The organism is Paenibacillus tianmuensis (assembly GCF_900100345.1).
Lineage (GTDB): Bacteria > Bacillota > Bacilli > Paenibacillales > NBRC-103111 > Paenibacillus_G > Paenibacillus_G tianmuensis.
In genome coordinates this window covers 1-53,184 of the sequence record NZ_FMTT01000044.1, presented here as the reverse complement: position 1 = coordinate 53,184, position 53,184 = coordinate 1, and the positions used below count along the sequence as shown (strand labels likewise).

The window sequence follows — 53,184 nt, the reverse complement described above, 5'->3', positions numbered from 1 at the left end:
CCTCTGCTGCTTTGCTCGAAAAGCTAGAATAGTGAACCTGAATTAAGCCGCAGGAATGAGCGCAGTCAACCCCTGCCCGGTAACCCTCCCATTGTTGATGGGCAGCCGTGCACCAATATTGCAACAAGTCATATACCGTAAACTTACGGGCTTTGTCTTCATAACCTATCATTTGCACAATTGATTTGACTTCTTCAAGACTCAGAATGGATTGAAGAACGGATGGAATCGTGATACAATTTTTCATGAGATCGCCTCTTTCTCGAATCGCTTGGTGGTACAAACGATTCTACAGCAAAGGCGATCTTTTTTCTACCATTTAGTGGTTAATCAACAGGCCTGCGAAAATAAATTAATTGGCAAGGCACTGTGGCTCTACCTGTTCCCGGCCGCCTGCGGCTTCGAAATGTCTTCGTGCGGCAGTCCCTCTTCCCGCCAGCGGATATACCCGCCGCTCAAGTTAATCACTTCTTTGATCCCGCCGGCTTGCAGCAAGCTTGCGGCGATGGCCGAGCGCGCGCCCGAACGGCATTGCAGCAAGACCGGCTTATCTCGCGGAATTTCGCTCAAGCGGCCGGGCAAGGTACCCAGCATAAGATGCTGCGCCCCGGGAATGCGTCCTTCCTGCCATTCGCTCAAGCTTCGCACATCCACCAGATGCACGTCCCCCGCTCTCACCTTCCCGGCCATCTCGCACGGGATCGCTTCGGCATACGACTCCAGGCGCGCGGAACCGACCGCGCGAAGCTTGCCCGCATCCATATAGCCGGTCACGTTGTCGATGCCGATGGATCGGAGCGCGGTCAAGATGTCCGGCCATTGGTCCGGCTTCGCCAATACCGCCAGCGGACGCTCGTAATTGACCAGCCAGCCGGCCCAGTTCGGAAACGATTTGTTATAGGGTATATTGATCGTCCCTTCCAAATGTCCTTTGGCGAACTCCTTGGCAGGGCGGGTGTCGATCACCGCTGCGCCCGCCTCACGCAAGGCGGTTAACGCTTCCAGAGACCCCAATTCCGCCACCGCCGCAAGGCGGCCCAGCAGCTCCGGTCCCTTCCGGTTCACCTGCTTCATCACGGCAAAATAACGCGGCGGCTCGGGCTGTCCATCAAGCAGCGCCTGAACGAATGCCTCTTCGTCCGTATAAGACAGCGCCGGGTTAAACCGCTTCTCGTAGCCGACGGTGGAGGACGGCACCGCCCCGAGCGACTTGCCGCACGCGCTGCCTGCCCCGTGCGCCGGCCAGACCTGCAGGTAATCCGGCAGCCGCTTGAATTGCTGGAGAGAGCGGAACATCGCCCGGGCCCCGGCCTCGGACGTGCCGCGAAGTCCGGCCGCTTTTTCCAGCAGGTCCGGCCTGCCGACATCGCCCACAAAGACGAAGTCCCCCGTGAAAATGCCCATCGGTTCGTCGGCGCCCCCGCCGAGATCGGTCAGCAGCAGCGAGATGCTCTCCGGCGTATGGCCCGGCGTGTACAGAACCTCGAACGACAGGTTGCCGACCATAAACCGGTCCCCGTGCTTTACAAGCCGGCACTCCGCCTCTTCCGCGTACCGATAACGCCAATCGTCGCCGCCCTCGTCCGATAGATACAGCTTTGCTCCATGCGCGACGCCAAGCTCGCGGGACCCCGAGACGAAGTCCGCATGAATATGGGTTTCCGTAGCGGCAACAAGGCGCAGCCCTTCCGCTTCGGCGGTACGCAAGTAAGACGCCGGATGGCGGCCGGGATCGATCACGATCGCTTCGCCCGTCCGTTGACAGCCGACCAGATAAGAGGCGTGAGCCAGTTTTTCATCGTAAAAATACCGCAGCAGCATATTCCTTCCCCCTTTAAAATTTGCTTCTTGGGCAGTCCCCTTTCATTCGCCTCGCTACATCCGTCCTTTTAGCATACCGTTCCAGTACATGACGGGCAGCACGTTTTTCTTCAATAAGTACATGCTGAGCCGCTCCTTCGATTGATCGAACGGAAACGTCTCCTGCGGCGTCAGGTTATAATCGAACTCGGCCAGCACCAGCCGGTTGTACCCGGTGACCAGCGGGCAGGACGTGTAGCCGTCATAGCTCGCGGTCAGCGGCTCGCCTTGCAAGAACGCCAGCACGTTCCGTTCGACGACCGGAGCCTGCTTGCGGATGGCGGCGCCGGTTTTGGACGTCGGCAAATTCGAGCAATCCCCCAGGCCGAACACATTCGGGAACGCTTTATGCTGTAAAGTGGAAGGATCGACGTCGACCCAGCCTCCCTTATCGGCAAGCAGACTATCGCGGATAAACGCCGGGGCTTGCATCGGCGGGGTAACGTGAATCATGTCGTAAGAGAGGACTTCCTGCTCTTTCGTACCCAGATGCTCGAACACTGCTTGCTTGGCCCCCGGACGCAGCTCAATCAGATGGGTCCGGTACTTCGTCTCGATCTTCTTCCGCTGGATGACTTGCTCCAGTGTGCGCGCGTATTTGGGAACGTCGAAGATGACGTCCTTGGCCGAGACGAACACAATATTCGAGCGGTCGCGCACCCCCGATTTGCGGAAGTAGTCGTCCGCCAAATACATGATTTTTTGCGGCGCGCCGCCGCATTTGATCGGCGTATTCGGGTGCGTGAAGATCGCGGTCCCGCCTTGAAAATTCCGGATCGCGTCCCACGTGCTGTCTACCGTCTCATACGCATAGTTGCTGCATACGCCGTCAAGACCCAAGGCTTCCTTCAAGCCTTTGATTCGCCCCCAATCGATTTCCAGCCCTGCCGCCACCACCAGGCAATCATAGCTGATCGCTCTTCCCGGCTGCGTCAGCAGCTGGTTGTCCTCCGGGGCAAACGACTCGACCGCCTCTTGAAACCAGTCGACGCCGTCGGGGATGAGCGAGGCCATGTCCCGCTCCGTCTCTTCCTTCTTCGCCGCGCCTGCGCCGACCAAAGTCCACAGAGGCTGATAATAATGCTTCGCCGCCGGATCAATCAGCGCGATTCGCCCCCGGAGCGTCCGGGAAGCCCGGGCCAAGCGCGCCGCTACGGAAATACCGGCTGTTCCTGCGCCTACGATTACAACGGAATAATGCTCTGGAGCTGTCATAATCATCCTCCCGCTTACGTGTTAGGGTTGCCCCCGAATGCCGAATGCTGTTCTTGCGGTGCGATTTCCGTCAACGCCAGTGTACTGCCGGGCCGCTCCGCGCGCCATAGGGGAACTCCCCTACGGCCGCCGTTCAAAGCGCCAGCTCCAGGTAATTGTTTTTGATCGCATATTGGATTAATTCGTGCTTCGTATCCAGCTCCAGCTTTTGCATGATGTTCGTTTTGTGGTTTTCCACCGTTTTGACGCTGATGGACAATTGCTCCGCGATCTCTTTGTTGGCGTAGCCCAGCACAGTCAGGCGGACGATCTGCTTCTGTCGGGTCGTAAGAGGAGACGGCTGCCGCTCCTCTTCGGCATTGATCCACCGCCTGACGGTATCGTCCGAAACGGAGGTTTTGTAAAAGCGTTTGCCCTGAACGACTTCGACAATTGCCTGATGCAGCAGTTCGCCGTGACTGTTCTTCAAAATGTACCCGTCCGCCTCCACCTGAACGGACTGCCGGACGAAAATCTCTTCGTCGTGCATGGTCAGAATGACCGTCTTGACGGAAGGATGCCGCCTGCGGATTTCCCGGCAAGCGGCGAAGCCGTCCAGCCCGCTGGGCATCGACAAGTCCATCACGACGACATCCGGCAGCAGCCGTCCCGTCATATCGACGGCTTCGTAGCCGTCTTGGCCTTCGCCGACGATTTCAAGCTCAGGATAGCCTTCCAGCAGCATGCGAAGTCCCTTGCGGACCATCGTGTGGTCGTCGACCAACAGCACGCGTATCATACTCTTCCGCCTCCTTGTACGGTACTCTGACTTGGATGGCGGTCCCTTCCCCGGGGAGAGACCGGATATGCAGCCGTCCTTCCATTTGGCAGGCCCGCTCTTCCATATGCTTCAGCCCGAGTCCTTCCTCCACCCGACCGCGGATAAATCCGATGCCGTTATCCTGTACGGTCAACACGAGCTCGCCCCCTTCGCGGTACAAAATCACTTCCATGAGCGCGGCTTGCGAATACTTCAAAGCATTGTGCAGCGCTTCCTGAATGATCCGGTACAGATGGATTTCCAGAGCCGGCTTCAGCCGGTGGCCGACTTGGCTGTAGCTGAACGTCAGCTGCCGGTCAGGATGCGCTTTGTTCAAGGTGGAGACGAGATGGCTTACCGTCGGAATGAGACCAAGCCGGTCCAGACTGTGGGGACGAAGCTGAAGCGAATAGAGCTTGACGTCCCGGATAACCTTTTCCAGTTCGTCTACGATCTCCTGCATATAGCTCCCCCATGCCTCCTCCCCGTGCTTCGTCCGGGAGCGGATCGCCTGCAGGCCCACAGACACGGAATATAGCGATTGCCCGACGCCGTCGTGCAGCTCCTGCGCGAGCCGTTTACGTTCGTTTTCCTGGGCTTCCAACGTCTTTTGCAGCACCATTTTGGATAGTCTCGCTTCTTCCTCCTTCCGTTTGTTGGTCAAGTCCTTCAGGACCAGCAGCACTTCCTGCCGCTTCTGCGCCGCATTCTCGTAAATGACGGCCGTACTCATTTCCATTTCCACCAGACCGCCTTCATAGGTCGGCATCGAGGACAGAAAGTACGGAACCTCCCGTTTGGCCAACAGGTAGCAGCGCTCTTCCCCCGGCTCAAGCGCTCTGGATTGACAGTAGGAGCAATACGGCACGTACCCGCCTTCGCTCCAGCCGGTAATTCGCTCCGCCGACGGATTCATTATCACAATCCTGCGCTCCTGGTCCATCACAATGATCCCGTCCTGCAGATGCGTGTAAATTTGCTTGAAATAATCGTTTTGATCCATAAGAGGAACCTCTCACGCAAAATATGGAAAATATATTATTTATTTTCCTGTTTTATGTGTGATACGTCAAATTAGCGGCAAAAAAAACAGCAAGCCTTCCCCAGAGCGTTCTCTTGAGAAAGGCTTGCTGCATAAGCCAAGCGGTAAATTTTAAGTTCTCTTAAAGGATAACTTCTTCATATCCTGTCATTCCGGCAAAGCGAGCTTGCCCATGACGGCCGGACGCGAAGCGCCGGTCGCAGACGGCAGCTGGTTCGGAATACCGTGCAGGAAATTGTTCGCAAACAAGGCGAATGCGATCGCTTCCTTGGCATCGCCGGAGATGCCGAACGCATCCGACGTGACCACCCGCTGCTCCGGCAGCAGCCCGGCCAGCATGCGCAGTAGCGTTCGGTTGTGCGCCCCGCCGCCAGACACGATCACTTCATCCGCCCGGCAGACGGAGAAGACGAAGTCGCGGTAGCCCGCGGCAATGGAACGCGCGGTGAAGGCCGTGAACGTGGCGACGATGTCCGCGTCCGCGAGCCCCAGCCGCCGCGCTTCGCCGATCCACTCCGCCGCATACGGCTTGCCAAACATTTCGCGGCCCGTCGTCTTCACGGGCTTCAGCGCGAAGTACGGATGGCTCAGCATCCGGTCTAAGAGCGAGTCGTCCGCCCGCCCTTGCGCCGCCCAAGCCCCTCCGTCGTCATAGCTCTTCGCCCCACCGGATAGCTGATAGACAGCTTCGTCGATCAGCATGTTGCCCGGTCCTGTGTCGAAGGCGATGACCTCCTCCGGCAGACCGCCCGCCGGGATGGCGGTGCAGTTGCCGATGCCGCCGATATTTTGCGCGATGCGGCCCTTGCTTGCGTCCCGGAACAGGATGAAATCGGCGTACGGCACGAGCGGCGCGCCTTGCCCGCCGACCGCCATATCGGCGGTCCGATAGTCGCCGACGACCGGCTTGCCGGTATGCTTGGCGATCACCGACAGATCGCCGATTTGCAGCGTCGAGCGGACCTGGCACCATTCGCTCGGGTCGGCCTCGGGAATATGCCATATCGTCTGGCCATGCGAGCTGACAAGGTCGATCTCGTCCATCGATAGCCCCGCTTCCGCAGCAGCCAGCCGCACCGCCTCCGCAAAGACGATGCCGAGATAAAAGTTCATGCCGCACACCATCGCCACGTTCGACCGATCCAAGCTGCATAGGTCCTTCAGCTTCTCGCGGAGCGTGTCGTCGTAAGAAACCGCGGTGTAATGAACGAGCTCGACCTTCGTATCGAGTCCCTGCCCCTCGATGCGGACGATCGCGGCATCGACGCCGTCGAGCGACGTGCCGGACATCAGGCCGACGACCAGCCGCTGCGGTTTGCGGAAGTAGGACGCTAGCATGGCCCGTCCGCCCCCCAGCCCACGGGATAAGCTTCGCTGACCGTGACCGGCAGCTTGCCCCGCATCGGGATCGCGCCGGTCAGCCCTTTGGCCGCGCTCTCCAGCGCGAGCGGCCTCGATTCGTACACCGCTGCATAGGTCGATACGCCCGGGAATTCGCGCAGATCGTACGGATTGCGCAGCGCGACGACAACCGGCCGCTTGCCGAGCGATTGCAGCGCTTCGATCAACCGGACCTGCCCGGGATAAAAGGAAGCGTTGTACGTGCTCACGACGACCTGCCCGAACGGCTCGGCCTGCGTCAACAGCGCTTGCAGCGCCTCGCCGTCCGGCGACACGGGAATGATCCGTTCGACGACGTCCAGCCCCTGCGCAGCCAACGCTTTTCCGAACGTATGCGGAATATCGACGGCTTCGTCGGCAATCGAAGTCGCAACGGCCGACGTATGGATAACGAGTGTCGGAATGTGCCGGAGCGGCAGCAGCCCTTCCTCGTCTTTGACCAGCGTCACGCTAGCCTCGCTGATCCGCCTCGCGGTCTGCCGATGCGCCTCGCAGCCGACAAGGCGGAGCGCCGCTTCATGCGGCTCCGGCGCTCCGCCCGTCCCCGCGGCCAGCCGCTTCCGCTTCAACGCGAGCAGCCTGCGGACCGACGCGTCGATCCGCTCCTCGCTGATCCGCCCGGAGCGGACTGCCTCCAGCAGCGCGTCGAGGGCGCCTTCCTGCAGCTCGCGGCTGTGGCTGATCAAGACGATGTCCGCGCCCGCTTCCACGGCCAGGACTGCCGCTTGCACCGTACCGTAATGGTCGGCAATCGCCTGCATCTCCATGCAATCCGTCACGATGACGCCGTCGAAGCCGAGCTCCTCCCGCAGCAGTCCCGTCAGCACGCGGCGGGATAATGTCGCGGGCAGCCGTTCCGGCTCGAACGCGGGAAACACGATGTGCGACGACATGACCGCATCGACGCCTTCAGCAACGGCGCGCCGGAACGGAACCAGTTCGACCGCTTCGATCCGCCCGCGCGAATGTGGGATCGTCGGCAGGTCGAGGTGGGAGTCCGTATTGGTATCACCATGGCCCGGAAAATGCTTCGCCGTCGCCGACACGCCCGCGTCCTGAAAGCCGCGGATCGAAGCCGATCCGTACTCCGCAACGGCTTCCGGGGCTTCGCCGAAGGAGCGCACCCCGATCACCGGATTGGCCGGATTGTTATTGATATCCAGGTCCGGCGCAAAATTCATGTTGATGCCGAGCGCCCGCAGCTCGCGGCCGGCAACGAGGGCCGCTTCGTACGCCGCCTCCACCGAGCCCCCAGCGGCAATCGCCATCGCTCCCGGCATCAGCGCGACGCCTTCCGTTATACGCGCCACCATGCCGCCTTCCTGATCGATGGAAATCCACAGCGGAGCCGTTCCCGCCCGCTGCGCCGCCTCCTGCAGCTTCCCGGTCAAAGCTGCGACCTGCGCCGGGTCCTGCACATTGCGCGTGAACAAAATAACGCCGCCGATCCGCCGCCGTTCGATCAGCTCCAAAATATGCTCGTCCGGCTCCAGACTGTGGAAGCCTGCCTGGATAAGCTGTCCGACTTTTTCCTCCAACGTCATGCCTGCAAGCTCCATCATGCTTCCCCTCCGTACAACAAATATGGCCGCCTCGCGTCGTTCCATGCCTTCGCTTGCACGTCCCATAACGATAAAATCCGGTTCAGCCCCGCCTCCGTATGAATCGAAGTGCGGACAAGATCGCTGCCGGACAAATAGTCGATAAAAGGCTTCCGCCCTTCCTTAAACGGCGGCGTCCATTGAAACTGCGCCGGGTAAAGCGCCGCAATCGTATGCAGCAGATGCAGCGCCGTCGCGACGGAACGATATGCCGCCGGATCGGTCACGAACAGCTGAACGCCGCTGCACAGCTCGCCCTGATACTTCGAGAACGTCGGCGTAAAATAGACCGGCTGCAAGTGCACGCCCGGCAGTCCCAAGCGGTTCACCGCTTCGCTAACCGCGCGTCCGTTCATCCAGGGCGCGCCGAGCAGCTCGAACGGCCGTGTCGTCCCCCGTCCTTCGGACACATTCGTGCCTTCGAACAGGCAGTTCCCCGTATACACCCGCACCGTGTCCATCGTCGGCATATTGGGCGAAGGCATGATCCATGGCAGTCCCGTCGCCGGATACTCCATGTCCCGTTCCCAGCCGAGCAGCGGCACGACCTGCAAGCTGCACCGTACAGGCAAGCGGCTGTTCACGTACCCCGCAAACTCGCCGATGGTCAACCCTGTGCGGAAGGGTACCTCCCACGCGCCGACCATCGATTCGTAGCCCGCTTCCAGCATTCCGCCCTCGCTGACGATCCCGCCGAGCGGATTCGGCCGGTCAAGCACAATCAGCCGTTTGCCGTAGGCCGCGCACGCTTCCATCATGTAAACCAGCGTACTTAAATAGGTGTAAAAGCGTACTCCCAAATCCTGAATGTCGAAAACGACGGCATCCACCCGGTCCATCATTGCTTCCGTGGGCCGCTTGTGGTCCCCATATAAACTAAAGACGGGAATCCCCGTCTTGTCGTCCTTCTCATCACCGAAGCGAACCCCTGCCTGCCGCTCGCCGCGAATGCCGTGCTCGCAGGCGAACAGCGCCGTCAAAGCCGCCGACTTGAACCCGGCGCACCGATCGATCACGGATTCGAACCGCTGATCGATGCCCGTCGGGTTCGTCAGCAGCCCGAAGCGCTGTCCGCGCAGCTCGGATTCCAACAGCGGAAGACGGTCCGCTCCCGTCTGAACCATCCGCTCCATCACTCAGCTCTCCCTGCCTGCAAAATGGTAATCGCCGGATACGGCGGTCGATTCGTCCGCCCCGCTGCCGCTCCGGGATTCCCCCTCATCCTTCTTCAGCACGTTTGCCGTCACCAGATTCGAAAAAAATCCGATCATGCCGATATATAAGCAGGCGAAGCCGACGACCGTCACGCCCAGCAGAACGGCGATGCACAGCATCTGGAAGCAAGCGCCGATCGTATACATCGGACGGGCGACGAACAGCTTGACGCTGCGGCCCATGGCGCTGAAGATGCCGAGCCGCTCCTGAACGACCAGAGACAGCGTATAGGTCTGCGAGATGAAAAAGAGCGCCACAAAGTAGGTCTGAAACACGGCCAGCGCCAAAGACATCGTCCCGCTCCGGCTGCCGTAGTACCACCAAGAGGAGACAAGAATCACTACGAATAAAGCGCAGACAAGCCCGAAGACGAGCGAAGCGCCGTAATGAGCCAGCGTTCCCTTGAGCATGGCCCGCACGCTCCCCTTCTCCCCTTGCAGAATGCGGTGACACGCGTAGATCGCGCCCGCCGCCAAAGGCACGTACAGCAGCGCCAGCACAAGCAAGGCCAGCGGCACGGGCAGGAAGAGCAGCACCGGAAACAAGACGAGCGAGCTGACGATGCTGAACAAGGCGACATGAATGATTTCGCGGTACGTTTGCAATCCGGACCGCACCATGATTTCACTAAGCTTCCGCATCGGACATACCTCCCTTTTATGGAAATACCAGGCATAGAAAAGGCCGCTGCGCGGGCGGATCATTCTTCCGATCGCTGTTGTCCCCGGATTCTTTGATATGATAGAACCCTAAGCGGGTAGAATCCGGGGACAAAGGCGAACGCTTACGCTTCTACAGAATGATCGCCCCCTCCGCTCCCTTTTCACCAGACATTCCGCTTCTATTACGCCTCCAGCACGATGCGCTCCTCCGTAGCCGGATCGAAGAAATTCAGCTTGCCTCCGTCGAAGGCAAACAGCTTCGACTGCCCGACTTGCGCGATCGTATCCGGATGGACGCGTGCCGTCACCATCCGCTGTCCGACGCGGAAGTATACGAGATTTTCCGCTCCAAGATTCTCCACGACTTGTACGACGGCGTTCAGCCGGTATGCCGATGCGGCCGGCGGCGCGAGTTCCTCACCGTATATATGCTCCGGGCGCACGCCCAGAATGATGCTTTTGCCCTCGTACGCTTTCAATCCCCGGACCGCGGCGTCCGACAGGGCAAACGAGGCCCCCTCCACATGCACGTGCCCTCGTTCGATGCGCGCGTCCATAAAGTTCATGGCCGGCGACCCGATAAACCCGGCGACGAACATATTGCTCGGCCGGTTGTACAGATCTGTCGGCGACGCAATCTGCTGAATGCGCCCCTTGTTCATGACGACGATCCGTTCCCCGAGCGTCATCGCTTCGACCTGATCGTGGGTTACGTAGACGATGGTCGCGCCAAGCCGCTTATGGAGCTCCGACAGCTCCACCCGCATCTGAATGCGCAGCTTCGCGTCGAGGTTCGAGAGTGGCTCGTCGAACAGAAACACCTGCGGATCGCGCACAATGGCCCGACCGACCGCCACCCGCTGGCGCTGCCCGCCGCTGAGTTCGCGCGGCTTGCGTTCCAGCATGTCGGTCAGCCCCAGAATCGCGGACGCCTCCTTCACCTTGCGCTGGATTTCCTCCTTCGGCCGTTTCAGGTTTTTGAGCCCGAAGGACAAGTTTTCTTCTATTGTCATATGCGGGTACAAGGCATAATCCTGGAACACCATCGCAATGTCACGGTCCTTCGGGTGCATTTGGTTAACGAGGCGGTCCCCGATGTAGATATCGCCGCTCGTCTGCCGCTCCAGCCCTGCGATCATGCGCAGGGAGGTCGTTTTGCCGCAGCCCGAGGGACCGACGAACACGACGAATTCCCGGTCTTCGATCACAAAATTAGAGTTTTCTACCGCGGTGAAATTCCCTTTTTTGTCGTCCACATACTCTTTACGTATATTTTGAAACACCACACGTGCCATCGCTTCGCTTCCTCCTTCTAGCCTTTCACGGCTCCTATGGTGATCCCTTGCAGGAAATATTTTTGCAGCGCGAAGAACAGGATGATCATCGGCAGAGCGCCGATCGTCGCGCCCGCCATAATCGCGCCATAGTCCGTGGACTCGGCAAATTTGAAGCTTGCCAGACCGACCTGAATCGTCCGCATCTCACTCGAGCGCGTCACGAGGAACGGCCAGAAAAAATCGTTCCAGTTCGCCACGAACGTAAAGATTGCCAGAACGGCGAGGCCGGGCTTGGCCATCGGCAGGATGACTTTATAAAAAATGCCGAATTCGCTGCAGGCATCGATGCGTGCGGCATGAATAAGCGATGTCGGTAACGTGGACATATACTGCTTCATAAGAAAAATATTCCCAACGCTGACCAACGTCGGCACGATCATCGCCGTATACGTATCCGCCAGGTCGAAGACGTTGATCACCAGCACGTATAGCGGGATCAGCGTAACCTGCGCCGGAATCATCATCGTGCCCAGCAGCACCCAGAAGATCGAATTGCTCCCGGGAAATTTAAGCTTCGCGAACGCATAGCCCGCCATGGAAGCGAAGAACAGGTTCGTGACGGTCAGCACGGAAGAGACGAACAACGAGTTCAGCAGCCATTGAATGGCGTTGTTTTTCGTGAAAAAGCGCTCGTACGGCGCGACGGACCAAATGTCCGGAATCATCTGCGGCTTGAAGACGGCCGAGGCCAGCGAATCCTGGAACGAGCCAATGATCATCCAGTACAAGGGGATGACCGTGATGACCGCCCAGAAAGCGAGGATGATCGCTGCAATGCTTATGAAGATCACTTTCGATTGGTTGCTCAACGCAGTCACCCCTTAATATTCGATGTCCGATGAGAAGTATTTGAATTGAATGATCGAAATGATAATAATGACGATGGCCAGCACGAACGATTGCGCGGAGGCCAAGCCGAAGTCGTAAAATACGAACGCCGTCTGGTAAATGAGATAAGCGATCGTCGTCGTGGCGAAGTTCGGACCGCCCTGCGTCATTAGGTACACGCTGATGAACACCTGAAACGAGGTGATGACCCCCGTCACCAGCAAATACAGCGTCGTCGGCTTAAGCAGCGGCCACGTAATTTTCGAGAACTTCGTCCAGCCGCTCGCATGGTCGATATCCGCCGCCTCGTACAGTGATTTGGGAACGCCGCCCATCGCCGCAAGGTACAGGATGAGGCCGCTCCCGTGCGCGCCGAGGTACGTCATCAGCATCAGCGAGAACAAGGCGCTGTTCGATTTTCCGAGCCAGATGACCGGATCGATGCCGAACCAGCCGAGCAACGTGTTCATCGGTCCCCAAGGGGTCGGATCGAAGATCGCCAGCCAGACGAGCGAGATCGTCACGCCCGAAACGACGCCCGGCAAGTACAAGGCCGCTTTAAAGAACGTCTGCCAAGACTGACGCATCTGAAAGATGAGAAAAGCGAGCACGAACGTCAAAATAATGTTGACCGGCACGGTGCCGATGGTGAAAATCACAGTATTTTTCATCGACTTCCAGAACACTTCGTCCTGAAACATAAACTTGTAGTTATCCAGGCCGACCCAATCCGATTTCAAAACGGTATACTTCTGAAAGCTCATCAAAAACGCCGAGATGACCGGATACAGGGTGAACACCAGAAAGAGCAGCACCGGAACGAGGATAAACATATACGACCAACCGTAATCCCGGATAAACTGCTTGACGGAAGCGTTCGCCTTCCTTGGCCGAATGGCTGGGCCCGGCACACCCGGCCCGTTGTGTAAGTTGTCCATGGCGATCCTCCTTCATGCCTTCGCCGGCGAGTCCGAAAAAAAAGGCCCCATATGAATCCATACAGGGCATACTTTTCGCGCGGCTTGTTACTGCATTACTGGCCGAACATTTGCTTGCCTTTGGTTTTGAACTCTTCGGCGATTTGCTCCGGCGTTTTCTCCCCGGCGAACAACGCCTGGAAGGTCGGCTTCTGCACTTGCTCCTGGAACTGCTTCAGCTTCGTCGACTTGTCGACGTCCAGATTGTTCTCGATCGAAGAGATCGTGCTCTTCGTAAAGTTTTGCGCGGCTTCCCAGTTATACTTCTGGGCTTTGCCTTTGCCTTCGTACATTTTGGCCTGGGACTTGCGGACGAACGGCAGGTTCAGCTCGTTGGAAGAGTTCCCCGCTTTCGCGCCGCTCAGCGCTTCCATCACGAGGAAAACGTTCTTCGCGTGCTGCTCGCCCTTGTCTTTCTTCTGCTTGAACATGACGAAGCCTTCGCCCATCACGTACGTCTTGCCCGGCGCATTCTCATGGTGCGGAACCGGCAGCAGGACGAAGTCGATCTTCTCGCCCTTCACTTTACCCGCGTCGATATCTTTGTTGCGGTTGGCAATAATCGTATCGTAATATGGCAGCGCTTTACTTATCACGGCGGCTTTGCTATCGTAGAACATTTGCGTTCTTTGCTGCGGATTGAGTCCGCCTGTTTCCTTCGGCATCACGCCGTCCTTCATCAGACCGTCGATGAATTTGAGGGAATCGAGAATTTTATCGTCATTCCAAATAAACTTGCCCTTCTCGTCCAAGACGTCGACCAGACCGGCGTTTTTCGTAATCAATTGGCTGAAATCAAGGCTGGTGCCGTCCGTCACGAGACCGTACTGCATCGAGCCGTCAGGCAGCTTCTTCGTCAGCTTCTTGGCGATTTCCCTGAATTCGGACCAGGTCCAGCCCTTCTCCTGAATCTTCTTCCAGTCAACGCCCGCTTCTTCCAACATGCGCTTGTTGCCGCCCCAATCCCATTGTCCCGCGGTCAGCGGCAGGCCGTACTGCTTGCCTTGAATTTTGCCCAGATCCAGTATGCCCGGCAAGTAATCGTCCTTGATTTCCGGGGTCAGGAATTGGTCGAGCTGGATGGCTAGCCCCGTGTTGACGTAGTGTCCCGACACCGAGTGGTAATACAAATCCGGCGGGTCGCCCGCGTTTAGAGAAACGTCGAATTTCTTCGGACCTTCGGCCCAGGACAGCACTTCGTGCTCTACTTTAATATGCGGGTACTGCTTGTTGAATTCGGCGATCAGTTCCTTGATCTCCTTCTCGTAATCCAGATGAACCGGGTACGCCCACACCTTGACGGTATCGGGCTTCTTGTCGTCTTTCGCTGCTTCGCCGGCCGGGGCGTTGGTTGCCCCTTCTTTTTTGGCGCAGGCGGAAACAAAGACGAGACTTAAAGCTACCGTCACGGCAAGCAGTTTGCTGACCTTCATACATCCATCCCCCTAGTTAGCTTTTATGGTTAAATTTGGCCATGCCGTTCTCAAGTTCCCGGATCGCCTGACGGCTCCGGTCGAGGTACATCGCGGACTGCTCGTAGTTGTTGCTTGCGACCCCGAGGTATAAAATATCGATCACGTTAAGCTGGGTAATCCTGGAGGACATCGCCCCGCTTCGAATCTCGTTCTCCGTCGAGGAGATGCACAGCGGAATGTCCGTGTACTGGGTGAGCGTCGTGCTGCCGTACTTCGTGATGCCGATGGTGACGGCGCCGTTCTCCCGGGCGGCCTTCAAGGCGGCAATGACCTCCTTCGTTTCGCCGGAGTACGAGATGCCGACGGCGACGTCCTCCTCAGTCAGGGTCACTGCCGACGCGAGCTGCACATGCGGATCGGCAAAGCAGAAGCACGTCCGGTTGATGCGCAAAAATTTCTGCTGCGCGTCTTGACCGATCAGATTGGAAGCGCCGATGCCGAAGAAATAGATCCGCTTCGCCTGATGAAGCGCCTGCACCGCCTTGGACACCTGCTCCAAATCGAGAATTTTCACTGTGTCGTGGATCGATTGAATATTATTGTTGGATACGTGCTGCACGATCGTCGCAATCGAATCCTGCGGCCGGATTTCCTGGTAGCCTTGCACGCCGCCCGTTTCCCGGAGGTCTCCCGCCACCTTCAGCTTGAAATCCTGGTAGCCCTTCACACCCATCGATTTGCACAACCGGATGATGGCGGCCTGACTGGCTCCGCTCGCTTCGGCCAACTGGGCGACAGACAGCTCGATCATCCGTCCGGGATGCGCGAGTACGTACTCCGCGACCTTTTTCTCCGAAGGATTCAGTCCTTCTAAAATCTCTCTTAACCGAACCAAACCTCCATGAATTGCACTCACCCCCTCTTATCTGTAAAATATCATCACATATAATGTTATTAAATAAAACATAACGGTGTTATTGATACCGTTTCCAATCGTCAAACTTATTATACCGTATTTGAAATTTTAAATCAATATTATTTTTGAAACGTGAAATTTTGTTTTACAAATCAAGCTTCGTTGTCTTATACTCAAATTAAGAAGAAGGTGATAAAGATGGAGTATATCGTCGGAATCGACGGCGGCGGCACCAAAACGGAAGCGGTCGTCATCGATACTTCGGGCAACCGGCTCTTCGGCTGTACAGGCGAATCGACGAATTCGAAGGCGATCGGCTTCGAGCAGGCTTCCCGTCATCTGGAAGCCGTGCTGGACGAAGCGCTTCAACATGAAGCCTGCGCAATCGGACGCTGTCTGGCCGTCTGCATCGGCATGGCCGGCACTGATACGCCGGAGGAAAAGCAAGCGGTCGAAGCCGTTCTTCGGGCTTATCAGGCCCGAATCGGCGCTTCGTTCGAGGTGTTCGTGCGCAACGATGCGGAAATCGTCTTGATGGCTTCACTTCGCCGGGAGTACGGCATCGCCGTCGTCTCCGGCACCGGCTCGATCGTCTTCGGCTGCACGCCGGAAGGCCGGCGCTACCGGGTCGGCGGCTGGGGTCACCTGCTCGGCGATGAGGGAAGCGGTTACCAAATCGGACTTCACGCGCTGCAAGCCGTGATGCGCAGTCATGACGACATCTGTCCGGCCACGGCACTAACGGATATGATCCGGCATACGTATGGCTTCGACTCGATTACCGAACTGAAAACGTACATCTATGGACCGGACATTCGCAAAAAAGACGTTGCCGCCTTTGCCGAACTGTGCATCAACGCAAGCAAGCAAGGGGATGCCGTTGCCGTGCGCATTATCGAAGGCGCGGCTGCGGAACTTGCCGTCGCGGCGGCAGCCTTGGTTGGTAAGGACGCCTGGTTCCCGGATTCGGACCTTGTGACGACGGGCTCGGTGTTCAAGCATTCTCCTTTGTTCGCCGATACGTTCCGGCAGACGATCTCCGAAACGTTCCCCGGGCTGCGCCTGCACCCGGCTTCCGAGCAGCCCGCCGCTTATGGCGCCGCCTTGCTCGGCTTTGAGCTCTTCCAAAGAACGCGATAAAGGAGCAGTCCATATGTTTAACCTGCTGAATGAATTAACGACCGAACAGCGCAATCCGAATACGACGCAAATCGACCGGTTAGGCTCCGAGGATATCGTCCGGCTCATCCACGAGGAAGACCGTCTGGTCACCGAAGCGGTCGGCCGCATTCTCCCGCAAGTCGCGCAAGCCGTCGACCGGATCGTCGCCGCTTTTCAGCGTCAGGGCCGGCTGTTCTATATCGGCGCCGGCACCAGCGGGCGGCTCGGCATTCTCGATGCGTCGGAATGTCCGCCGACCTACGGAACGGACCCGTCCATGGTGCAGGGCATCATTGCGGGGGGCTTTCAAGCGGTAAAAGAGCCGGTCGAGGGCGCGGAGGACAGCGAGGAGCTTGGCGCGAAGGATATCGACGAGCATGGCGTAACGGACCGCGACGTGGTCGTAGGCATCGCCGCCAGCGGACGTACCCCGTATGTGCTCGGCGCCATGAAGCGAGCGAAGGAAAAGCAAGCGATCGTGATCGGTCTGTGCAATAACGAGCACACCCCGATGGCCGGTATCGCCGATCTGATGCTGGAAGCCGTCGCCGGACCGGAGGTCGTGCTCGGCTCGACCCGAATGAAATCGGGTACCGCGCAGAAGATGATTCTGAACATGCTGACGACCTCCTCCATGATCCGCATCGGCAAAGTATATGAGAATCTCATGGTGGACGTTCTGCCTTCCAACGAGAAGCTCGTCTACCGTGCCAAGCGGATTATCGGCATGGCGACCGGCGCGCCGGAGGATGTGATCAGCGAAGCGTACGCCGCTTCCGACAAACACGTCAAAACCGCTATCGTCATGATTTTGGCGAAGGTGGACCGGGACGGCGCGCGCGAGCTGCTGGAGCGTTCGGGCGGGTTTGTACGCCAATCGGTGGCGCTGGCAAACGGCAATTAACACGGGACCGAGGAACAAGGAGGAGAATTTACGGTGGCAGACATACGGCTCGTCCGGCCGAACGAGATGGCCGAAGCAGTCAAGCTTTCGGATTCGATTTTTCGCGATGCGCAGCAAATTTCCATGAAGCCTGCATTTCCCGACGTCTTTTCAACGGCTTTAGGTCAATCTTACGGAGCGTTCGAGGATGGCAAGCTGGTCTCGTTCATGGGACTCGTGTCGGTCACGATCCGCATCGGAAAGGCAATGCTCGGCACGTATCAGCTCGGCTCCGTCGGCACCGATCCTGCTGCCCGGGGCAAAGGCTACGCCAGCCAGATTTTACAGCGCATTTTTGATCATATCGACAAGGCGGGGGCCTCCCTGCTGCTCGTTTCGGGCGATCGGTCCTTGTATACGCGGGTCAATTGCCTGCCGTTCGGCGTTATCCGGAGGTATACGGTGGATGCGGCTGCAGCACAGGAACTGCAAAGCCGTCACGCTTCCGAAGGAGTGCGGGTGCGCGATCTGGAGGCGACCGATTGGCTGTATCTGCGGGAACTGGCAGGCGCAAGATTAACCCGCTTCGAGCAGAGCGTCACCGACCTGGCAAATCTGGTTCATAGCGAAGCGTTCGTCAGCTGCATTAAGATGAAGCATCGGGTACTCGTAGCCGAGCGGGACGGGAAACCTGTAGCGTTTCTCGTAGCCGCCGTGCCGAATCCGCCGCTCGACCCGAAGCGGGTTCCGTTCCTGATCGAAGCCGCGGGGGACGGCCCGGCCGTTGCGCTGTTGGCCGCGTATGCGCTTAAACGGATGGAACTGGAGCAGATCGAGCTCCCGGTTTCCGTGCACGAAAGCGATTGGCAGGAGGCGCTCGCCCCGACGCAGTACCAAGAAGAGCCGAATCACGGCACGATCTACGTAGTCCGGCCCGAGCGCTTGATCGAGCAGCTTCGACCGTACTGGGAGGAAACGGCGCCGGGCCGTCATGAAGCGCTTCGCGTGCAATCAGCAGGCGACGGCCGGGTCAAGCTCGAATACGACGGCTTGTCGGCAGAGTTGGCTCCGCAGGCGTTCATCTCGCTTGTCTTCGGAGGTAACGAGGGCATGGCGGAGCACTCTACGCTTCGCAGCTCCTTGAAAGAGCTGTTCCCGGTGCCGTTTCCGTTTACGGCGGGATTGAATTTTGTGTGAGCGGGCAATAAGCTTCCGAAGATAATTAAAAACGATCAGACTTACTATAAAAATGAGCAGGGATTCGATTCCTGCTCATTTTTTTATTGCTTATAGCGCCCTCAGTATAAGGGCAGCCAAATCGGTTCCAGCGATGATCCATGGAGCAAAAGTGCCGCTTTCTTACTCAACGCTTCCACCCAGCCGATTCATTTTGCCTTGCTTCTTCACCCGGGGAGCCGTTCCTCGCCGCCTTCACTGCTTCCCGGCGTCCCGTTTCTCCTTGCGCCGCATCCGGATAAACACGATCAGCAGCCCAACCAGCAGCACCGGAATGAGCACCATGAGCCATACCGGAATACCGGGCGCTTTCTCCGTCGGATTCGATACCTCGCCGTCTTGAGACGTCTTGGAATCTGAAGGGGAAGCAGCGGTGAACACGGCTTTGGCCTTATTCATAATGACGACTTGACCCGGCTTCTTCGCATTCTTCAAATATTGCAGCAGATTCGGATGAACGAAAGAGCCTTGCTCCCCTCCCCCGACGTTCACCTTCTGGAAGACGGCCATCACCCGGTTTTCGTTCCAGACCGACCGCTGGATCCAAGCCGCATAATCAGTCGTTTCGTTGATTGCGTTGTACTTCCCGAGCTGTAGCCGATCGTTGTCCGTCGGGAGCAGCAGCTTGTCGCGCAGCTTCTGAAGCGACGGGAATTGGCCGAGGTCTCCCGGCACGATCACATGGTAATCCTTAAGCTGCTTGAGCGCTTGATCGTCAAGCGGTTCGCGGAATACGGCGATCCGCCGACTCGTATCGGACGTCAAGTCCCCGACAAGCCGGGAAAGCTGCGACAGGAAAGTCCCGTTCACCTGCTGCGGCACGAGAATGGCCGTACGGTCCGTTCCTTGGCCGCTTACAAATGGCGCCGGCCAGTGCTGGAACGAGCTGTCCTTTGACATTTCGTGAGGCACATTGAACGTGCTGGCTTTATCGACGAAAATCCACCGGCCATTGTTTGTGTCCCGGATGCAAGGGCCTTCGGTATGGCCAATGTTGGCCGTAAACGTAATATCCAACACCCCGCTGCCGTCTTTATCCTGCAAGGCATTGGTCAGAGGAATGCTCGCCGTGTACGTATCGCCTTGATGTTTCGTTTTGGTCAATTCCTGAAGGGATACCGTCTTCGGGATGCCGTTCACCGTTACCGTCAATCCGTATTTCCCGTAACGGTCAGCCCCGGTCTCCTTCGTTTTTTTCGTGCTTTTACGCTCTGTCCGCTCCCCGATCTCGGCCATCAGCAGCGGAGATACCTTCAGCTTCAGCTCAAGCGAGCTCTCGCCGGTCAGCTTCCAATAGGACGGTACGCCTACGTTCAGCTTGCCCGATTCCGGCTTCGTCTCGTTCAGCAGCAGGTGCTCGGAGCCGAACGAAGCGAGCGTAAGCTTTTTCGGCTCGTCGCCATCATCCGCCACCGCAGGCGTCTGCCGAATAACCAGATGGCTTCCAGTAAGCTGCTCCGCCAGCTTCGGGCTCGTTAATACGCGCAGCTTCTCTGTGATCGCCTCATCCTTGGCCGCAGATAGCAGCAGCATTTGCTTCGAGCCGGTCTTTCCGGCCTCCTCCAAGGACATATAGTCGAGCGCCAGCTCTTCGTTTTCGGCGCGAACGCCGTTCTCCTCGACGATTTTTTTCACCGGGCCGGTCCAAGCCCCGACGCTTCCCATGGCGATGACATGGGCCGATTTGCCGTCCGCCTTCGCCCATTCCGACTCCGTCATCATCGGAACCGGCTTTTTCGCCGCCGTCAGCGACGATAACCGGGCCGCCAGCTCCAAGGCGGAAGAAAGCAGCTCAGGCGATGGAGCGTCCGGCACGACGATCGTTCCGTACACCTCGTCCGTCGTCCCCGGCTCGATGAAAGGATGCGGGAACTCCTTCAGCGGGTCCGCAGTCGTCCACGTCGCTTTCGAATCGATATAGACGAAAGACGAACGCGCAATTTGCAGCCAGTTAGCCGGGTTGTCCGGGTCTTCGCAGAAATCGTCCGAGACGACACCGTGCTTGGCGAACGTCAGCTTGTGAAAGCCGGGCTTCGCTTCGTCCGGTCCGAGCGCAATCGTCACTTTGCGCTGCTTCGCCTCTTCCTTGGTCAAAGACACGCTCTTCAGCGGCTTATTGTCCACAAGGACGGTCAAGGTAGACTGGGAAGGCAGCAGCAGGTCGGAGTAGCTCAAATCGAGCTCCAAATAATGGTTGCCTCCAAGCTCGGCTTTCGGCACATTATAATACACGTCGTAAGACCGGTCTACGCCGGTCAGCATAATGGGCTCGTTGGCGAAGCGGTGTACGTAGCCGGGCGACAAAGCCGATACGTTCGAATCGGTACTGACCGCCGTCCCCTCTTTCCATGCGGTCGCTTTCACCTGCCGCCCGCTGTCCGCTGCATTGACGGCGGACGAGTAAGATCCGGACGCTACAATGACGGCGCCCAGCAGTAAGATGGCCTTCCGAAGGCCGAAACCGTTGTTCATTATTCTCTCACACCTATCCGTTGTCATGATACGGCTTCGCCTTTCTTTTCTTTCGAGAAGCGTTCCGTCTTGTACCATTTCGTCTCCTGACGAAACAGCACTCGTTTGATTTCCAAAAATAAGGCATACATGACCAACGCGATCCACAGCTGGGAATACGTAAAATACATCAGCAGAACGATCGCAAAATTTTTCAGCGTAAATTCCGTCTTTTCGATACTGAGCGCAATCATCACTTCCGTGGCGTACAGGAAGAACGCCAGAATCCACAAGATGATCGAAACGATGCCCACATCCAGATGCAAATCGACAAACAAGTTGATGACGAACAGCAGGTCCGATACGATGACGCCCATAAAAAACATGAAGTACGTAAAAAAGAAGTACACCAAATCAAACACGATCCGCTTCTTTTTCAGCGAGAACAGATGCCGCATAAATTTCAGCACGACGTATTGATTGCCGCGAGCCCACCGGGTCCGCTGCTTCCACCATACCTTCCACGTTTCCGGCTCCTGCTCCCACGTGATGGCGGCGGGAAAGAACCGGATATAATAGCCGGCATCGTAGACGCGGATCGTCAGCTCGGTATCTTCGGCGAGCGCCTTCTCGTCCCAGCCTCCCAGTTGTTCGATCAGACTGCGGCGTATGGCGAAGTTCGTCCCCGGAATCGTTGTCACCCCGAACCAATTAAAGCGGCCTGCCTGAGCCATCCACTGGAAGGAAATGGTCTCGATGTTAATGAAGCGCGTGAGCAGGTTACAGGCTGCGTTCACGACGCGGAATTTCCCGACAATGACCCCAGCCGCCGGATCATTCTGCATCGCCAGAACCAGGTAATGAACGGCCTTCCGTTCCGGCGTATTGTCCGCATCGTAGACGACGATAATTTCACCGCTGGAATGGAGCAAGCCTTGGTTCAGCGCGCCGGACTTGCCTTTGCCCGCATTGGGCGGCTTGGTGTGCACCACTTTGACACACGGATATTTGGCCGCGTAGCTGTCCGCGATTTCGCCCGTCCGGTCCGACGAATTATCGTTGACAACGATGATCTCCAGCCGGTCCTTCGGGTAATCGAGCCGGACCATCGCTTTAATCGTGCGCTCGATCACGACCTCCTCGTTGTGCGCGGGAATCAGGATGCTCACTTTGGGAAGCGGGGCCTTGGTTTGCTCCCACTTCTCAATCGGCCTCCTGTACCGCAAATAATGCAGGTACCCCCCTTGCATCAGAAACATATGGTACAAGAGCATGATCCAGATCATCGTTAGCGATGTGTAAAATAAAATTTCAGCCATGGGTGCTCCGCTCCTCAAACAACTGCTTTCGTAAGCTCATGCGAATACGAAGCGTATAGACCAGAAAAGCAATGACGGCCAGAGCAACGACCGCCGCAATGCCCCATAAAATTTTTTGCGAAACTCCCATATCCCCCAGTTCCGGCAGCTGGCGGGTAGCGGTCGTCAGTACAAGCGGCGTATTCGTACGGTCCACCGCTTGAAAACGCTCCGACTGCGTATGCTCCAGACGCTTCAGATCGATCCACTCCAGCCCCGGAACGGTTTCCACCGCCGCAAGAAATTCCTTCAGCCGGTCCGCCCCGAGATACGGATGATAAAACATGCCGATGACGCCGCCGCTCACGAATTGCATTTGCCGCACTTTTCTGGCCGTATCCACAGCCGTCGAAGACGAGACGGCATCGTAGTAACCGATCGTCTCGGGCAGCAGGGTCATGCCGTGCAGAAACGCAGGGGCCGTGACATAGGGAGCCGTGCTCATCCGCTGCCAATCGCGGTCGCCCAATTGAACCTGCCCGAGCACGTATTGAAAATATTCCGCTGCGACCCGGTACCCCTCCTGACTCATCGTATAGTGCGGAGCCTCGAAGCCGAGCGGATACAGCCCAAGCTCCGTCAGCTCCTTAATGCCGCTCTCCAGCCGATGGCGTGTATAAGATTCGTTGAATTGCCTGTTCTTCTCCACATAGCTCTCGTACGCTTCCTTGCTCGGGAAGTCGTGCCGGTGCCGGACCGTAACCTCCCGGTCGGGCTCGTCCATGATCGGGGCATTGTTTTCCACATCCCAGAACTCGAAGCCTTCTCCGGTCTCCGACTGCCTGTATTGGTGCGTATATCCGTGCAGAACGATGCTTGCGCCGCGCTTCTGCAGCTCCCTCAGCACCTCCACCAATTTCGGCATATCTTTCAAACGCTGCTGCTCGTGCGTGACCGGATTCGTATACACCGGGATGAGCGCGATCATATAAGGAATGCCCTTTTCCTCCAAAACCTCGGCCGTCGCCTTCAGCAATTCGGGATCGGACTGCGGGTGGATGTCCTCCAGGCGAATGTAGGCCGGACGGCCTGCCGCAGGCTGTTCCTGGAAAAAGGGATAGAGCCCTTCTCCCAGATAGTATAGAAATGGCACGTCCAGATTGACGGCGGAAAAATAAAAGCTGTTCCGGTCAACGGCAAGCAACGGAAACGCCTGATCCCCTTTCCAGCCCTGCAGAATCACTTCGCCTTGACGGAGCGCGATCTGCGCAATCGGATAGGTCTGCTCCAGCAGATCGTAGGAGGAGGAGTCTTGCTTCGATACCTTATGGATCTCCACCTTCTGCTCTGCCGATACGAACGAAAATCGTTCGCCGAGCTGCCCGACATTGTCGCCGACAGCCAGAACCGGTCCGCGGTATGCCCCCATGAGCTGCACAGCCTGCTGCGGCAGAGATTTGGGCACCGCTCCGTAATACACCAAATGCGAAATGTCGCGAAGGTCGTCGCTCTCCACGGCTTCGTCGCTTTTGAACACGACCTTCCTTGTAAAATGGCCCAGCAGAAGATCCAGATTCCGGACCGATTCGCTAAGCGTCCCGTCCTCCGTCGTGTACACAACCAATATTTTGCGTGCTTCGTCCGCTTCTTTAGCCGACGAAGCCCACGTCCCGTGCGAAAGCAGAAGCAGCAGCAACGCGCCAAGCCAGCAGACGGTCCGTAACGTTCTATGGAATGTATTGCTCAAGCTCATAGCTCGCATTTTGCACCAGCTCCTTCGCGTCGCCCAGTCCCTCGTTATAGCTTGAAACGCCGAAAGCTACATTTAGCGTAACGGTTTGTTTCTGATTGGCAAGCACATGAGTTTTGAACAAGCCTCCGATTTTTCCGATGACGATATCCGCATTTTCTTCCTCCGTGTTCGACAAAATGACAGCAAACGTGTCGTCGGCAATCCGAAACTTGCGGTCGCTCATTCTCGTCTGGCTCCATAAAGTACCGGAAAGGGATTGCAGCAGATGAAGCGTCTCCTTGGCGCCGTACAGCTTTTGAAATTGCTCGAAGTACTTGACCTGAATCAGAAGAAGAGAAAAGGGCGCGCCGGTTCTTCTCGAACGCTTGAACTCATCCTCCATTTCGAACAAGAAGCGTTTGTAATTGTCGAAGCCCGTCGCTTCGTCGATGATGACAAGATGATCGAACTTCTCCTTCATCTCTTGATTTTCGGCTGCCATCGTCGTGACCCGCTTGTGAAGCATGCCGGTGACGACCGGCGCCGCAAGGATCGCCGCCATCCAGATGACGATCTCTTCCGCAGACAGGAAGATCGCGGAGGAAACGAACGCTTTCCACAACAGAATCGATCCGAACACAAACATGACGGCTAGACTGAGGCCGAGACCGGCCACCAAGCCGAATACCGTCCCTGCGATGCCAATAAGCAGGACGGCAGCCAGCAAAAGCGCTTTGTTCCAGGAGACCGGAGGAAACCCGAACGCAAAATAACAGGCAAGTGGCGTAAGCAGCAGCAAGAGAAGCTGATAGAAGAGATAGGTTTGATTTTTAGCGTAGAAGCCCTTCATCGTACATTTTCCTTTCCGCCAGCAACGGAACGAGGTTGTCGAAAATATGCGTTTCGTCGTCGAACACAAAACCGCCATACCATTCGTTCGCGGGATTCAAGATTTGAAAACGCAGCATCCGGTAATACAGCGATTGGGCAAACTCCCTGTCCCCAAGCTCAACAGCACTCAGGATCGCTAACCCGTATGCCGCCGGAGATTCGAAGTCCACCGCGGGCATTTTGGATTGAGCATGGTACCTTCCGTACAGGACGCCATACTTATTGAACTGTTCCTTGAGCAAGGACCAAACTTCGTTAGAGGGAATACCGGCTTGGGCGCGATGGTAAACAATGTACAGCTGGTCGATCCAGTTGATCTCGTCGTTGTACAGATACGTTCCTTTATCAAAATCGTAGGAGAAAGGGAACCACGCGTCGCGCGTCGGGAGGTTCTTCAGAAAATCGACCGCGCTCCGGTAGACCGGTTCGCTCAGCTTACCGCGCTCGTACATCGCTTTGAACGCAGAGACATGCAAGTAGGACAAGGTGAGGATATGGCTTTTCCATGCGGAGGTGTGGTCGTAGAAGTCAGAGAAACGGCCGGCCGTAACCATGTTTTGGGCCACGCTGCCGGAGATCGTATCGGCCAGCGCTGTATAAGCTGGCTTGCCCCATCGGCTGCCGGCCTTGTACAAGGCATCCGCAATCCGCAAATCGTCGATCAAGGCGTTGGTGGCGACCGTTTCGGACGATGTGCCGACCTTCCAGGAAATCCAACCGTCCTCTTTGAGAAAACGGGCTCGAAGGACACCGACATTTTGTTCGAACAAGCCCTTGTCGCCCTTCTCAACCGCGTACTGAAGCCATAGCCCGATCGATTCGGAAAGCGCCTCTTCGCCCTGCGCCACATCCCGGTTCGCTGCTACGCGAGGCTTCAAATTCGTTTTCAGCGTCTCGTTCGCGTTCACCATGTGCCGTCGGATAAAAATTTCTCCGGGCAGCCTGTCGCTCCGGAGCTCCGGATCGTCCGCCGTTCCTTTCGAAGCATTGGATGCGAATGGCCCTCCGGCCAGTATAAAAGCGACGGCGGAAATCAGCATAACCAATAGAGCAACGGTAACATAGACCAACCTCATTTTCGTTTCCCGTTCTTCCTTTCCTATCCGGCAGCGACAGCTTCAAATGTCTGCAATCCGTTGAATGTATTGCGATACCTTGGGCTTCCGGACGGAAGCTGCCTTGCAGGCACGTTCGTTTTTTCACAAGCATGCTGTCATCGTAGTACCCCGCTTTTTGGTCTCGAACTATAATAGTCTGCATTCGGATATTCCATCCAGGCTTACTGCCCGGCAGCGTCCGACAACTGCGGGTTATGATTCTTAGTGCAAAAGCGACCATGACATCCGTTTCGATCAATGCCATTTCATCGTTCCCGCTCCTTTTTCATCATCTCTCTCTGAATCGCGATCCAATATTTCCAGTTTTTGTATCCTCGCATCACCCTTATTCTTTCTAAAGAACAACTTTCACTCACTTTACCAACCGCTTCTAAACAAAATCTGAACACCTTTTGACAAAAAGTCCAGCCGTTCGAGTCTGCCCGCAGCAAGAACTTGCTGAAAAACAAGCAAAAAGGGCAAGCATATCTTTTTCCCAATTCATTCAGATTTTAAATTTGTTAAATAATTAACATTTTTCCATTTTAAATTCAGAAAAGGACGAAATTTTGATATGATCATAAATAGGAAAACAACGCTCTTCTGCTGTTCGTTCAAATGAACTATTTTGCCGGGGAACCGGTCTTTTTAACAAACCGATTACTTTTTACATACAGGAAGAGGAGGGCGCGAATTTGGCCACTCAACTACACGACAATGGGGTTTGCACGGTTTGCGAAAAGGAGGGGCGCCGATGATTCGGATGATTCTTGCAGACGACGAAGCGCTGGCTCTGTTCAGCTTGCAAAAGCAGCTTGACAAGCTGAACGGCGGCGTTATTGCGGGAGCCTATCAGAATGCGGAAGAAGCCGTCGAGGCGGTGCTGCGGGAGAAGCCGGAAGCCGTCTTTTTGGACATCGACATGCCGGAGCTGAGCGGCCTGGAAGCGGCCGAGATCATCATGTCGCACCTGCCGGAAACCGAGATTATCTTTGTGACGGCGTACGAGGAATATGCGCTCAAGGCTTTCGAGCTGGCGGCGATCGACTATTTGCTGAAGCCTGTCTCCACGCAAAGGCTTGCCAAAACATTAGCCCGGCTGTCGCAGGCCAAAGCCGCCAAAACCGGATCGGACGCCCCCGCGGGCCAGACGTCTAGGACGAAGGAGCAGGTTACGATCCGCTGCTTTCAGACGCTGGAGGTTGACACCGGCGATTCCGGGCCCGTACATTGGCGAACAAACAAAGCGCAGGAGCTGTTCGCCTACCTCGTTCACCTTCGGGACCAGCCCGTGCGCAAAGATGCACTGCTGGAGCTATTCTGGCCCGATATCGATCCCAAGAAAGGCTACACACAGCTCTACACCACCATCTACCAAATCCGCAAAACCGCAAGTGCCGTTCATCCCGGCATCCGGATCGTCAGCGGGGATAAAGGGTACCGGCTTGAGCTGAACGGGGTCGACGTTGACGTGGTAACCTGGGAGGAGAGACTGCAGACGGCACCGCCGCTCAGCGAGCCTACGCTCGCGCGGCATTTGCAGCTGCTGGAGCTGTATCGCGGCGATTATCTGGAGGATTGCGGCTATTGGTGGGCGGAGAACGAGCGGGAGCGGCTGCGTATGCTGTGGTACCGGCATGCGATGCGCGTCGCGGCTTTTCTGGAGACGCGGGACAATGCGGCGGAAGCTTTCCAGCTCTATTACCTCATCCAGCGCCGATTCCCATTCACTGAAGAGGTGTATTGGGCGCTGATCAAGCTCTTTATGTATATCGGAGACCGGGTGTCTGTGGAACGGCAGTACGATATGCTATCGCAAATGCTGTACGAAGAATTCGGCACGAAACCGGCAAGAACGCTTGAGCAGTGGTGCCAAGAGCGGGTTGTATAAATAACGTGTCCACCCGCTCTTCATTTTGACGTAACCGCTCAAGGCAAAGCCGGAAGCCTGACGGTAAACGTCGTCCCCTGGCCGGGAACGCTCTGTACGGCGACGGAGCCCGTATGCATCTCAACGATCCGCTTGACGATCGCAAGCCCGAGCCCGCTCCCTCCCGTGCTTCGGTTGCGGGATTTGTCGGCCTTGTAGAACCGCTCGAAAATATGCGCCACCTCGTCCTCGGAGATGCCAATCCCGGTATCAGAGATGAATATGACGGCCTGCTGTCCATTGCGCTTAAGCTGGACGCCGATCGTCCCGCCAGCCGGGGTGAATTTGATGCTGTTGTGCAGCAGATTGACCCACACTTGGCTTAGCAAATCTTCGTCAGCCTCGATGTTGACGTCTTCCAGCGACACATCCATGTCGATTCCTTTATCTTGCCACTGCGGCTCGGACGCCAGAATGAGGCTGCGCAGCTGCTTATCGAGCCGGTACCGCCTCCGCTCGAACGGATGATGGTCGGATTCGAGGGAGGTCAGCTTCAGCAAGTTTTCGCTCAGCTTGGACAGCCTGGCGCTTTCCTTTTCGATAATGCCGAGATAATGCATCCGTTCCTCCCGGCTGAGCTCGTCGCTCTGCAGGATGCGGGCAAAGCCACCGATCGACGTCAGCGGCGACTGGATTTCATGGGAGACGTTGGAGATGAACTCCTGGCGCATTTTTTCCATCTGATTGAGCTCGACGGCCATATGGTTAATGCTTTCGACGAGCTCGCCGAACTGGTCCGTGACCCGCTCATTCGGGGGAATTTTGACGGTGAAATCGCCTTTGGCAATCCGCTGCATGGCATCGATCACAGGCCGGAACCTTTCCATGTGCTTATCGCGAAAAATGACTCCGATCGTCCCCATAATCCCCATGCTGGTAACAAACGCAACCAATTGGGTAAATAGCTGGCCGACGTAATCGGAAGGTTGCCTTCCAACCGCCTCCAGCAAATAGTGGATGAAGAAATAGGCGGCAGACCAGCTCGCCGTCGAAAATAAAAGCAATAAGCAAATCCCGAAGAGGCTCTTCAAAAATCTCCATCCGCGCCCCAGTACCCGCTTCCCCCGGTGCTGTACTTCCACTCCAGTCCCTCCCTATCGCGATTCGTTCAAACCTGCTTTTGAATGCGAAGCTGCTGTGTGGCAAATTCGCGGTACAGCGCATGCGTTTGGAACAGCTGTTCGTGCGTGCCGATGCCCGTCACCTTGCCTTTCTCAAGAAAAACGATTTGGTCCGCATCCACCACGGTCGACAGCCGGTGCGCAATGACCAGCGTCGTCCGGCCCTGCATCAAGTTATTCAGCGCCTGCTGCACGACGACTTCTGACTTGCTGTCCAGACTGGAGGTCGCTTCGTCCAGCATCAAAATTTGCGGGTTACGCAGCAGCGCCCGCGCAATCGCAATCCGCTGCCGCTGTCCCCCGGACAGCTTGACGCCCCGTTCTCCGACTTCCGTTTCATAGCCGTTCGGAAGCTCGTGAATAAACGTATCGGCGTAGGCCATGCGCGCCGCCTGCTCCAGTTCTTGGTCCGTCACGTCGTGCGGCAAGCCGTAACAGATGTTGGCGCGGATCGTCCCGGCGATGAGCGGGCTTTCCTGGGAGACATAGCCTATGCGGCTGCGCCACGACGGCAGCGAGTATTCTTCGATCGGCTCGTCCCCGAGCTTGATCGAGCCCCCGGTCGGCGGGTAGAACCGCTCGAGCAGCGCAAACAGCGTCGTTTTTCCGCTGCCGCTCGGTCCGACGATGGCTGTGACTTTGCCGGGCTGCATGGTGAAGCTGACATCGTCCAGTATGGTTTCGCCCGCTTTATAGGCGAACGTCACGCGTTCGAGCGTCAACGGCTGACCTGCGTTATCAAGGGGCTTGCCGGAGGCATGATCTTCTTCCCCGAGCTCCAGCAGCGCCGCGATTCGTTCCGTCGCCCCGACCGCCTTTTGAAACTGGGTAAAGAAGGTCGTAATTTGCGTAATCGGCAGCACGAATTGAAACAAATACAGGATGAATGCCACCAGATCTCCTGCCGTCAACGTGCCGGAAGCGACCCGCGCGCCGCCGTATCCGATAATGACTACGAGCAGCAGCATGAGGATGAAGAAGATAAGCGGCCCGACCCATGCCGAAACGATACCCTCCTTCAAGCCAAGCCGGAACAGCTTCTCAATGCCTGTCCGACCGTTCCGGTATTCGACCGTCTCCGCATTCGAAGCCTTCACAAGCCGAATCTCCGACAGTACCCGGCTGATCACCGCCGTAAAGCCGGCCGTTTCATCCAGAAGGCCGACCGAAATTTTATGCATCTGCTTGCCGAGCGGAGCCATAATCAAGATGGCCAGCGGAACGACGATCAGCATCATCAGCGTCATTTTCCAATCGAGGTACAGCAGCACAGCAATCGACCCGACTACGCTCAGAATGCCGGTGAAGAAGCCGGTCAAGTGCTCACTGATCAGGCCTTTGACAACGCCGGTATCGTTGGTCATCCGGCTGATCGTTTCCCCCGTCTCATGATTGTCGTAGTAGGAGACCGGCAGAACGAGCAGCTTTTTCCACAGCCGGTCCCGCAGGGACGCAACGACCTTCTGCCCCGCACGGTTGAGCAAATAAACGCCGACGCCGCCCGCAATCGCCTGTGCGATGAAAGCCGCTCCCATCAGGACGATCTGCGTCAGGCTTAAGGAGGTCAGCGAGAAGCTGTCGACCATATTTTTCGTAAACAGCGGAATCGCCAATCCGACCAGGGTCGAGATGATGCTTAGAAACAGCGCGGCGGCAAGCAGACCCTTGGAAGGCTTCGTTTCCCGGACCAGCCGGATCAATTGCCGCCAATTCGCCGATGTTTTCGGTTTTGACATGCGTGTCCCAACTCCCATTCTATTTTCCTAACTTTACTATACTTTTTTAAACGGAATATTAAAGAAAAATATTGGAACACCGGGGAATAAAAAACCTTAATCCGCCAAAAGCATCGGATCAAGGCCGACTGCGCAGCCGCAGCGTCATGCAGATATTCGTCTTAAGGAATCAGTCCACATCGTCAGACGGCCGCTTCTCTTGCGGCAACCGCCTCGCTGCCGGGCGCCAGCGCGACGACATAAAGCGGACGATGCCGGACGAAAGAGACGAACTCTTCCAGCATCGGGTCAATGACAACGTCCTGCACGACGATGGTGAAGCCGGCACCGAAGTCCAAAATAGCGTCGGTGAGTTGCTATTTGACCATCGCGACGCTATGTTCCTGATGCACGCGTACCCATCCTTCTTTCGCATAACGCCCCTCCGTTCGAAGGCGCTCCAGCCAAGCTTTCGCTTCCTGCTCCCCTGCTCCATGCACGGTCCGGTATGCTTTCTGCAATGCCAACTCCACCTCCAGAGACATTTGAGCCTCATCTCCACATACGAAAATGCACCCTCCCCGATCAAGGATATCCATCAAATTCGATGCATGGCGTTCCAGCAAATGCTGTACATAGATGCTGCTTTTCCCTTCCGCACGGGAAAAAGCTTGATGAAGCGTAACGACATCCTCCCTATCGTAGTACTCAAGCTCCTCGCGATAAATCGAATCCGCTTCGTTCCGGCATCCGATATAAAGATGCGCCTCGCCCAGAGCGGCTCCCTTCTCCCGGATCGCGGTCCGCCCCTGCAAAAAGCCCCGGAAAGCCGCTGCTCCCGTCTCGGTCCCCACCATAATGATCGGCGTCGCCGGATCTTCCGGGAGCCGCAATCCGGCTTCGGACGTACGGATGAAGATCAAGACTTCTTCTCCGGGCCTGCATTCGGCCAAGCGATTCGAAGCAGTCCCGCGGTATTCGCCGCACCCGCTCCAAGCGGGGTCCTGCACCACGTCTACGGCAACACTGATCTGCCGGGGGCTGACCTGAGGGGAGCTGGATATGAAATAGTATCTCGGCTGCAGAGGAGGCAGCAGCTCGATCAACCTTTCGAACGGCAGCTGGCAGGCTTCATATTTTTCAAGCAGGTCGAGCATAGTAACGCGCTTTTTCAAGATCTGCTCCTCGTAGACGCTCTCCTCAGCCATAGCCTCCAATTCACGCTTGTGCGGAGGACACACCGTATAGGCCGCAAGCTCGTGCAACTGCTCGCGGGTAACGGTCTCCTGCAGCTCTACGCACCGGCTCAGCAGCTCATGAATACCGACCGGTCGATCCACTGGGAGATGCGCGAGGCTTTTACCGTTTGCCGTAACAATCAGTTGATCGCTCCCCCTCAATCCGTACCGCCGCAAAATCCGGCCGACATTCGCCGGGCTGTTGCTTGGCAGCACGCCAAGAAGATCGCCCTCCTGGTAAGTAATCCCCTCCGGCAGCGCAAGCTCCAGATGCCGTGTGCTCCGGCCGCTGCCGGCCATCCGAAGTTCGCGGTTATTCGTCACCGAAGCGTAGACGGCATCATAGACCCGGGCAAGCGGAATCCGATCTAAGTCGCTGACCACCCGGACATGAAGGCTGCTTTGATTATTCACCGCGTCGTCTCGTTCCAGTCCGAAAGCGTGAAAAAGATCGGACCATAGGCGGACCCGCCATTCGTCAAGCTGCTTCTCAAAGTCGCCGCCAGCATCCGCCTCGCCGCGCACCGAGAGCCTTGCCGCCCCCTTCCGGGCCAGCTGCTCGTCAATCCACCGCGGCACATCCTGATACGTATTGGACCAGCTGCGGTCCCCGCACCCGAATACGGCATACCGAACTCCTTGAAGCTCGCCCGGCTGCACACCTTCAAGCCATTTCACGAACTCGCGCGCATTGCCCGGAGGCTTGCCGTTATAAGACGCGGTGACGATAAGCACCGCTCCATCCTTGGGCAGCCCTCCGGCCCAATCGTTCAGCGGCGCAGCCTCGCTTCGGAAGCCTTGTGCTCGCGCGGCATCCGACAGCTCGCGGGCAATCCCTTCCGCCGTGCCTAAATTGGAGCCATAAAGTACGAGCAGAGATGTCTTTTCCGCCCCTGCAAGCGGACGGTTCGCCTGCGCCTGCCCTTGATCCGCCTCAACGGCTTTGGAATGGCCTGCTTCCGGTTCTTGAACCACGGGGCTTGCCGTCTTATGGCGCAGCCGCACTCGGATATGAAAATCGCCCGGCTTGAGCGTTAAGGTTTGCTTCACGTCCAATTGATAGTTCGTATGATCCACCAGTTCAAAATGCCGGAGAAGCATGCCGAGAACCAGCGTCGCTTCGTGAAGCGCAAACTGCATGCCGATGCAAGCCCGCTGACCGTTTCCAAACGGCTTGTAGGCATGATTGGGAATTTTGCCGGGATCTTCGAAGCGTTCGGGGCGGAATTCTTCCGCGTCGGCGCCCCAGGCGGCTTTATCCCGATGAAGCTGCGGCAGGAGAACCCCGATGCCTTCACCCTTCCGAATGCGATACTTTCCTCCAATGACCGTGTCTTCCTTCGCATAGAGCTCAAATCCCGGGGCCGTTGGCCATAGGCGCAGCGATTCGTTTAAAATCATCCGAATATAATGGAGCTGCAGCACCTGCGTATACGACGGAGACGGGCCCGTCAGCACCCGGTCTGCTTCCAGATAAGCCTTCTGAAGCACATCCGGATGCTTCAGCAAAAAGTATAAAGTGAACGATAACAAGCCGCTGGTCGTCTCATGTCCGGCAATCAAGAATGTGATAATCTGATACCGGATATTTTCGTCATCCAGCGTCTCGCCTGTCTCCGGGTCCTTCCCGTTCAGCATCCGGGCGAGCAGGTCGATTTCCCCCCGGTCCCCGTTTGCCTTTCGTTCCTCGATGATTTTGTCCACCAAGGAAAACATCGTTTGAATATCTTCGTTAAATTGCTGTCGCGTTCGCACCATGAACAGGTTTTGGATCTTCAGGCGACTGCCTTGCAGCATCGCTTCGTTCAGAGCGCTGACCATGCTGTTAATAAAAGGGCTTGGCGTTTCGCGATAAAAACTGTTAAAGCGGTAATTGAAGCCGCATAAGCCGATTGTGTCCAGTGTGAGCCGAGTCATGTCTTCCGCGACATCGATGCTGTCATTGGGGTTGAGGCGGGCCCATTTTTGAATCAGCTGCGAAGCGATGTCGACCATCATCGCATGATACCCTTTCATCGCCTGCTGGCTGAAGGTGGGGAGAAGAATCCGATGGGCTTTTTGCCAGTTCGGCTCATCCGTGCGGCTTGTAAATAACCCGTCTCCGGTAAAAGCGCGCACGTTCTCCAAGTCGCCTTTAATGCTTTTATCGAAGCGCGATTCGTCGCAAACTTCCGCTACGAGGTCATGTCCGGACACCATAATGCTGGAATAACCCGGAAGCGCGATCCGGTATATAGGGCCGTACTCTTCTGCAAGTTTACCAAGCGAAAGGGTCGGTTTCTTGCTGTCGATCAAAGGTAAATTTCCAAGGGAACCATAGGTTCTGGGTTGAGGAATGACTCCCGCTTCACTCATAACAACCATCCTCCCGAATCCATTTGCCTTGCCGAACCTCTTTAATCCTGCTTTACGGCTTGCTTGCTTTAAATCCGTGGTACAGCGTCTCCAGAACTAGCGCCGCCGCCGATTTTTTGGCAACGTGGCCTTCATGAACCTGCTGCCAGGTGACAAAGAGGAGCGAATACAGCACGTTCAGAATCCATTCACTGCTCATATCTTGCCGGAAATGGCCTTTGTTCTGGAGCGTCTGGATCATGTGCCGCATCGGTTCCTTCAGCTTCTCCTCGGCCGCAGACATCTCGGGGTTGTAATTCAGCGAGGTTTCATGAGCAAGAAAATAAATTTTGTCCCCAAGCGGAACCAGCGCCTCCACCAGCTGCGATATATAGGTTTCGCTCGACTCCTCGTCCAACGGGATCCGGCTCATCGTCTCTCCTACCACCTGAGCTGCTCTTAGCCCCAACTGCAGCATCAACTGCTCCCTACTCGCCACGTACCGGTGCAGGGTGGCAATACCGATACCTGCGTATTCGGCAATCTCGTTCAAGGATGCCTTTGGTTTTTCGACCAGCAGCTCCGTAGCCGCATCGAGTATGGCACGAAGCCTGAGCTCCTTTGTTGCTGATCTGGACGTCCCCATATCTCTGCCTCACTTTCGATAAAATTGATAGATTAATCTATCATTATATTCCATTATAAACCAATTAATACATAAATTCAACTAAAAAAAGCCGTGCTGCTCACTGCTTAGAATACCAGCAACTCCTCCGAAACATGGGTAAGCAGCTCATTCCGCTTTTGGTGGCTGCCACGCAAAATGCCTGGATTAGCGCTTGGAAAGCGATCCAGACTTGATTTGCGCCTTGCGGCCAAAACGAGAAAGCAAATGATAACCATAAAATCCGGCCGTTGAACCCAGACCCCCCGTTACAATTTTTCTTTGCGCAAAAGAAGTTCAAGTAGTGAAATCCCCGCCGGGTCATGCTATGATATGAAAATGCATTACCACTAAACCATTGATGGACAGCGAGGTCCCGATGAATCCGTACTCCCTCTATTATGAATTCGATCGTCAGGCATGGTCCGAACTGCCCGCTACCGCGCCGCTTCGCATTACGATGGAAGAGTTCGAGCAGCTCAAAGGCCTGAACGACAAAGTTCCGTTCCAAGAGGTCGAAGAAATTTATCTTCCCTTGACACGGTTTCTCGATCTGCTGGTGGAGAACGCCAGGACGCTTCACCGCACATCCGCTTCCTTCCTGCAGAACGGCGCCGAACCGGTTCCGTTCATTATCGGCATCGCCGGGAGCGTGGCCGTGGGCAAAAGCACGACGGCCAGACTGCTGCAGCTGCTGCTGTCGCGATGTTCGGAGCACCGGAACGTGGAGCTGATTACGACGGACGGCTTCTTGTTCCCGAACCGCGTGCTCGAGGAACGAGGACTCATGAAGCGCAAAGGCTTCCCGGAAAGCTACGACATCAAAAAACTGCTCCGGTTTATCCGCGATATTAAAGCGGGCAAGCCCGTCGTCCATGCGCCGGTTTATTCGCACTTATCGTATGATATCGTGCCGGACGAGGTGGAGACGATCCGCCAGCCCGATATTTTGATCATGGAAGGCATCAACGTCCTGCAAGTCGGGAAACAGTCCCAAGTGTTCGTCAGCGACTTTTTCGATTATTCGATCTATGTCGACGCGAAGGAAAAGGACATTGAGCAGTGGTACCTCGAACGGTTCCGGATGCTCCGCGAAACGGCGTTTCTCAATCCAAAGTCGTATTTTCACCGTTTTGCCCAGCTTTATGGCGAGGAGCTCGTTGCAACCGCTTCCGGCATCTGGAAGGACATCAACGCAGTCAACCTGCACGAGAACATTTTGCCGACCAAGGGACGCGCGAAGATGATTCTGGAAAAAGGGGCGAACCACGCCGTGCAGCGAGTATTCGTGCGGAAATGACACGGCAAAAAGCCGCCCCTTCCTTACGACAGCGCGAGCTTTAACGCCGAAGCGGCGTTAAAGCAGCGGTCAAGGAAGCAGACGGCTGTGCGCCCACAGGTCTGTTGTCGTTAAAACTCGCTCGCGTTCGCCAGATGTCCCCCGTCTACCGCGATCGTGGAACCGGTTACGTAACTGGACTCGTCAGATGCGAGAAACAGAAACACGTTCGCCACTTCGTCGATCGTGGCCGATCTTCGCATCGGCGTTCGCTCGGAAAAGGTCGGCAGCCCTTCCCGGATGCGCAGCTCGCGATCGAGCGGCGTCTCCACGAAGCCAGGCGCAACGACGTTCACACGGATGCCGTGCGGGGCCAGCTCTACGGCCATCGATTGCGACAGCAGGATGACACCCGCCTTCGAAGCGTTGTAATGCGCCAGCATCGAGCTGCCCGCAAGGCCGTTCTTGGAGCTCATGTTGACGATGCTTCCGCCCGTTCCTTGCCGGATCATCTGTTCAGCGGCCAACTGACCCAACCGGAACACGGCGCGCACGTTGATGTCCATCACCGCGTCCCAATGGGCCAGTGGGATGTCCAGAAACGATTCCCGGTACGCAATCCCGGCATTGTTGATCACAATGTCGATCCCCTGCCAGCGGTCGAATGCCTCCCCCGCCGCCTGCTCAAGCTGCTCCAGATCGCGCAGGTCGCACACCGACAAAGCAAGCCTCTCCGCCTGCCCGGCGAACTCCTCCCGCATTGCCTTCAGTTCGGTTTCGTTCCGGTCCAGCGCGATCACATTGGCCCCCTCCGCCAAAAAGCGTCCGACGATGCCCTTGCCGATCCCTTGGGCGCCGCCAGTGACAAGCGCACGTTTGCCACTAAGCCTCATGTTGCCTCTCCTCCTCTGCTTCTTTACTCCACTGTCTAGTTACAGCACGCCGTATTTGTCATACACTTCACGCAGCGTGCGGCCGGCCTTTAGCTCGTCGCGGGTATGATTTTCGCGGGTCACTTTGTCCATCGCGAGCCGCACCACCTCATCGACGACCGCGGCGGGAATGACGACAACGCCGTCCCGGTCGCCGAACACGACGTCTCCCGGATGGACCAACACGTCGCCGCACAGCACCGGCACGTCATATTCGATAACCAAGCCGCGCCCGCGGGAATCGACCGGCTTCGTGCCCGTCGCGAAGACCGGAAAATCCAGCTCCAGAATTTTTTTCGAATCGCGGATCAGACCGTCCACGACCGCGCCATGGGCGCCGCGAACTTGGGATGCGGTCGAGAGCAGTTCGCCCCATAGCCCGTTCTGACGGGAACGGTTCGTGCAGCCGATCACGATCTCGCCTGGCTTGATGCTGTCCACGGCGGCGATTTCCTGCGCGTACGGATCGTCCGGCAGATGATGCACGTCGACGGACAGCATCGTTTTCGCCCGCCCCGCAATGACCCAATCGGTGGATAACGGCGTCAAATCCTCTCTCATAACCTGATGGCGGTACCCCAGTTCGTCTAACGTATCGGAAATGACGGCGGAATACAAGTTTTTGCACATGGAATCAAACAATGGCTTATCGTTGTCGTACATCACTCTTCCTCCTCTATTAGGGTCCGCGGCTTCAGCCTTTCACGGCGCCTGCGGACAGCCCTTTCACGAAATAGCTTTGAAAAGCAAAAAACAATGCCAAAATCGGCACGAGCGTAAGCGTAATGCCTCCGAATAACAAGCTCAAATCCGACATGCCCTTCGCCCCGAAAAATTTGTACAGGCTGATGCTTACAGTCGGGAAATCCCTCGTATTGACCAGCACGAGCGGCAGCAGCAGATCGTTCCAAATGTAAATGAACTGCAGGATGACCAGCGTCGCCGTGGCAGGCTTGAGCAGCGGAAAAATGATCTGGAAAAACGTCCGCAACGGCGAGCATCCGTCCATATAGGCCGATTCCTCCAGCTCAAACGGAATGCCGCGGACGAAGCCCGCATACATGAAGATGCAGAATGGCGACAGCACCGCGACGTAGACGAGCGAAATGCCGTACATCGTTCCCTGCAGCTGAAGACTTTTCAGCAAAAATACGAGCGGAATAAGCGCCGACTGTACGGGAATCATGATGCACGAAACGTAAAACCAATACAGCGACCGGAACATCGGATGCGGAATGCGGGCCACGGCATAGGCTGCGAGCGCCGAGAAGACGATGCAGCAGACGAGCGCCATCGCGCCGATCCCGATCGTAATGCCGTAAGAGCGCAGGATGTCCATCCGTTCTATGGCCGTCAGTACGTTCTTCAAGCCATAAGACCAGTCGGGCAAGGACAGCGGGCTGGTCACGATCTGTTCGTGCGACTTGAACGTATTGATGGCAATCAGATACAGCGGTATCGAAATCAAGAGCGCAAGTCCAACGGCCAGCACTTCGGTGGCGAAGTAAGCGGATTTTCGTTTCATGCTCCGTGCGCCCCCTGTTCGTATTTTCTGGAAAGTGCGACGAAAAAGCAGGTGACGGCCAGCACGACCAACGTCATGACGAACGAAGCGGCCATGCCATACGCCATATCCGACGATTGGAACGCATACCGGTAAATGCGGATGGCGAGCGTCTCGCTGGCATTGGCGGGTCCTCCGCCCGTCAGGGCAAACGGCAGATCGAACAGACGGATGCCGTTCGCAAGTCCGATCAGCACGTTCACCGTAATGCCCGGCGCAATCATCGGCAGCACGATCGACACGAAGCGCCGCGGCCTTGATGCGCCGTCGAGCATGCCCGCTTCCAGCAGCTCGCCCGGCACGCCCTGCAGCGCCGCGAGATAAATGATTATGATTGGTCCCATCATCTGCCAGACGGTAATCAGGACGATCGTCGGGACGACATAATCCGGCGAATCTACCCAGGCGATGGTGACGGGACGGCCAGCGAGCGCAGACAGCCATTGGTTGGCCATGCCGCTGTTCGCGTCCAGAATGTATCTCCATACAAAAGCCGCGACGACGATCGGAATGACGTTCGGGATATAACAGAGCGCCCGCAGCACTTTTTTCGTCCGGAGCGGCTGATCGAGCAATACGGCGAAAAACAGCCCGAGCACGTTGGACAGGACGGCCGCCGATAGGCCGATCGCGAGCGTACGCCACAGCGAATGCACGAACACGTCTTCTTTGAAAATATCCGCATAATTTTTAAAGCCGATAAAGCTGTAGGTCCCTATGCCTTTCCAGTTGGTCAGACTGTAATAAAACGACTGCGCAATCGGAAAGATGAGAAACGTCAGCAAAATCAGCGTAATCGGCGTAACGAAGAGAAGTCCGGTCATAAAATATTTTTTCTGCATGGCTACCCCTTCCGGCGAAGATTGGCGGCAAAGAAGCGCAAAGCGGCGGCAACCGACGATCTGCCGCCCTGTGCTCTTCTCCTGTCAAAGCGGATCTGCCGGGCCTATTATTTGGACTTGGACTTGTCGTACTCTTTAACGAACCGTTCGGCGGCTTTATTGGCATCGCTGTTATACGTATATTCCTGCGCGGCTTGTCCCAAGGCGATCCAAGCCGGTCCCGGAACCGGTCCGGTGTTGGCGAAGGAGATAATGCGTCCGGTTTCCAGCCACTTCGGCACGTCCGCGTACGCCGGGTCCAGCTCGCCGACGCCGGGCATGGCGGGGAAGTTGCCTTTGACCTTCAGGATTTCGCCGTACGTTTCCTTCGAGAACAGCCAGTTTGCGAACTTGGCGGCTTCCTCCACGTTCTTGGACTTCGCGTTCAGCGCAAGCCCGTCCTCCGGCACGAAGATGACTCCGTTCTCGCTATCCGGCGCATAAGGGAGATTGGCGAAGCCCCAATCCAGATTCGAATTCAGCTTCCGGATCGCGCCCGCTTCCCAGGTGCCTCCGAGCAGCATGGCGGCTTCCCCGTTCGCGAACGCCTGTTGGGCAATCGCGTATTCGTTCGTAAAGCTGCCTTTGCGGACGTACTGGTTCAGCTCCTTGAACCGCTCGAAGCCTTCGCCCAGCAGCGCCTTGTTCTCCGGCTTGCTCCAATCGACGCTTCCGGCCAAATACGCTTTTTTGAACTCCTCATGCTTCAAAGCGTAATTCCCGAACGTCCAGTGAAACACATTGGCGATGGACGTTTCCCATTTGGAAGCGTATACAATTAAGTCTTTGCCTTTAGACTTCAGCTTCTTCCCGGCGTCCATGAACTCTTCCCACGTTTTGGGCGGGGCCGCATATCCAATGTCGGCAAGCAGCTTCTTGTTGTAATTGAGGCCAAGCACGCCAACGCCCAGCGTGAACGCCGCGTATTTGCCGTTATACATCGATGCTTGGCGGATCGATTCCGTATAGTTCCGGGTAGAGCTGAGCGGGCTCAGATCGTACAAGTATCCGCTCTCGTCCGCGAGCTTCGTCGTGACGTGTCCGATGTTGATCTGATACAGATCCGGCACGTCGCCGGTCGAAATTTTCGTCCTCAGCGAGTCGAAAATATTGCCGTCGGGCATCACTTCCGCCTTGATCGTCACGCCCGGGTTCTGGGACTCGTATTTCTTGACGAACTCGTCCACCTTGCCGTTGAATAGCGATTCGGCGACCAGCATGTACAGCGTGACGGACTTCTTGCCGTCCGCCTCGCCGCCCTTCGCTGGCTGTCCTCCGTTTGAGCAAGCGCTTACCATGGAAACCAGCAAAATGGCGGCGAGTCCGCCGGCCATCGCTTTTTTTGTCCCCTTCATCTTCATCGTTGGTGCCCCCTGTACGCTCAGATGTGTAACGCCAATCCGTCCGGCAAAGCTGGCCCGTAGGGGCCGGGAAATCCCGGCCCTACTTCCGCAGCTCCTTCGGGACGAGGAAGTCAAAGTCGCACCCTTTGTCCGCTTGCATAACACGCTCAATGTACAGCAACCCATAGCCCCGATCGTAATGCGGCTCAGGCGCAGTCCACCGTTCCCGGCGGCGCTCCAGCTCTTCGGCGTCCACCTCGAGATGCAGCCGCCGATTGGCGATATCCAGCTCGATCATGTCCCCGTCTTGCACGAGCGCCAGCGGGCCGCCGACCGCCGCTTCGGGGGCGGCGTGCACGATCAGCGCGCCGTAAGACGTGCCGCTGATCCGGGCGTCGGAGATGCGGACCATGTCGCGGACGCCGCGCAGCAGCAGCTTTTTAGGAATCGGGATTTGCCCGATTTCCGGCATCGCCGGAGCGCCTTTGGGCCCGGCATTCTTGAGCACCAGCACGCTGTTTTCGTCCACGTCAAGCTCCGGATCGTCGATGCGCCGATCGAGATCGGCCGGCGATTCGAACACGACCGCCCGTCCCCGGTGCTTCTTCAGATGCGGCGAGACCGCCGTCTGCTTGATCAGCGCGCCGTCCGGCGCCAGATTGCCGCGGAGCACGGCGATGCCGCCTTGCGGATCGAGCGGCTGGTCCAGCGGGTAGATCACGTTGCGGTCCAGCACCTCCACACCGCGCAGATTCTCGCTGATGGTACGGCCAGTCACGGTCAGGCAATCGCCGTGCAGCAGCCCTTCCATCTCCTTCATCAGCGCCGGGACGCCGCCGGCCTCGAAATATTCCTCCATCTGATACTGGCCGGAAGGCCGCAGATTGAGCAGGAACGGAGTCGCTGCGGCAATCTCGTCGAACTTCTCCAGCGGGAGCCGGATGCCGAGGCGGCCGGCAATCGCCACCAGGTGGATGATCGCATTCGTCGACCCGCCGCTGGCCATCGTCACGCGGATCGCATTTTCCAGCGCCGCTTCCGTCATGATCTCCCGCGGCCGGATGTCCGCTTTCACCAGATTAACGATCTGGCTGCCGGTGCGCTCCGCCATATGCCGCCTGCGGCTGTCCGGCGCAGGAATGGCCGCGCAGCCGGGCAGCGCCATGCCGAGCGCTTCGGCGATGGAAGCCATCGTGCTAGCCGTCCCCATCACCATGCAGTGGCCGTCGCTGCGGCAGATCGCGTTCTCCGCCGTCGCCAGCTGCTCGTCGTTGATATTACCCGCCTTATGCTCCAGCGTAAACTGGTAGCAATCCGTACACGCGCCCAGACTTCGGCCGTTCAACCGTCCGTTCAGCATCGGCCCACCCGTCAGCACGATGGCCGGAATGTTGGCGCTGGCGGCGGCCATCAGTTGGGCCGGCACCGTTTTGTCGCAGCCGCCGATCAGCACGACGCCGTCGATCGGGTGCGCCTTCAGCATTTCCTCCGTATCCATCGCCATCAGATTGCGAAGCAGCATCGTCGTCGGCTTGACATAAGGCTCGCCGATGGAAATCGTCGGAAACTCCATTGGGAGTCCCCCGGCTTGCCAGACGCCCCGCTTCACGTAATCGACCAGCTCATTGAAGTGGGAATGGCATTTGTTCAGCTCGCTGAACGTATTGCATATGCCGATGACCGGCTTGGCGAGATCCTCTTCCGTGTACCCCATCGATTTGGTAAACGAGCGGTGGATGAAACCCCACAGCCCTTCGTCGGCAAAATAAGCTTCGCCCCTGCGTTTTCCGTTGCCCGATTGTTCCGCCATTGCGCTTCCGTCTCCTTCTTGCGTGTCCCGCACGCGTTTCGTCCTTGGTCTGGCTCCATGCTCTTCAGCGCTTCAAGAAGCCTTGTCACAGTTATTATACAAGTCCAAGCAGCTCCGGCGTATTCCGATGCAAAATCTCTTCAATCACCTGCTCCGGCACGCGCGGCAGCGAGGTGCCCTCGGTGAACTGGTTAATGTTCCGCAGCGCGTCGATCATCTGCTGCGTCGTAAAGAACGGATAATCTGATCCAAACAATATTTTATGCGTTACCCCGTACTCGCAAGCCGACACCAGCGCATTGTAAAACTGCCACGGGCGGGAGCCCAGCGCCGACAGATCCATGTACAGGTTCGGATGTTTGCGGACAACGGAGATACATTCGTCCACCCAAGGATGCCCCATATGGGCGATTACCATCTTTAAATTAGGGAACGCCCGGGCGATCGGATCAAGTGCCGCCGGTCGGGAGGCGTCGAGGTACCCTTCCGGCACGAACGATGTGCCCTGATGCCACAGAATCGGCACGCCCAGCTCGTCCGCCTTCGCATAGAGCGGAAAATGCTCCTTCGCCTCCGGGTAAAAGTTTTGGTAGATCGGACCGAGCTTCAAGCCCTTCAGCCCGAGTTCCTTCACCGCCGATTCCAGCAGGCTTGCCGCATTCAGCCGGTTCGGATCGACGCTGGCGAAGCCGAACAGCTTGCCGGGATGCTTGGCTACGTAGTCCGCGACGTACTCGTTCGGCACGTTGAGCCCGGTGGCCGGGGCGTCGAAGGCCAGCACGATTGCGCCGGCGATATCCTTGAACAGCTCCCAGTGCCCTTCCGGCGTCACGAGCATTTCCTGCCCGTCTCCCCAAGCCCGTTTGGCCGCCTCCAGCGTAGCTCCGCCGAACTGGCCCGGGCCGAATACGTGCGTATGGCAATCGAAGATCATCTCTTGTGCTACCTCCCCGCGTCGTTTGTCTGTATGATAACCTGTCCGTTCATCTACGCGCTTCTCCGCCTCACAGCTTTCCTTCGCTGCGGAGCTCCTTCAGCACGTCTTCGATGCATTGGAGCGTATGGTCGATATCTTGCTCGGTATGGCTAAAGCTGACATGATTGCGCTTGATATTCATCGGCATTTTGAAGATGCCCCGCTCCATCAGCTTCCGGCGGTACGATACGTACAATTCGGCGTCGTTGTCCTTCAGATCGGTGTAATTCAGCGGCTCGCGGTCCATGAAATAGGTCGTCCATACGGACCCGAAGCCGGCGACGTACGCCTGAATGCCCATCCGCTCGTGAATATCGCGAATCCCTTGCCGCATCCGTTCGCCCAAGCGGAAAATGTGCTCGTGCACGCCTGACGTCTCCATCATCTCGATGGTCGCGATCGAGGCCGCCGTGCCGACGGCATGGCCGTTGTACGTTCCCGCGAACCAAACGTCCCCGCCCGGATTCGTATTAAAACGCATCATCAGCTCGTTCTTGCCTGCGACCGCCGCGATCGGAAAGCCGTTGGCCATCGCTTTACCCATCGTCGTCAGGTCCGGCGTCACCCCGCATACCTTCTGGTAGCCGCCGATGTCGTGCCGGAAGCCGGTGATGACCTCGTCGAAAATCAGCACCGCGCCATACCGCGTGCACAGCTCCCGCAGCCCCTGCAGGAATCCCGGCTGCGGCATCACGCAGCCGATGTTGTGGGGCACCGGCTCCACGATCAGCGCGGCAACCTCGCCCGGATTCGCTTCGAACGTCCGCTGCACGTCATCCAGATCGTTGAACGTACAGATCAGCGTATTGTCGATCGCTTCGTCCATCATCCCGGCGGACCCCGGGTCGCGCTTGCCGATCATGTCCCATGCGCTGAGCATGTTGCGGGCGACATAGTCATGCCAGCCGTGATAGCAGCCCTGGAACTTGATCAGCTTCGCCCGTCCGGTCACCGCCCGCGACAGCCGGATGGCATGGTAGGTCGCTTCCGAGCCGGAGTTACAGAACAGCACTGATTCCGCCGACGGGACATGCTTGCAAATTTTCTCCGCCAGCTCGATCTCCAGATCCGTCGTGCCGACCCCGTAAAGATCGGTGCGCTCCAGCGCCTCCACGACCCGTTGGGTGACGTAAGGGTGACGATGTCCGAGGACGAACGGCCCGAAGGCCCCTTGGTAATCGATATAGCGGTTGCCGTCCGCATCGTAGATGTAAGCGCCTTCTGCTTTCGTGAAAATAAGATGCGGTGTTATATTACGAATCGACGTATGCACGCCGCCCGGGGTGTAGCGCAGCGCCCGTTCGTACAGCTCGCTCGATGCTTCCGTTTTTAATCCGTTCATGAAATCACTCCTCAAGTTTGAATGGCGTTTAGCATGTAAAACGTTATTTAATTTAAAAGTAAACGCTTCCCGTTTGTTTGTCAATATGGTATTTGAAGGTGAACCGTCCTGCTCCACTGATTCATTATCGGTGGAAACCGGATGTGCGCTATGGTTGTTCGCGGAAAGTTCGAGCACTTTCCATGAGCAATGAAAGCGCTTGACGCAAAGGACCGTGTTTTTGTATGATGAACATTGTTTAAACTAAATCAAATTTAAGGCGGAACGATTATGGCTACGGGTAAAAAATATAACGTCCCCGCATTGGAGAAGGCGATCGCCATCATCGAAACGCTGTCCCAGCGCGAAGAGCCTGTCGGCGTCAGCGACTTGTGCAAGCTCGTGGACATCCCGAAAACGAGCGTTTTCTTCATTCTCAATACGCTGGAGCAGCATCAATATATCATCAAAAGCCCTGACGGCAAGTACAGTCTCGGCTCCAAATTCATCCATATCGGCCTGTCCACGCTGAACCGGATTGATATCCGCACCGCAGCCCGGGTGTCCATGGAGCGGTTGCTCGGCGAAACGGGCTTTACCGTGCACCTCGCCATACTCGATAACTTTGAGCCGATGTACATCGAGAAGGTCGAGAGCCAGACATTTGTCAAATTCGCCTCCTATATCGGGCAGCGGCAGCCGCTTCACGCCTCAGGCGTCGGCAAGGCGCTGGCCGCCTTCATGCCGCAGGACTTGCTGGAGCAGGCGATCCGCGAGAAAGGACTGCCGGAGAAAACGGAGAAAACGATTACAAATGTCCACGATTTCATGGCGGAAATCGAGGCGATCCGCAGGCAGGGATATGCCGTGGAGGACGAGGAAGGCGAGTCGGGAGTACGCTGCATCGGAGCCCCGGTATTCGATCATTACGGGCAGCTCAAGGCGGCGGTCAGCATCACCGCTTTGCGGACGGAGCTTCCGATCCACGACATCCTTGGCGTCAGCGAGAAGGTCAAGCGTGCAGCGCTGGATATTTCGAGGCAGCTCGGGTATGTCCAGACGCTGGAACCGGAGCCGAATTAAGCGGCAGCCGCCTAAGCCTTTCGGGCCATGTTCACCTTACGCATAGTGAAATCCGCATCGTACCATGCTATGATATGGAAGACCATGACTACATCCGTGGGAAACATGACCTTGAGGTGAATCCGGTGCAAACTCCGGCCAAATTGATCAAAATAACCCCGCCGCGCGTACTGGCGGGGGGCTTTGCTCTCATTATTATAATCGGCTCTTTTCTGCTAACCCTGCCGGCCGCCTCTACGGACGGGCAGTCCATGAGATACATCGACGCTTTGTTTATGGCAACGTCGGCTACCTGCGTCACCGGACTGATTGTTGTCGATACCGGCGTTCATTTTTCGTTGTTCGGGCAGATCGTTCTGCTGCTGATGGTGCAGTTGGGCGGACTCGGCTTCATGACAATGGCCACCTGGTTCACGCTGGCGTTGAAGCGCCGTGTCTCGCTGCGGGACCGTCTGTTATTGAAAGAGTCGATGAACCATGCCAACATTGACGGCATCGTCCGGTTGATCATCCGGGTATTCCTGTATTCGATAACCATTGAAGGGATCGCTGCGTTCTACTTCATGCTGCGCTGGTCACAGGAGATGCCGCTCGGGAAGGCCGCCTATTTCGGCCTGTTCCATGCCGTGTCGATCTTTAACAACGCGGGCTTCGAATTGTTCGGCGGGTTCCGCAGCTTAACGCCTTACGTCAACGATATCGGCATCAATCTCGTTTCCATGATGCTCATCTTTTTCGGCGGAATCGGGTTTATCGTCATCTCGGAGCTGATCGAATTTCCCAAGACCCGCAAGCTGTCCTTGCACAGCAAGGTCGTCTTGTCAACGAACGGCATTCTGGTGCTGACGGGCGCCGTGCTCATTCTGATCTTCGAATTCACCAATGCGAAGACGCTGGGCAGCATGCCTTGGGACACGAAAATCGTCGCCTCTTTCTTCCAATCGATGACTTTGCGCTCCGCCGGCGTCAACACGCTCGACATCGCTGAGCTTCGGACCGCCACGCAGTTTCTGATGATTATCATGATGTTCATCGGCGCAGCTCCCGGCTCTACCGGAGGAGGCATCCGGCTCACGACGTTCGCGATCCTGGTCGGGGCTTTCGTGGCGATGCTGCGCGGCAAGGAAGACGTCGTGCTGTTCCGCCACCGGCTGCCTGAGAAGGACATCTACAAAGCCGTCACGTTCACCCTGACCGCCGTATTGTTCCTCGCATTCGCGACGATGCTGCTGTCCACCTTCCAAGACCAGGATTTTCTAAAAATCTTGTTCGAGACGACCTCGGCCTTCGGTACGGTAGGCCTCAGCATGGGGTTGACCGCCGACCTGACGTTTGCCGGCAAAATTTTGATGATTTGCGTCATGTTTATTGGACGAGTGGGACTTGTGACGCTGGCGTTCGCCTTGCAGCCGAATCCGAAAAAAGAGCTGTACCGGTATCCGGAAGGGAAAATCACCATCGGATGAAGACGGGAGAGGAGACTGCCCAGCAAAGGCGCGGCCTTCACCGTATCGCTGCCACTCCCCCTAGAGCCGATGCTTGTTATAGCTTTTCCGATTCCAAAAAAGGGATGATTTGAGCGGCAAGGTGGGTAAGAACATGCCCGGCATCCGGTAAAATTTGAATTCGGGCATGCGGAAGCAAGCTTCCCAATCGCTTGGCCGTCTTGGCGGAATGAAGCATAATATCCTTTGCGCCCACGAACAGAACGACAGACATCGTTAGCCGCTTTAATTCGTCGTCGGCAAACAAAGGAATCTGCTCGCGGCGGTAATTAAAGTTTTTTCCAATCAGCATATACCCGGAAACTGCGGGAATACTCCCGCGCCTCTCCGAGCCACATGGCCAAATTCATCCCGGCGCCGTGAAGCAGCAGCAGGGGCGGAGCGGCCTTTTCGCCGCTGGCGATCACAAACGTATCTCCATAACGGGTAGGAACGTACAATGTTTCATGCGGCGACGTCCACTGCTTGAGCAGCGAATCGTACATGCTGTAGACCTCGTTTTTCCCTTCTGCGGATTTAAACGCAACATGAACTTTCATCTGATTGTGCTCCATTTCATTACAAGTCCAGAAGCCATCCCTCAGCTTCCCCGGTGCTGCCGAATACCCTGAAATCATTTCCTTTGTTAGCTTCGGCCAGCAGCTCTTTAAATCTCCCTTTCACAACCTGCTCGTTCGTTATTATAAGGGCTGCTTTCACACGATAGTTCACGAATTTTTGCAGCATCTCTCCTGCCAGACCCGTTCTAAGGTTGAAGAAATCGTCGGAAAGCGCCTCCGCGTGAAGCACCAGTAGATTGGTATCATTTTCGAGGCATGCCGCGATAAGATCCAATGCATCTTGTCCTGTGCGCAGCGGTGTTTCGACAGAAGCGCATTCCACGTATTTTTTCGTACCTCTTTCAATGACTTGAAATTTCATTGGATTGGCCTCCTTCTCCATGGGAATCCGCAGTTCGCTGCGAAGCTTTTGAATCCATTCCCATTCACGTTTATAGAAATCGATTAAACTATCGTAGATCATATCCCATAAGTAGATCTCCCTGGCGGTTCTGCCGGGTGAAAACGGGCCTCTGAGCTTTTTTTCCTGCTGCAATAAAACCTGCGCCCGGACTTCCTCTTCATATTTTGTAAACAGAGCGTTCAATTCGTCCGTGCTTAGCTGATCCGCCCAAGCAAGCTGAATCAGAAACGATTTCTTCAAATCCGGAGGTTCGGGCGTGGAAAGCACCCAGTACTTCAGTTCGGCCGCTCCTTCTTTCGTGATCGTATAAATCTTTTTCGAGGGCGAGCTCTCCTGGTGCTGAACTTCGCAGGTCACGAAGCATTCGTCCAGCAGTTGCACCAGCGATCTGTAGATCTGATTGTTGCTGGCCGACCAGTACATGAAGGGGGAGTCTTGAATGATTTTTTTCATATCGTAGCCCGTGACAGACTTCCAGCTTAAAATCCCCAGAATGGCGTGTGCAATGGACATATTAGTTGCTCCTTGTTCAGTAACATATGTTAACAGTAACATGTGTTACTGGATATCGCAACATTCGGTGTGGAATGAATCTGCCTCTCCAGCATCAGGCAAAACAAAAAGCCCTTCATTGTAGAGGGCTTGCGGAACATGTCTGTATTTGCTTGTTTTCTTGGGCCATCCGTTTCCTATATTAATCCCATTTTTGGGAAAATCAATTCACTTTCCTCCGCAGGTTTGCCATGACTTGATCATGATCCAATAGTTCAGCGCCTTCGGCAACTTGCTTCTCGGCTACCAGAAGCTTGGCTTGCAATTTGATTCTGGCTTCCATACGGCGAAAAGCTTCATGGCTCATCACCACCAAATCGGCTTCTCCATTGCGTGTTAGCACAACGGGTTCATCAATCTCATGGCAAAACTTCGAAAACCCGTTGTAATCCTGACGAATGGTCGTAGACGGTTTTATATGCATCGTTTCACGCCCTTTCCTATACTATTAGTCTGACTATAATTTATCATTATTTATCGTATCCATGGCATTCATTTTTTCATTTTCGTATTCCCAAGACTTCTTCTCCGCTTCCCAAACCATCTGGATATCCTGAAAATCTTTCAACAGTTTTCTTAGCCCTATACTCATCATTTCCTCCTTCGCAGTTAAGCCACATTTATTATAACAAAAATATCATCAAGTCAATTATTATAGTCAACTTTTTGATCATTTTCGTTAACTTTGATATCATGAAGATAAAGGGAGGGAAAAAGTTTTGATCATCAATAAGTTAAGCGAAATCATGGGGCGCAAACGTCTAAAAATATCCGACGTAGTGGATGGTACAGGCCTTGCCCGTAATACGGTGACCGAACTTTATCATGGGCGGGCTAAAAGAATTGACCTTGAGACATTAGACAAGCTCTGCTTATATTTGAATGTTAGTGTCGGCAAGATATTTGAGCATGAGGGCGAAAGAAAAGAGTCCTTGCCAGCGGATTAAGCGGGCAGGGACTCTTTCTCGTACAAAACATGCAATTGATAGTTTATAATTTTTCCTTTGCTTATACTCGAAATTTCCACAATCAGCAGGCCCTCCTCTAAAGACTTATAGCCGTGCCCGAACATCAGCATCGTACGTGATAGATACCAGTACCCAGATGTTGCAACAAAGTTTGCCCCCAATTCTGTACACGTCCGGTCCATTTCCGCAAGACATCCATCGTGAACAAATAAAGCATTAAGCAATGACTGTGGGCATATGAGGCATCAAAATTTGCTTGCCATCAGACTTAATTATTGTATGGCAATTGCCGTCGCGGCAGTTCTATTTATGGGACTATCCATTTTTTTGGAGTCTGTAGGAACGAATTTGGTGGAATTACCGCTTATCTCTGTAGGAAGCTGCATTCCGGAGGTGGAGAGTAATGCCCTTGGTAAGTCTGTTTTTCATTTTTCATCAGGTATTTTATTCGGGATATTGATTCCCAAACCGTATATGTCAACGCGGCCGCTGTATAGCGGTGTTGATTTTGTGTCCCTCTTTAGCCTACGAGTTCTCAAACCATTATTCTAAGAGTGTAAATTGAATAAACGCCGCTTCATCAGTACTTTGTTTAATCGCGGGCATATATGAAAAACCTAAGGAGTTAGAACTATTGAAGATTTTTGATGTTATGGAGCCGTTGTTGGCTACAATTGTCCGTTCCCCGGTCTTTAAGTTAACTGCGTTGATGTTTAACATCGAAGTACGATAGAACAATATATCATCAACAATGAAAGGTGAGTCCGTTGTTGTATTTGATGTTTTTTCTTTTACTTTATGGAGGATTTCGCCTGACGAATAGGAAGCTATCGTAACTTCTCCATCTTGTGTCCAAACGAGCCAATCGTTGCTGGCGGTGATATCAAAATTTACACGGCTCCGAACCGTAAAATTATTAACTCTTTAGTAGGTTACTTAGATAAACTGTTTTGGGTGGAATACGAAAGAAAACGTGATGAAAAGGGCGATCTTCCCTGGCAACTTAAATGCATGGACCTTCGCACCCAAAAAATAACAACGGTTCGTAAAGGGGTCGGTCAAGATCAAATTTTGCCTCCCATATTAAGAATACATAAAGACAAATTAACTTGGATTGAAAAGGAAATTGTCAAAGGGGTTGTATTAAGCCACTTGTATGTTGCAATTGCGGATTCACCGCCCTTGAAAATATACAGCGCTTCATTAAATGAAGTAAATAAGGAGCAGAGAAGCGGTGTTTTTCTGGACATACAGCGTCCCAGGAATGGAAAAAGAGGAGGCTACATTACTATTTTTCTGTACCTCCGGCGTATTGGATGCTTGTTCAGTAGATGATGGATCTTTGCTAGTATTTGTGGGGGACGCATGTTTGCTATAAAAAATAAATGCAATAGAAACACAGATAGCAATGCTTATTGAAAAACCTACAATCGCTTTTCTTTTCATACGTTATTATCTCCTAAGAACAGGCGAGGAAGAATCCTCGCCTGTTTTGATTTGAATGAATATTACCAAAGAATTGCTTTTCTAAAATGAGCTTGGTTGGCATTCCAAACCCCATCCATTGGGTGCCAAACATTTCCCAACGTAACGCCGCGATTGCCTTGGTCGAAAGGATCTGTCAACCGGATTTCAGGTGCGCTTCCATAAACGTAATCATAGCCAGAAGCGTTTAAAATATGCCCTTCAACTTCGGCGGTATACTTCGGCATATTTTGCGGGGTGATTTTCAAGTCGAGCACTGTAGGATAAGAAGCGTTGATATCGATTTCCAGTGTGTTTTTCCAGTCGCTAAACTCGTTGTCGTTGAACGACTTGTAAATATACGTTGTTTTTGATTGATTTGCATTAAGGACGTCATCTACTTTGGAAAAGTCTGTTCCATCCTTTGTTGTTCCAAGTTGCTTTGCATAATCTTGTTGCGACAAGGAGCTGCCATTAAAAAAATGTAGCACTTGTTTTGTTGTTGCTGGCCCGCACCAGTAACTTGTTTCTTGTTTGAAGCTGGGTACAGCAATTTCCTTCTGACTTCCGGCAGCCAAAAATGAAGCTCGATTAAGTTTATAAGTGGCTAATTCTTTCTCCTTGATCGCTTCAGCTTGAATTTGTTTAGGAGATTTGATGTCGGGCGTAAATGCCGGGTTATCGCCAGTCCCAGCAGCAAAAGCATGAACTGGGCTGACGGACAATGCGAACAAGCTTACTGCACAAACCTTCAAAAACGATACATTTTTGACTTTTGCCACGAAAACACCTCCATAAAAAAATTTTAATATCCAGTTGTTTACATGTTGTCAAAATTGATTAGGTTTGTTTAACTACTGTAGTCATTTTTGGACAAGTTTCCGTCGACGAAATGCCAATCCATAATTTATAATAATTTCATAATAAATGTTAATAGTACATTCTATCTATTTTATTCAGGAAATTAACCGGAAAATTCATATCTAATTACAATAATTAACAATAACACTTAAGATTGTAGAAATTTATCGAAAATGTTTACTTTTGTTCAACCTAACTTCCTTGAGAAGAACGGGCAATATCAAAAAAAACTTTAACTCATTGTCAAGTGATATACCGTTTGCTATAATCACTTGTATAATTTCAATAAAAAGGGGAAATTGCATGAAGATGGATATGAAAGCACAAAGAAAAACCATCTCAGATTTCATCTTCCAACTTAGAAAAGAGAAAAATTTGAGATATTCTGAACTAGGGCGTGTCTGAAAACTCATCATAGTGGAACTACTTCAACAAAATCATGGCAGAAGCCAAAAAAGCAAAGCTCAAAAAGTTTCGAGAAAGTTTATCGTAGCGTGTTGCGATCCCACGGAATTGTTTGAGTTTGTTGAAAAAACATTCCACAACATGCCGTTCTTTATACTGGTAAAAGTCGCATTCCCAAGGATTTGCCGTATTCGATTTTGGAGGGATGCAGAACGTTGCGTCTTGGGATTCGATATACGTTCGAATGTCATGGGTGCC

The 53,184-nt window shown here is 55.4% G+C and carries 47 protein-coding genes and 1 pseudogene; 9 read left to right on the top strand and 39 right to left on the bottom strand.

From position 1 onward, the window contains the following. From BLO51_RS29900 to BLO51_RS22635, 14 genes and pseudogenes are all read right to left on the bottom strand, one after another. Window positions 1–247 (bottom strand): annotated as a pseudogene (locus tag BLO51_RS29900) (IS4 family transposase); the annotation flags it as partial. A gap of 128 nt (window positions 248–375) precedes the next feature. Continuing rightward, complete coding sequence (locus tag BLO51_RS22695; RefSeq protein WP_090675460.1) at window positions 376–1,821, bottom strand: MBL fold metallo-hydrolase; 1,446 nt, start codon at window positions 1,819–1,821, stop codon at window positions 376–378. Between the two features lie 54 nt (window positions 1,822–1,875). Continuing rightward, window positions 1,876–3,075, bottom strand: a complete 1,200-nt coding sequence (locus BLO51_RS22690; RefSeq protein WP_090675458.1) for an NAD(P)/FAD-dependent oxidoreductase — start codon at window positions 3,073–3,075, stop codon at window positions 1,876–1,878. 133 nt (window positions 3,076–3,208) lie between these two features. Continuing rightward, window positions 3,209–3,853, bottom strand: a complete 645-nt coding sequence (locus BLO51_RS22685; RefSeq protein ID WP_090675457.1) for a response regulator — start codon at window positions 3,851–3,853, stop codon at window positions 3,209–3,211. Beyond that, window positions 3,777–4,877 (bottom strand): PAS domain-containing sensor histidine kinase, encoded by a 1,101-nt coding sequence (locus BLO51_RS22680; RefSeq protein ID WP_090675455.1) that lies wholly within the window; start codon window positions 4,875–4,877, stop codon window positions 3,777–3,779. The genes BLO51_RS22685 and BLO51_RS22680 overlap by 77 nt, the downstream gene beginning before the upstream one ends. 186 nt (window positions 4,878–5,063) lie before the next feature. Then, window positions 5,064–6,254 carry an anhydro-N-acetylmuramic acid kinase gene (locus BLO51_RS22675; RefSeq protein WP_090675453.1) on the bottom strand — a complete coding sequence of 397 codons (1,191 nt, stop codon included), beginning with the start codon at window positions 6,252–6,254 and terminating at the stop codon, window positions 5,064–5,066. Further along, window positions 6,248–7,924, bottom strand: coding sequence for a beta-N-acetylhexosaminidase (nagZ, locus tag BLO51_RS22670; RefSeq protein ID WP_245719780.1), 1,677 nt, complete (start codon window positions 7,922–7,924; stop codon window positions 6,248–6,250). Before nagZ ends, BLO51_RS22675 begins: the two co-directional genes overlap by 7 nt. Then, complete coding sequence (locus BLO51_RS22665) at window positions 7,876–9,051, bottom strand: exo-beta-N-acetylmuramidase NamZ family protein (protein WP_174551299.1); 1,176 nt, start codon at window positions 9,049–9,051, stop codon at window positions 7,876–7,878. Before BLO51_RS22665 ends, nagZ begins: the two co-directional genes overlap by 49 nt. Window positions 9,052–9,054: 3 nt before the next feature. After that, window positions 9,055–9,774: a DUF2189 domain-containing protein gene (locus BLO51_RS22660; protein WP_090675448.1), complete on the bottom strand. Its 720-nt coding sequence runs from the start codon at window positions 9,772–9,774 to the stop codon at window positions 9,055–9,057. 203 nt (window positions 9,775–9,977) lie between these two features. Further along, window positions 9,978–11,090 (bottom strand): ABC transporter ATP-binding protein, encoded by a 1,113-nt coding sequence (locus BLO51_RS22655; protein WP_090675446.1) that lies wholly within the window; start codon window positions 11,088–11,090, stop codon window positions 9,978–9,980. 17 nt (window positions 11,091–11,107) lie between these two features. After that, window positions 11,108–11,941, bottom strand: coding sequence for a carbohydrate ABC transporter permease (locus BLO51_RS22650; protein ID WP_090675444.1), 834 nt, complete (start codon window positions 11,939–11,941; stop codon window positions 11,108–11,110). Window positions 11,942–11,953: 12 nt separating this feature from the next. After that, window positions 11,954–12,898: a carbohydrate ABC transporter permease gene (locus BLO51_RS22645; protein WP_425415828.1), complete on the bottom strand. Its 945-nt coding sequence runs from the start codon at window positions 12,896–12,898 to the stop codon at window positions 11,954–11,956. Between the two features lie 95 nt (window positions 12,899–12,993). Next, window positions 12,994–14,370, bottom strand: a complete 1,377-nt coding sequence (locus BLO51_RS22640; RefSeq protein WP_090675443.1) for an ABC transporter substrate-binding protein — start codon at window positions 14,368–14,370, stop codon at window positions 12,994–12,996. Window positions 14,371–14,386: 16 nt separating this feature from the next. Further along, window positions 14,387–15,259: a MurR/RpiR family transcriptional regulator gene (locus BLO51_RS22635; RefSeq protein WP_090675465.1), complete on the bottom strand. Its 873-nt coding sequence runs from the start codon at window positions 15,257–15,259 to the stop codon at window positions 14,387–14,389. A 207-nt stretch (window positions 15,260–15,466) separates the two neighbouring features. Here BLO51_RS22635 and BLO51_RS22630 point away from each other — a divergent pair, with 207 nt between their 5' ends. Genes BLO51_RS22630 through BLO51_RS22620 form a run of 3 tightly spaced genes read left to right on the top strand, consistent with a single transcriptional unit; the run spans window position 15,467 to window position 18,509 of the window. Then, window positions 15,467–16,408, top strand: a complete 942-nt coding sequence (locus tag BLO51_RS22630) for a BadF/BadG/BcrA/BcrD ATPase family protein (RefSeq protein ID WP_090675441.1) — start codon at window positions 15,467–15,469, stop codon at window positions 16,406–16,408. 13 nt (window positions 16,409–16,421) lie between these two features. Further along, window positions 16,422–17,333, top strand: a complete 912-nt coding sequence (gene murQ, locus BLO51_RS22625) for an N-acetylmuramic acid 6-phosphate etherase (RefSeq protein WP_090675439.1) — start codon at window positions 16,422–16,424, stop codon at window positions 17,331–17,333. Between the two features lie 33 nt (window positions 17,334–17,366). Next, entirely contained in the window at window positions 17,367–18,509 is a 1,143-nt protein-coding gene (locus tag BLO51_RS22620; RefSeq protein ID WP_090675437.1) for a GNAT family N-acetyltransferase, read from the top strand. Between the two features lie 234 nt (window positions 18,510–18,743). On the opposite strand, the gene BLO51_RS22615 is transcribed toward BLO51_RS22620, so the two are convergent. Genes BLO51_RS22615 through BLO51_RS28765 form a run of 5 tightly spaced genes read right to left on the bottom strand, consistent with a single transcriptional unit; the run spans window position 18,744 to window position 25,996 of the window. Beyond that, a complete protein-coding gene (locus tag BLO51_RS22615) occupies window positions 18,744–21,020 on the bottom strand; it encodes a cellulose biosynthesis cyclic di-GMP-binding regulatory protein BcsB (protein WP_167670288.1) in 2,277 nt (758 codons plus the stop codon). Between the two features lie 23 nt (window positions 21,021–21,043). Next, on the bottom strand, window positions 21,044–22,318 hold the full coding sequence (locus tag BLO51_RS22610; RefSeq protein WP_090675434.1) for a glycosyltransferase family 2 protein: 1,275 nt from the start codon (window positions 22,316–22,318) through the stop codon (window positions 21,044–21,046). Beyond that, the gene (locus BLO51_RS22605; RefSeq protein WP_090675432.1) at window positions 22,311–24,059 is read right to left on the bottom strand and encodes a polysaccharide deacetylase family protein; all 1,749 of its coding nucleotides are present in this window, start codon (window positions 24,057–24,059) and stop codon (window positions 22,311–22,313) included. The genes BLO51_RS22610 and BLO51_RS22605 overlap by 8 nt, the downstream gene beginning before the upstream one ends. Further along, window positions 24,025–24,879, bottom strand: coding sequence for a GGDEF domain-containing protein (locus BLO51_RS22600; RefSeq protein WP_167670287.1), 855 nt, complete (start codon window positions 24,877–24,879; stop codon window positions 24,025–24,027). Before BLO51_RS22600 ends, BLO51_RS22605 begins: the two co-directional genes overlap by 35 nt. Further along, window positions 24,860–25,996, bottom strand: a complete 1,137-nt coding sequence (locus tag BLO51_RS28765; RefSeq protein ID WP_143006942.1) for a glycosyl hydrolase family 8 — start codon at window positions 25,994–25,996, stop codon at window positions 24,860–24,862. The genes BLO51_RS22600 and BLO51_RS28765 overlap by 20 nt, the downstream gene beginning before the upstream one ends. A 775-nt stretch (window positions 25,997–26,771) precedes the next feature. On the opposite strand from BLO51_RS28765, the gene BLO51_RS22590 reads away from it, so the two are divergent. Next, complete coding sequence (locus BLO51_RS22590; protein ID WP_090675427.1) at window positions 26,772–27,908, top strand: response regulator; 1,137 nt, start codon at window positions 26,772–26,774, stop codon at window positions 27,906–27,908. Between the two features lie 38 nt (window positions 27,909–27,946). Here the strand turns inward: BLO51_RS22590 and BLO51_RS22585 are convergent, their stop codons facing one another. The 5 genes from BLO51_RS22585 to BLO51_RS22570 form a co-directional block, all read right to left on the bottom strand. Further along, window positions 27,947–29,029 carry a sensor histidine kinase gene (locus tag BLO51_RS22585; RefSeq protein ID WP_090675425.1) on the bottom strand — a complete coding sequence of 361 codons (1,083 nt, stop codon included), beginning with the start codon at window positions 29,027–29,029 and terminating at the stop codon, window positions 27,947–27,949. Between the two features lie 26 nt (window positions 29,030–29,055). Further along, window positions 29,056–30,804 (bottom strand): ABC transporter ATP-binding protein, encoded by a 1,749-nt coding sequence (locus BLO51_RS22580; RefSeq protein WP_090675424.1) that lies wholly within the window; start codon window positions 30,802–30,804, stop codon window positions 29,056–29,058. Window positions 30,805–30,986: 182 nt separating this feature from the next. Further along, a complete protein-coding gene (locus BLO51_RS29390; protein ID WP_167670285.1) occupies window positions 30,987–31,142 on the bottom strand; it encodes a hypothetical protein in 156 nt (51 codons plus the stop codon). A gap of 18 nt (window positions 31,143–31,160) precedes the next feature. Continuing rightward, window positions 31,161–34,376 carry a bifunctional cytochrome P450/NADPH--P450 reductase gene (locus tag BLO51_RS22575; RefSeq protein ID WP_090675422.1) on the bottom strand — a complete coding sequence of 1,072 codons (3,216 nt, stop codon included), beginning with the start codon at window positions 34,374–34,376 and terminating at the stop codon, window positions 31,161–31,163. 52 nt (window positions 34,377–34,428) lie between these two features. Continuing rightward, window positions 34,429–35,001, bottom strand: coding sequence for a TetR/AcrR family transcriptional regulator (locus BLO51_RS22570; protein WP_090675420.1), 573 nt, complete (start codon window positions 34,999–35,001; stop codon window positions 34,429–34,431). Window positions 35,002–35,398: 397 nt separating this feature from the next. Between BLO51_RS22570 and coaA the strand changes: the two genes are divergently transcribed. Then, window positions 35,399–36,319: a type I pantothenate kinase gene (coaA, locus tag BLO51_RS22565; protein ID WP_090675418.1), complete on the top strand. Its 921-nt coding sequence runs from the start codon at window positions 35,399–35,401 to the stop codon at window positions 36,317–36,319. A gap of 110 nt (window positions 36,320–36,429) precedes the next feature. On the opposite strand, the gene BLO51_RS22560 is transcribed toward coaA, so the two are convergent. The 8 genes from BLO51_RS22560 to BLO51_RS22525 all read right to left on the bottom strand — a co-directional run bounded on the left by BLO51_RS22560 (window position 36,430) and on the right by BLO51_RS22525 (window position 45,146). After that, on the bottom strand, window positions 36,430–37,191 hold the full coding sequence (locus tag BLO51_RS22560) for an SDR family NAD(P)-dependent oxidoreductase (RefSeq protein ID WP_090675416.1): 762 nt from the start codon (window positions 37,189–37,191) through the stop codon (window positions 36,430–36,432). A gap of 39 nt (window positions 37,192–37,230) precedes the next feature. Continuing rightward, window positions 37,231–37,893: an RraA family protein gene (locus BLO51_RS22555; RefSeq protein ID WP_090675414.1), complete on the bottom strand. Its 663-nt coding sequence runs from the start codon at window positions 37,891–37,893 to the stop codon at window positions 37,231–37,233. Window positions 37,894–37,924: 31 nt separating this feature from the next. Beyond that, window positions 37,925–38,755: a carbohydrate ABC transporter permease gene (locus tag BLO51_RS22550; protein ID WP_090675412.1), complete on the bottom strand. Its 831-nt coding sequence runs from the start codon at window positions 38,753–38,755 to the stop codon at window positions 37,925–37,927. Next, the gene (locus tag BLO51_RS22545; RefSeq protein WP_090675410.1) at window positions 38,752–39,636 is read right to left on the bottom strand and encodes a carbohydrate ABC transporter permease; all 885 of its coding nucleotides are present in this window, start codon (window positions 39,634–39,636) and stop codon (window positions 38,752–38,754) included. Before BLO51_RS22545 ends, BLO51_RS22550 begins: the two co-directional genes overlap by 4 nt. A gap of 107 nt (window positions 39,637–39,743) precedes the next feature. Beyond that, a complete protein-coding gene (locus BLO51_RS22540; protein ID WP_167670286.1) occupies window positions 39,744–41,036 on the bottom strand; it encodes an ABC transporter substrate-binding protein in 1,293 nt (430 codons plus the stop codon). A gap of 82 nt (window positions 41,037–41,118) precedes the next feature. Then, window positions 41,119–42,828 carry an IlvD/Edd family dehydratase gene (locus tag BLO51_RS22535; RefSeq protein WP_090675406.1) on the bottom strand — a complete coding sequence of 570 codons (1,710 nt, stop codon included), beginning with the start codon at window positions 42,826–42,828 and terminating at the stop codon, window positions 41,119–41,121. Between the two features lie 94 nt (window positions 42,829–42,922). Beyond that, on the bottom strand, window positions 42,923–43,762 hold the full coding sequence (locus BLO51_RS22530; RefSeq protein ID WP_090675404.1) for an amidohydrolase family protein: 840 nt from the start codon (window positions 43,760–43,762) through the stop codon (window positions 42,923–42,925). A gap of 70 nt (window positions 43,763–43,832) precedes the next feature. Then, the gene (locus BLO51_RS22525; protein WP_090675403.1) at window positions 43,833–45,146 is read right to left on the bottom strand and encodes an aspartate aminotransferase family protein; all 1,314 of its coding nucleotides are present in this window, start codon (window positions 45,144–45,146) and stop codon (window positions 43,833–43,835) included. 270 nt (window positions 45,147–45,416) lie between these two features. Here BLO51_RS22525 and BLO51_RS22520 point away from each other — a divergent pair, with 270 nt between their 5' ends. Beyond that, complete coding sequence (locus tag BLO51_RS22520; protein ID WP_090675401.1) at window positions 45,417–46,208, top strand: IclR family transcriptional regulator; 792 nt, start codon at window positions 45,417–45,419, stop codon at window positions 46,206–46,208. A 125-nt stretch (window positions 46,209–46,333) separates the two neighbouring features. Next, the gene (locus BLO51_RS22515) at window positions 46,334–47,674 is read left to right on the top strand and encodes a TrkH family potassium uptake protein (protein WP_090675463.1); all 1,341 of its coding nucleotides are present in this window, start codon (window positions 46,334–46,336) and stop codon (window positions 47,672–47,674) included. 76 nt (window positions 47,675–47,750) lie between these two features. Here BLO51_RS22515 and BLO51_RS29895 read toward each other — a convergent pair whose 3' ends face one another. From BLO51_RS29895 to BLO51_RS30890, 5 genes are all read right to left on the bottom strand, one after another. Then, window positions 47,751–48,005 (bottom strand): alpha/beta fold hydrolase, encoded by a 255-nt coding sequence (locus BLO51_RS29895; protein WP_217266773.1) that lies wholly within the window; start codon window positions 48,003–48,005, stop codon window positions 47,751–47,753. Further along, entirely contained in the window at window positions 47,983–48,252 is a 270-nt protein-coding gene (locus tag BLO51_RS30895) for an alpha/beta fold hydrolase (protein WP_217266772.1), read from the bottom strand. Before BLO51_RS30895 ends, BLO51_RS29895 begins: the two co-directional genes overlap by 23 nt. Before the next feature lie 19 nt (window positions 48,253–48,271). Beyond that, window positions 48,272–49,189 (bottom strand): PadR family transcriptional regulator, encoded by a 918-nt coding sequence (locus tag BLO51_RS22505; protein ID WP_090675400.1) that lies wholly within the window; start codon window positions 49,187–49,189, stop codon window positions 48,272–48,274. 202 nt (window positions 49,190–49,391) lie between these two features. Then, entirely contained in the window at window positions 49,392–49,652 is a 261-nt protein-coding gene (locus tag BLO51_RS22500; protein WP_090675398.1) for a type II toxin-antitoxin system Phd/YefM family antitoxin, read from the bottom strand. Between the two features lie 33 nt (window positions 49,653–49,685). Next, on the bottom strand, window positions 49,686–49,820 hold the full coding sequence (locus BLO51_RS30890) for a hypothetical protein (RefSeq protein ID WP_281180414.1): 135 nt from the start codon (window positions 49,818–49,820) through the stop codon (window positions 49,686–49,688). Window positions 49,821–49,947: 127 nt separating this feature from the next. Between BLO51_RS30890 and BLO51_RS22495 the strand changes: the two genes are divergently transcribed. Beyond that, a complete protein-coding gene (locus BLO51_RS22495) occupies window positions 49,948–50,175 on the top strand; it encodes a helix-turn-helix domain-containing protein (protein ID WP_090675396.1) in 228 nt (75 codons plus the stop codon). 867 nt (window positions 50,176–51,042) lie between these two features. Then, window positions 51,043–51,531 carry a hypothetical protein gene (locus BLO51_RS29885; RefSeq protein ID WP_090675393.1) on the top strand — a complete coding sequence of 163 codons (489 nt, stop codon included), beginning with the start codon at window positions 51,043–51,045 and terminating at the stop codon, window positions 51,529–51,531. A gap of 173 nt (window positions 51,532–51,704) precedes the next feature. On the opposite strand, the gene BLO51_RS22480 is transcribed toward BLO51_RS29885, so the two are convergent. Both BLO51_RS22480 and BLO51_RS22470 read right to left on the bottom strand, forming a co-directional pair. Further along, complete coding sequence (locus BLO51_RS22480; RefSeq protein WP_217266771.1) at window positions 51,705–52,442, bottom strand: C39 family peptidase; 738 nt, start codon at window positions 52,440–52,442, stop codon at window positions 51,705–51,707. 502 nt (window positions 52,443–52,944) lie between these two features. Beyond that, window positions 52,945–53,184: transposase (locus BLO51_RS22470; protein WP_143006940.1), on the bottom strand; the 240-nt coding region annotated here is incomplete at its 5' end.

Coding starts and splice junctions, on each gene's coding strand:
- nagZ (WP_245719780.1), bottom strand. CDS start 7,924: ATGGAACGACGCGAGGCGGCCATATTTGTTGTACGGAGGGGAAGCATG.
- BLO51_RS22640 (WP_090675443.1), bottom strand. CDS start 14,370: ATGAAGGTCAGCAAACTGCTTGCCGTGACGGTAGCTTTAAGTCTCGTC.
- BLO51_RS22520 (WP_090675401.1), top strand. CDS start 45,417: ATGGCTACGGGTAAAAAATATAACGTCCCCGCATTGGAGAAGGCGATC.
- BLO51_RS22535 (WP_090675406.1), bottom strand. CDS start 42,828: ATGGCGGAACAATCGGGCAACGGAAAACGCAGGGGCGAAGCTTATTTT.
- BLO51_RS22660 (WP_090675448.1), bottom strand. CDS start 9,774: ATGCGGAAGCTTAGTGAAATCATGGTGCGGTCCGGATTGCAAACGTAC.
- BLO51_RS22500 (WP_090675398.1), bottom strand. CDS start 49,652: ATGCATATAAAACCGTCTACGACCATTCGTCAGGATTACAACGGGTTT.
- BLO51_RS22530 (WP_090675404.1), bottom strand. CDS start 43,762: ATGATCTTCGATTGCCATACGCACGTATTCGGCCCGGGCCAGTTCGGC.
- BLO51_RS22570 (WP_090675420.1), bottom strand. CDS start 35,001: ATGGGGACGTCCAGATCAGCAACAAAGGAGCTCAGGCTTCGTGCCATA.
- BLO51_RS22630 (WP_090675441.1), top strand. CDS start 15,467: ATGGAGTATATCGTCGGAATCGACGGCGGCGGCACCAAAACGGAAGCG.
- BLO51_RS22610 (WP_090675434.1), bottom strand. CDS start 22,318: ATGGCTGAAATTTTATTTTACACATCGCTAACGATGATCTGGATCATG.
- BLO51_RS22550 (WP_090675412.1), bottom strand. CDS start 38,755: ATGAAACGAAAATCCGCTTACTTCGCCACCGAAGTGCTGGCCGTTGGA.
- BLO51_RS22665 (WP_174551299.1), bottom strand. CDS start 9,051: ATGGAGCGGATGGTTCAGACGGGAGCGGACCGTCTTCCGCTGTTGGAA.
- BLO51_RS22615 (WP_167670288.1), bottom strand. CDS start 21,020: ATGAACAACGGTTTCGGCCTTCGGAAGGCCATCTTACTGCTGGGCGCC.
- BLO51_RS22690 (WP_090675458.1), bottom strand. CDS start 3,075: ATGACAGCTCCAGAGCATTATTCCGTTGTAATCGTAGGCGCAGGAACA.
- BLO51_RS22675 (WP_090675453.1), bottom strand. CDS start 6,254: ATGCTAGCGTCCTACTTCCGCAAACCGCAGCGGCTGGTCGTCGGCCTG.
- BLO51_RS22575 (WP_090675422.1), bottom strand. CDS start 34,376: ATGAGTGAAGCGGGAGTCATTCCTCAACCCAGAACCTATGGTTCCCTT.
- BLO51_RS22590 (WP_090675427.1), top strand. CDS start 26,772: ATGATTCGGATGATTCTTGCAGACGACGAAGCGCTGGCTCTGTTCAGC.
- BLO51_RS22555 (WP_090675414.1), bottom strand. CDS start 37,893: ATGTACGACAACGATAAGCCATTGTTTGATTCCATGTGCAAAAACTTG.
- BLO51_RS28765 (WP_143006942.1), bottom strand. CDS start 25,996: ATGAGGTTGGTCTATGTTACCGTTGCTCTATTGGTTATGCTGATTTCC.
- BLO51_RS30890 (WP_281180414.1), bottom strand. CDS start 49,820: ATGAGTATAGGGCTAAGAAAACTGTTGAAAGATTTTCAGGATATCCAG.
- BLO51_RS22680 (WP_090675455.1), bottom strand. CDS start 4,877: ATGGATCAAAACGATTATTTCAAGCAAATTTACACGCATCTGCAGGAC.
- BLO51_RS22505 (WP_090675400.1), bottom strand. CDS start 49,189: ATGTCCATTGCACACGCCATTCTGGGGATTTTAAGCTGGAAGTCTGTC.
- BLO51_RS22525 (WP_090675403.1), bottom strand. CDS start 45,146: ATGAACGGATTAAAAACGGAAGCATCGAGCGAGCTGTACGAACGGGCG.
- BLO51_RS22695 (WP_090675460.1), bottom strand. CDS start 1,821: ATGCTGCTGCGGTATTTTTACGATGAAAAACTGGCTCACGCCTCTTAT.
- BLO51_RS22600 (WP_167670287.1), bottom strand. CDS start 24,879: ATGAAGGGCTTCTACGCTAAAAATCAAACCTATCTCTTCTATCAGCTT.
- BLO51_RS22605 (WP_090675432.1), bottom strand. CDS start 24,059: ATGCGAGCTATGAGCTTGAGCAATACATTCCATAGAACGTTACGGACC.
- BLO51_RS22645 (WP_425415828.1), bottom strand. CDS start 12,898: ATGGACAACTTACACAACGGGCCGGGTGTGCCGGGCCCAGCCATTCGG.
- BLO51_RS22540 (WP_167670286.1), bottom strand. CDS start 41,036: ATGAAGATGAAGGGGACAAAAAAAGCGATGGCCGGCGGACTCGCCGCC.
- BLO51_RS22560 (WP_090675416.1), bottom strand. CDS start 37,191: ATGAGGCTTAGTGGCAAACGTGCGCTTGTCACTGGCGGCGCCCAAGGG.
- murQ (WP_090675439.1), top strand. CDS start 16,422: ATGTTTAACCTGCTGAATGAATTAACGACCGAACAGCGCAATCCGAAT.
- BLO51_RS22545 (WP_090675410.1), bottom strand. CDS start 39,636: ATGCAGAAAAAATATTTTATGACCGGACTTCTCTTCGTTACGCCGATT.
- BLO51_RS22580 (WP_090675424.1), bottom strand. CDS start 30,804: ATGTCAAAACCGAAAACATCGGCGAATTGGCGGCAATTGATCCGGCTG.
- BLO51_RS29895 (WP_217266773.1), bottom strand. CDS start 48,005: ATGCTGATTGGAAAAAACTTTAATTACCGCCGCGAGCAGATTCCTTTG.
- BLO51_RS30895 (WP_217266772.1), bottom strand. CDS start 48,252: ATGAAAGTTCATGTTGCGTTTAAATCCGCAGAAGGGAAAAACGAGGTC.
- coaA (WP_090675418.1), top strand. CDS start 35,399: ATGAATCCGTACTCCCTCTATTATGAATTCGATCGTCAGGCATGGTCC.
- BLO51_RS22685 (WP_090675457.1), bottom strand. CDS start 3,853: ATGATACGCGTGCTGTTGGTCGACGACCACACGATGGTCCGCAAGGGA.
- BLO51_RS22655 (WP_090675446.1), bottom strand. CDS start 11,090: ATGGCACGTGTGGTGTTTCAAAATATACGTAAAGAGTATGTGGACGAC.